Annotated in this window: 45 protein-coding genes and 1 tRNA gene; 16 read left to right on the top strand and 30 right to left on the bottom strand. The window is 39.1% G+C overall.

Going from position 1 to position 52,409, the window contains the following annotated elements:
• Positions 1 to 54 precede the first annotated feature (54 nt).
• A complete protein-coding gene (gene fdhE, locus HMPREF3263_RS03975; protein ID WP_005699553.1) occupies positions 55 to 963 on the top strand; it encodes a formate dehydrogenase accessory protein FdhE in 909 nt (302 codons plus the stop codon).
• A gap of 55 nt (positions 964 to 1,018) precedes the next feature.
• Here the strand turns inward: fdhE and rimI are convergent, their stop codons facing one another.
• From rimI to HMPREF3263_RS03960, 3 genes are read right to left on the bottom strand one after another with little or no spacing between them, the layout of a single operon-like run.
• Positions 1,019 to 1,459 (bottom strand): ribosomal protein S18-alanine N-acetyltransferase, encoded by a 441-nt coding sequence (gene rimI / locus HMPREF3263_RS03970; protein WP_005696399.1) that lies wholly within the window; start codon positions 1,457 to 1,459, stop codon positions 1,019 to 1,021.
• 5 nt (positions 1,460 to 1,464) lie between these two features.
• Positions 1,465 to 1,869: a DNA polymerase III subunit psi gene (locus HMPREF3263_RS03965; protein ID WP_005699541.1), complete on the bottom strand. Its 405-nt coding sequence runs from the start codon at positions 1,867 to 1,869 to the stop codon at positions 1,465 to 1,467.
• Between the two features lie 3 nt (positions 1,870 to 1,872).
• Entirely contained in the window at positions 1,873 to 2,463 is a 591-nt protein-coding gene (locus HMPREF3263_RS03960; RefSeq protein ID WP_005699535.1) for a hypothetical protein, read from the bottom strand.
• A gap of 87 nt (positions 2,464 to 2,550) precedes the next feature.
• Here HMPREF3263_RS03960 and rsmC point away from each other — a divergent pair, with 87 nt between their 5' ends.
• Both rsmC and HMPREF3263_RS03950 read left to right on the top strand, forming a co-directional pair.
• The gene (gene rsmC, locus HMPREF3263_RS03955; protein WP_005699538.1) at positions 2,551 to 3,543 is read left to right on the top strand and encodes a 16S rRNA (guanine(1207)-N(2))-methyltransferase RsmC; all 993 of its coding nucleotides are present in this window, start codon (positions 2,551 to 2,553) and stop codon (positions 3,541 to 3,543) included.
• Positions 3,544 to 3,553: 10 nt separating this feature from the next.
• Positions 3,554 to 4,051, top strand: coding sequence for a YbhB/YbcL family Raf kinase inhibitor-like protein (locus tag HMPREF3263_RS03950; RefSeq protein ID WP_005696405.1), 498 nt, complete (start codon positions 3,554 to 3,556; stop codon positions 4,049 to 4,051).
• Positions 4,052 to 4,127: 76 nt separating this feature from the next.
• Here HMPREF3263_RS03950 and HMPREF3263_RS03945 read toward each other — a convergent pair whose 3' ends face one another.
• Positions 4,128 to 4,481 carry a DUF496 family protein gene (locus HMPREF3263_RS03945; protein WP_005696407.1) on the bottom strand — a complete coding sequence of 118 codons (354 nt, stop codon included), beginning with the start codon at positions 4,479 to 4,481 and terminating at the stop codon, positions 4,128 to 4,130.
• A 178-nt stretch (positions 4,482 to 4,659) separates the two neighbouring features.
• Here HMPREF3263_RS03945 and serC point away from each other — a divergent pair, with 178 nt between their 5' ends.
• The 3 genes from serC (at position 4,660) to tpx (ending at position 7,422) form a co-directional block, all read left to right on the top strand.
• A complete protein-coding gene (serC, locus tag HMPREF3263_RS03940) occupies positions 4,660 to 5,742 on the top strand; it encodes a 3-phosphoserine/phosphohydroxythreonine transaminase (protein WP_049375447.1) in 1,083 nt (360 codons plus the stop codon).
• 64 nt (positions 5,743 to 5,806) lie between these two features.
• The gene (gene hisC / locus HMPREF3263_RS03935) at positions 5,807 to 6,916 is read left to right on the top strand and encodes a histidinol-phosphate transaminase (protein ID WP_049375448.1); all 1,110 of its coding nucleotides are present in this window, start codon (positions 5,807 to 5,809) and stop codon (positions 6,914 to 6,916) included.
• 8 nt (positions 6,917 to 6,924) lie between these two features.
• Positions 6,925 to 7,422: a thiol peroxidase gene (gene tpx, locus HMPREF3263_RS03930; protein WP_049375449.1), complete on the top strand. Its 498-nt coding sequence runs from the start codon at positions 6,925 to 6,927 to the stop codon at positions 7,420 to 7,422.
• Positions 7,423 to 7,460: 38 nt separating this feature from the next.
• On the opposite strand, the gene HMPREF3263_RS03925 is transcribed toward tpx, so the two are convergent.
• The 4 genes from HMPREF3263_RS03925 to gshAB form a co-directional block, all read right to left on the bottom strand.
• Entirely contained in the window at positions 7,461 to 8,246 is a 786-nt protein-coding gene (locus tag HMPREF3263_RS03925) for a Cof-type HAD-IIB family hydrolase (protein WP_049375450.1), read from the bottom strand.
• An 18-nt stretch (positions 8,247 to 8,264) separates the two neighbouring features.
• Complete coding sequence (gene ybeY / locus HMPREF3263_RS03920) at positions 8,265 to 8,729, bottom strand: rRNA maturation RNase YbeY (RefSeq protein ID WP_049375451.1); 465 nt, start codon at positions 8,727 to 8,729, stop codon at positions 8,265 to 8,267.
• Position 8,730: 1 nt separating this feature from the next.
• Positions 8,731 to 9,819, bottom strand: a complete 1,089-nt coding sequence (locus HMPREF3263_RS03915; protein ID WP_049375452.1) for a PhoH family protein — start codon at positions 9,817 to 9,819, stop codon at positions 8,731 to 8,733.
• A gap of 98 nt (positions 9,820 to 9,917) precedes the next feature.
• Positions 9,918 to 12,191: a bifunctional glutamate--cysteine ligase GshA/glutathione synthetase GshB gene (gshAB, locus tag HMPREF3263_RS03910; protein WP_070853001.1), complete on the bottom strand. Its 2,274-nt coding sequence runs from the start codon at positions 12,189 to 12,191 to the stop codon at positions 9,918 to 9,920.
• A gap of 213 nt (positions 12,192 to 12,404) precedes the next feature.
• Here gshAB and HMPREF3263_RS03905 point away from each other — a divergent pair, with 213 nt between their 5' ends.
• The 3 genes from HMPREF3263_RS03905 to HMPREF3263_RS03895 all read left to right on the top strand — a co-directional run bounded on the left by HMPREF3263_RS03905 (position 12,405) and on the right by HMPREF3263_RS03895 (position 16,078).
• A complete protein-coding gene (locus HMPREF3263_RS03905; protein WP_005697230.1) occupies positions 12,405 to 13,403 on the top strand; it encodes an iron ABC transporter substrate-binding protein in 999 nt (332 codons plus the stop codon).
• Positions 13,404 to 13,491: 88 nt separating this feature from the next.
• The gene (locus tag HMPREF3263_RS03900; protein WP_005697223.1) at positions 13,492 to 15,012 is read left to right on the top strand and encodes an ABC transporter permease; all 1,521 of its coding nucleotides are present in this window, start codon (positions 13,492 to 13,494) and stop codon (positions 15,010 to 15,012) included.
• Positions 15,013 to 15,025: 13 nt separating this feature from the next.
• Positions 15,026 to 16,078, top strand: a complete 1,053-nt coding sequence (locus tag HMPREF3263_RS03895; protein WP_070853000.1) for an ABC transporter ATP-binding protein — start codon at positions 15,026 to 15,028, stop codon at positions 16,076 to 16,078.
• A 37-nt stretch (positions 16,079 to 16,115) separates the two neighbouring features.
• On the opposite strand, the gene HMPREF3263_RS03890 is transcribed toward HMPREF3263_RS03895, so the two are convergent.
• The 7 genes from HMPREF3263_RS03890 to HMPREF3263_RS03860 form a co-directional block, all read right to left on the bottom strand.
• Positions 16,116 to 16,835, bottom strand: coding sequence for a TerC family protein (locus HMPREF3263_RS03890; RefSeq protein WP_070591234.1), 720 nt, complete (start codon positions 16,833 to 16,835; stop codon positions 16,116 to 16,118).
• 68 nt (positions 16,836 to 16,903) lie between these two features.
• Positions 16,904 to 18,730 carry an excinuclease ABC subunit UvrC gene (gene uvrC / locus HMPREF3263_RS03885; RefSeq protein WP_070852999.1) on the bottom strand — a complete coding sequence of 609 codons (1,827 nt, stop codon included), beginning with the start codon at positions 18,728 to 18,730 and terminating at the stop codon, positions 16,904 to 16,906.
• A gap of 9 nt (positions 18,731 to 18,739) precedes the next feature.
• The gene (gene kdsB / locus HMPREF3263_RS03880) at positions 18,740 to 19,498 is read right to left on the bottom strand and encodes a 3-deoxy-manno-octulosonate cytidylyltransferase (RefSeq protein WP_005697219.1); all 759 of its coding nucleotides are present in this window, start codon (positions 19,496 to 19,498) and stop codon (positions 18,740 to 18,742) included.
• A 9-nt stretch (positions 19,499 to 19,507) separates the two neighbouring features.
• Entirely contained in the window at positions 19,508 to 19,687 is a 180-nt protein-coding gene (locus tag HMPREF3263_RS03875) for a Trm112 family protein (RefSeq protein ID WP_005696424.1), read from the bottom strand.
• A gap of 16 nt (positions 19,688 to 19,703) precedes the next feature.
• Positions 19,704 to 20,684 (bottom strand): tetraacyldisaccharide 4'-kinase, encoded by a 981-nt coding sequence (gene lpxK, locus HMPREF3263_RS03870; RefSeq protein WP_005697228.1) that lies wholly within the window; start codon positions 20,682 to 20,684, stop codon positions 19,704 to 19,706.
• Between the two features lie 53 nt (positions 20,685 to 20,737).
• On the bottom strand, positions 20,738 to 22,486 hold the full coding sequence (gene msbA / locus HMPREF3263_RS03865) for a lipid A ABC transporter ATP-binding protein/permease MsbA (protein ID WP_005697209.1): 1,749 nt from the start codon (positions 22,484 to 22,486) through the stop codon (positions 20,738 to 20,740).
• A gap of 50 nt (positions 22,487 to 22,536) precedes the next feature.
• The gene (locus HMPREF3263_RS03860; RefSeq protein WP_070852998.1) at positions 22,537 to 24,939 is read right to left on the bottom strand and encodes a DNA internalization-related competence protein ComEC/Rec2; all 2,403 of its coding nucleotides are present in this window, start codon (positions 24,937 to 24,939) and stop codon (positions 22,537 to 22,539) included.
• A gap of 260 nt (positions 24,940 to 25,199) precedes the next feature.
• On the opposite strand from HMPREF3263_RS03860, the gene dksA reads away from it, so the two are divergent.
• The 3 genes from dksA (at position 25,200) to folK (ending at position 27,731) form a co-directional block, all read left to right on the top strand.
• On the top strand, positions 25,200 to 25,637 hold the full coding sequence (dksA, locus tag HMPREF3263_RS03855; protein WP_005696429.1) for an RNA polymerase-binding protein DksA: 438 nt from the start codon (positions 25,200 to 25,202) through the stop codon (positions 25,635 to 25,637).
• 235 nt (positions 25,638 to 25,872) lie between these two features.
• Entirely contained in the window at positions 25,873 to 27,228 is a 1,356-nt protein-coding gene (pcnB, locus tag HMPREF3263_RS03850; protein ID WP_080572022.1) for a polynucleotide adenylyltransferase PcnB, read from the top strand.
• Positions 27,228 to 27,731 carry a 2-amino-4-hydroxy-6-hydroxymethyldihydropteridine diphosphokinase gene (gene folK / locus HMPREF3263_RS03845; protein WP_070852997.1) on the top strand — a complete coding sequence of 168 codons (504 nt, stop codon included), beginning with the start codon at positions 27,228 to 27,230 and terminating at the stop codon, positions 27,729 to 27,731. Before pcnB ends, folK begins: the two co-directional genes overlap by 1 nt.
• A 54-nt stretch (positions 27,732 to 27,785) precedes the next feature.
• On the opposite strand, the gene dcuC is transcribed toward folK, so the two are convergent.
• From dcuC to HMPREF3263_RS03815, 6 genes are all read right to left on the bottom strand, one after another.
• Positions 27,786 to 29,144 (bottom strand): anaerobic C4-dicarboxylate transporter DcuC, encoded by a 1,359-nt coding sequence (gene dcuC, locus HMPREF3263_RS03840; protein ID WP_070852996.1) that lies wholly within the window; start codon positions 29,142 to 29,144, stop codon positions 27,786 to 27,788.
• Positions 29,145 to 29,489: 345 nt separating this feature from the next.
• On the bottom strand, positions 29,490 to 30,341 hold the full coding sequence (locus HMPREF3263_RS03835) for a DUF4435 domain-containing protein (RefSeq protein WP_070852995.1): 852 nt from the start codon (positions 30,339 to 30,341) through the stop codon (positions 29,490 to 29,492).
• Complete coding sequence (locus HMPREF3263_RS03830; RefSeq protein ID WP_070852994.1) at positions 30,322 to 31,458, bottom strand: AAA family ATPase; 1,137 nt, start codon at positions 31,456 to 31,458, stop codon at positions 30,322 to 30,324. Before HMPREF3263_RS03830 ends, HMPREF3263_RS03835 begins: the two co-directional genes overlap by 20 nt.
• 32 nt (positions 31,459 to 31,490) lie before the next feature.
• The gene (gene hrpA, locus HMPREF3263_RS03825) at positions 31,491 to 35,405 is read right to left on the bottom strand and encodes an ATP-dependent RNA helicase HrpA (RefSeq protein WP_070852993.1); all 3,915 of its coding nucleotides are present in this window, start codon (positions 35,403 to 35,405) and stop codon (positions 31,491 to 31,493) included.
• Between the two features lie 2 nt (positions 35,406 to 35,407).
• A complete protein-coding gene (locus tag HMPREF3263_RS03820; RefSeq protein WP_070852992.1) occupies positions 35,408 to 35,791 on the bottom strand; it encodes a DUF423 domain-containing protein in 384 nt (127 codons plus the stop codon).
• A complete protein-coding gene (locus HMPREF3263_RS03815) occupies positions 35,792 to 36,244 on the bottom strand; it encodes a DUF441 domain-containing protein (RefSeq protein WP_070852991.1) in 453 nt (150 codons plus the stop codon).
• Positions 36,245 to 36,407: 163 nt separating this feature from the next.
• Here HMPREF3263_RS03815 and HMPREF3263_RS03810 point away from each other — a divergent pair, with 163 nt between their 5' ends.
• Complete coding sequence (locus HMPREF3263_RS03810) at positions 36,408 to 38,315, top strand: monovalent cation:proton antiporter-2 (CPA2) family protein (RefSeq protein ID WP_005696438.1); 1,908 nt, start codon at positions 36,408 to 36,410, stop codon at positions 38,313 to 38,315.
• 31 nt (positions 38,316 to 38,346) lie between these two features.
• Here the strand turns inward: HMPREF3263_RS03810 and rlmKL are convergent, their stop codons facing one another.
• The 4 genes from rlmKL to mltA all read right to left on the bottom strand — a co-directional run bounded on the left by rlmKL (position 38,347) and on the right by mltA (position 43,817).
• Positions 38,347 to 40,482 (bottom strand): bifunctional 23S rRNA (guanine(2069)-N(7))-methyltransferase RlmK/23S rRNA (guanine(2445)-N(2))-methyltransferase RlmL, encoded by a 2,136-nt coding sequence (rlmKL, locus tag HMPREF3263_RS03805; RefSeq protein ID WP_005696439.1) that lies wholly within the window; start codon positions 40,480 to 40,482, stop codon positions 38,347 to 38,349.
• Positions 40,483 to 40,774: 292 nt separating this feature from the next.
• Positions 40,775 to 41,761, bottom strand: a complete 987-nt coding sequence (gene znuA, locus HMPREF3263_RS03800) for a zinc ABC transporter substrate-binding protein ZnuA (protein WP_005697211.1) — start codon at positions 41,759 to 41,761, stop codon at positions 40,775 to 40,777.
• Positions 41,762 to 41,928: 167 nt separating this feature from the next.
• Complete coding sequence (gene tcdA, locus HMPREF3263_RS03795) at positions 41,929 to 42,690, bottom strand: tRNA cyclic N6-threonylcarbamoyladenosine(37) synthase TcdA (RefSeq protein ID WP_005697204.1); 762 nt, start codon at positions 42,688 to 42,690, stop codon at positions 41,929 to 41,931.
• Positions 42,690 to 43,817, bottom strand: coding sequence for a murein transglycosylase A (gene mltA, locus HMPREF3263_RS03790; RefSeq protein WP_005697233.1), 1,128 nt, complete (start codon positions 43,815 to 43,817; stop codon positions 42,690 to 42,692). The genes tcdA and mltA overlap by 1 nt, the downstream gene beginning before the upstream one ends.
• A gap of 191 nt (positions 43,818 to 44,008) precedes the next feature.
• On the opposite strand from mltA, the gene HMPREF3263_RS03785 reads away from it, so the two are divergent.
• Positions 44,009 to 44,085 (top strand) — tRNA-Met (locus HMPREF3263_RS03785).
• Between the two features lie 58 nt (positions 44,086 to 44,143).
• Here the strand turns inward: HMPREF3263_RS03785 and HMPREF3263_RS10945 are convergent.
• The 5 genes from HMPREF3263_RS10945 to metC form a co-directional block, all read right to left on the bottom strand.
• Positions 44,144 to 45,022 (bottom strand): TonB-dependent receptor domain-containing protein, encoded by an 879-nt coding sequence (locus tag HMPREF3263_RS10945; RefSeq protein ID WP_371113372.1) that lies wholly within the window; start codon positions 45,020 to 45,022, stop codon positions 44,144 to 44,146.
• A gap of 64 nt (positions 45,023 to 45,086) precedes the next feature.
• Entirely contained in the window at positions 45,087 to 47,372 is a 2,286-nt protein-coding gene (locus HMPREF3263_RS03780; protein ID WP_370447716.1) for a TonB-dependent receptor plug domain-containing protein, read from the bottom strand.
• A gap of 240 nt (positions 47,373 to 47,612) precedes the next feature.
• Entirely contained in the window at positions 47,613 to 48,119 is a 507-nt protein-coding gene (locus HMPREF3263_RS03775) for a DUF2301 domain-containing membrane protein (RefSeq protein WP_005696444.1), read from the bottom strand.
• Positions 48,120 to 48,192: 73 nt separating this feature from the next.
• A complete protein-coding gene (gene mpl, locus HMPREF3263_RS03770; RefSeq protein ID WP_049370782.1) occupies positions 48,193 to 49,548 on the bottom strand; it encodes a UDP-N-acetylmuramate:L-alanyl-gamma-D-glutamyl-meso-diaminopimelate ligase in 1,356 nt (451 codons plus the stop codon).
• A gap of 91 nt (positions 49,549 to 49,639) precedes the next feature.
• Positions 49,640 to 50,830 (bottom strand): cystathionine beta-lyase, encoded by a 1,191-nt coding sequence (gene metC, locus HMPREF3263_RS03765; RefSeq protein WP_070852990.1) that lies wholly within the window; start codon positions 50,828 to 50,830, stop codon positions 49,640 to 49,642.
• A gap of 141 nt (positions 50,831 to 50,971) precedes the next feature.
• Here metC and HMPREF3263_RS03760 point away from each other — a divergent pair, with 141 nt between their 5' ends.
• On the top strand, positions 50,972 to 51,574 hold the full coding sequence (locus HMPREF3263_RS03760) for a peroxiredoxin C (RefSeq protein ID WP_070852989.1): 603 nt from the start codon (positions 50,972 to 50,974) through the stop codon (positions 51,572 to 51,574).
• 92 nt (positions 51,575 to 51,666) lie between these two features.
• Positions 51,667 to 52,224 (top strand): CDP-diacylglycerol--glycerol-3-phosphate 3-phosphatidyltransferase, encoded by a 558-nt coding sequence (gene pgsA, locus HMPREF3263_RS03755; RefSeq protein WP_014065087.1) that lies wholly within the window; start codon positions 51,667 to 51,669, stop codon positions 52,222 to 52,224.
• The last annotated feature ends 185 nt before the right edge of the window (positions 52,225 to 52,409 follow it).

The raw sequence follows: 52,409 nt of genomic DNA, 5'->3' as shown, positions 1-52,409 counted from the left end.
AAAGTGCGGTTAAAATTGACCGCACTTTTTCTTATAAATACTTAAGAGACAATTATGAGTATCAAAATCTTATCTGCAGACGAAATCAAACAAAAAACGAATTCATACGATATTCCGCCTGTTTTGTTTGCTAACCCTAAAAATCTTTATCAACGTCGTGCAAAACGTTTAAGAGAATTAGCGAAAGATCATCCATTGGCTGATTATTTACTCTTTGCTGCAGATGTTGTGGAAAGCCAATTAAGCGTATTTGAAAAAAATCCATTAGAAAAACAGCATTTCAATAATTTAGATGAACTTGAACCGTTAAATACTAAAACATTTAAACGCTCAAGCATTTGGATTGAATATCTCAAAGAAATTTTACATAGCATTAAACCAAAAGCGAATGAACAGGTTCTTGCTACGATTGAGAATCTTGAAAAGGCCTCTGATAAAGAGCTTGAAGAAATGGCTAGCCATCTTTTAAGCCAAGAATTTAATTTAGTGAGCACCGATAAAGCAGTATTTATTTGGGCTGCGCTTTCTCTTTATTGGTTACAACTGGCTCAACAAATTCCTCATAACAGTCGCCAAGAAGGAACTGACAATCTACATTACTGTCCAGTTTGTGGTTCTGCACCAGTGTCAAGTGTTGTCCATATCGGTACTTCACAAGGTTTACGCTATTTGCACTGCAATCTCTGTGAAAGTGAGTGGAATTTAGTGCGCGCACAATGTACAAACTGCAATGAACACAAAAATCTTGAAATGTGGTCATTAAATGAAGAGCTTGCTCTTGTTCGTGCAGAAACCTGTGGCGATTGCCAAAGCTACTTAAAAATCATGTTCCAAGAAAAAGATCCGAATGTTGAAGCGGTAGCCGATGATTTAGCATCAATTTTCTTAGATATTGAAATGGAAGAAAAAGGCTTCGCACGCAGTGGATTAAATCCATTTGTCTTCCCAGCAGAAGAAGTGTAATGTCTTACTTTTCAAATAAACAAAGTGCGGTCAAAATTGACCGCACTTTTTCATGCTAGAGATAACATGCCATCACGACAGCATTTTCTCGTCCACCATCTGGTTTCGGATAATAATTCTTACGAATATCAACCTCATTAAATCCCAGCTTTTCATAAAGGAAACGAGCAGGATTCGATTCACGCACTTCAAGCCAAAGCGTTTGAATACCTTTCTCTTTAAGCTTATCCATTAAACCTTGCAATAAAAACGAACCATAGCCCTTTCCTTGTTGAACCGGATCTATCGCAATATTAAATAATGTCGCTTCATCTAATACCGTTTGGCAAATAGCAAAACCAAGTACTTGCTCTTTTTCCACTAATTTTAGATTAAGATAACGTTCGCCGACATTATTTTTCAAGGTTCCCAATGACCAAGGCACAAGATGCGCAACTTGTTCAATTTCATATAAGCGATCCATATCGCATTCTTCAATAGGAAATAGAGAAGGCATAATGATTAAATTTGTTGGATTTGTTGCCAAAGCTCACGCTTAGCTTGGTTATCTTGCTGAAATTGTTGCCAATCAACGGAGCGATAAATACGCTCTGCATTTAAGCAATAAGGCAACGTGCGGTCGATTTCATCAGCATTTTCAGCTAATAACCAATACCGCACAGAATGTTGTAATGTGATATGTTGAATTTGATCAAAATTCAAACAAAGGCAATCTTCTTTATTTAACTCAAGTGAAAGTCGAACATCTGAAAAAAGTGGGGCGTTCGATATGTTATCTTTCGTCACCACAATAAATTTCACTTGTTCAGACACACTCACACCAACCGCCCCTTGTAATACTTCTGGACGATAGAGCTGCCAACGGGTTATTCCCATTTCATTTAAAAGAAGATTGCGTCTATCCATAGATTAACGAGCGATAGTATCTAGCGGATAATCTCTTAAACCTTTAACAATCGCTTGTTCTTGCGCTTCGGTTGGTTTTTCTTGATACGCTTTTAAGCTACGGAAAGAAAGAATATTTTTCGCTTGATAAATCACCGCGATAAAACGTTGAAAATCTTTACCATCACAAGCATAGTAAACATCTGAAGCGCTACCAATTGTTTTTAACTCACATACTTTTTTATTGGCATCAAGATATTTTGTTGTTAATGCTGGAACATGTGAAAGGTCTTTTAAGTAGTAGGTTTCACTAGTGATAAATTTACGATTGCTACGATCTACACTTGCCGCACCACTTAAAAAACGCGGATCTTCTGATTTATCAAAGGCTTTCGTTTGTTTATAGAATTTCTCACCATTAAATGTGACTTCTTCGTTACCCTTTTTGATTCGCTCAAATTGCGCATCTAAACTTTGTGCTTGTGCAGCAGGTAATTCAATTTTTGAGCTTGTTGGTAAGGTTGAAGGCTGTTGCTTAGTGCCTTGAAGTTGTTCGAGTAATTGACAGCCGGACAATAAACTTGCCATGGCGACGGCAGTAATGATTTTTTTCATAAATAATTCCTTAATAAATGCGTCTAAATCGTTATCTTTTGCTAGAATAATGCATAATTTTAACCAATAAACTACAGGATTTAAAGCGTGATTTCTCTCGAAAGCGAAGTTTTACAACGCCATCTTCCCTTTTTTAACGGTAAATCAATTCTTCTTGCCGGCGGCATTAATGATGATTTTCCTCAAATATTGCAAAAACATTGTCAATCTGTGCAAATTTGGAGCTGGTATTTTGATTATGCTAAAACCCAAAGTGCGGTCAATTTTGAGGTTGAATTTCAACCGCAAGCGGATTTGATTATTTATTATTGGACAAAGAATAAACAAGAAGTGAATTTTCAGCTGATGCAACTACTCGCCAAAAGTAAAATTGGTCAAGAAGTGTTGATTATTGGCGAAAATCGTTGTGGCGTCCGTTCAGCTGAAAAACTGCTTGAACCTTATGGTGAAATTGGCAAAATCGACTCAGCGCGTCGTTGCGGTTTATATCATTTTTCCTTACAAAAACAACCGCACTTTGATCTTCAATCTTATTGGAAGTGCTACCAAAATGATGCATTAGGCGATCTCCGTATTTACAGCTTGCCGGGTGTATTCAGTGCCAATGAACTTGATAGCGGAACATCACTTCTGCTTTCCACTTTAACCTCACCAATTCAAGGTAAAGTGTTAGACGTTGGTTGTGGGGCAGGTGTCATTGGTTCAATGATCAAAAAATATCATCCGAAAGCGGATGTAACAATGACTGATATTCATGCGATGGCAATTCAATCTGCTCGTCAAACACTGGCAGAAAATCAGCTTGAAGGCAATGTTATCGCAAGCGATGTGTTTTCCCATATTGAGGGAAAATTTGATCTGATTATTTCAAACCCACCTTTCCACGATGGAATCGATACCGCTTATCGTGCGGTAAAGGAGCTTATTCAACAAGCAAAATGGCATTTAACAGCAGGCGGAGAACTGCGTATTGTTGCTAATGCATTTCTGCCCTATCCCGATTTATTAGCACAACATTTCGGTAAGTTTGACGTACTTGCTCAAACCACTAAATTTAAAGTGTATTCCGTGAGAAATTAAGGAGAAAACAATGTTTGTAACCAGTTCAGCCATTCAAAATGGTGCATTTGAAGACAAATATGGCAAACGCGGCACACAATTTAGCCCAAATGGCATGCCAACCTACTCTATTCCATTTGAAATTCACGATGCCCCTCAAGGCACTAAATCCTTTGCGGTTGTCTTAGAAGATAAAGATGCGATTACGGCAAGTGGTTTTGTGTGGATTCATTGGCTCATTGCGGATCTTGAACGTACGGTTATCCAAGAAAATGAAAGCCAAACTGCAACAGATTATGTACAAGGTGCAAATACTTGGGCGAGTAAATTAGGTCAATTTGATATTGAAGAAGCCTCATTCTATGGTGGTATGGCACCACCAAACTGCTTACATCGTTACGAGCTTATTGTGTATGCGCTCGATACCAAACTTAACCTTAAACCAGGATTCCGTTTCAATGATCTACATTTTGCGATGCAAGGGCATATTCTAGATCAAGCTGTGGTGATGGGCACTTATGATGTTTAATCATTTATAGTTCATCCTAAAAACACCATAAAAAATGACCGCACTTCAACAAAGTGCGGTCATTTCTTTTAGGATTTTATAACGTGATTTTATTTGATGAATCTTTCACTAATTTCGCGTGGGCTTTTTTCTGTTCTTTCATCTTATTGCTCGTTTCACGGCGTTGAGTAGAAAGTTCCGCATTGCGAATGTTGTAATCATCTACACGACCTTCATAGTCATCACGCATATTTTCAATAATTGCACGAACATCTTCAATACTCATATCATCACGAATATATTGATTTAAGTTATCTAATAATAAGACACGTTTTTGGTTATCACGAATTTTACGGTTGTTGTCTTCAATGTCACGCTTAAGTTTATTTTTTAAACGATATAAACGCACATACTCTAATACTTCTTGGAAGGATTTATTTACATTTCCCATGATCGACTCTCTCAAAGTTAAAAATAAACTTCGGGTAATGTAGCCTTTTTTTTCGTCCCCGTCAAAAGCTTAAATTTAAATTGATGGATTAGATCAAAAAACTGTTTGATTTAGTTGATTATCCTATTCGGTAGTGGTAAAAATGAAGAATCTATTCAAAATAAAATAAGGAAACACAATGTCAAAAGTCTTTAATTTTAGTGCTGGTCCAGCCATGATTTTCCCTGAGGTACTACACAAAGCACAAGCTGAGCTAACTAACTGGCTTGGTCAAGGTGTGTCTGTGATGGAAGTCAGCCACCGTGGCAAATATTTTATGGAATTGATTACCCAAGCAGAAAAAGATCTGCGTGAAGTGTATAACATTCCAGATAATTATCGCGTGTTATTCCTACAAGGTGGCGCACGTGGTCAATTTGCAGCATTACCGATGAACTTAATTGGAGAGAAAGGCAAAGCACTTTACTTAAATAGCGGTCACTGGTCTGCAACCGCTGCGAAAGAAGCGCGTAACTTTGCTGAAATTGATGAAATTACCATTGTCGAAAATGGTGAGCATACACGCATTACCAACCTTGATTTCAGTGATATTGCGGAACAATACGATTACATTCACTATTGCCCAAATGAAACCATCAGCGGTGTGGAAATTTTTGATGTACCGAATGTGGGCAATGCGGTACTTGTAGCCGATATGTCATCTAATGTGCTCTCTCGCGAAATTGATATTAGCAAATTTGGTGTCATTTACGCTGGTGCACAAAAAAATCTTGGCCCAGCAGGGATTACACTTGTGATTATTCGCGATGATTTAATTGGTCATGCTCGCCAAGCGACACCATCAATTTGGAATTACGCCACACAGCGTGATGCTGATTCTATGATCAATACCCCACCAACCTTTGCGTGGTATCTCTGTTCATTGGTTTTCAAACACATTCAAGCAATTGGCGGCTTAAAAGAAATTGCAAAACGTAACGCAGTGAAAGCACAAACCCTTTATGACTACATTGATAGCAGCAAACTCTATCGTAACGTAGTGGCTAAAGAAAACCGTTCAACCATGAATGTCACATTTGTGACAGGCAATCCTGAACTTGATGCTAAGTTTGTTGCGGAATCTACAGCTGCAGGTCTTCAAGCCTTAAAAGGTCACAAAGTGTTAGGTGGTATGCGTGCATCTATCTACAATGCAATGCCATTAGAAGGTGTACAAGCGCTCATTGAATTCATGAAAAAATTTGAAGCTGAAAACAGCTAATTATCTGATTAACTAAACTCAACGTGCGGGCTGAAAGGCCCGCTCGTCTTTATAAGGAAAGCATATGCAATACATCAACGTTGCCAATCAAGGCGTAAAATCTCTTTCACCTTACCAAGCCGGAAAACCCATCGAAGAACTTGAACGCGAATTAGGCATTACGGATATCGTTAAACTGGCCTCGAATGAAAACCCTTTCGGCTTCCCTGAAAGTGCGAAAAAAGCCATTCAAGCCCAACTTGATCATTTAACTCGCTACCCTGATGCTAACGGTTTTGAACTTAAAGAGGCTATTGCGAAGAAATTTGGTGTGCTACCAAACCAAATCACCCTTGGCAATGGTTCTAACGATTTATTAGAGCTCTTTGCTCATACCTTCGCGAGTGAAGGCGATGAAGTGATTTATTCACAATATGCTTTTATTGTTTACCCTTTAGTGACCAAAGCCATTAACGCCGTCGCAAAAGAAATCCCCGCTAAAGATTGGGGACATGATTTAAACGGATTTTTGACCGCACTTTCAGATAAAACTAAACTGATTTTTATTGCCAATCCAAACAATCCAACAGGGAATTTCTTAACGGAAGCTGAACTGGATACCTTCTTAACCAAAGTCCCTGAAAATGTGATTGTGGTATTAGATGAAGCGTATACTGAATTTACTCATCCAAATGAGCGCGTTAATTCTTTTGCATTACTGGATAAATACCCGAACCTTATCGTTTCACGCTCTCTATCAAAAGCTTATGGGCTTGCGGGTTTACGCATTGGCTACGCGGTCTCTAATCCTGAAATTGCAGATTTATTAAATCGTGTTCGTCAGCCATTTAACTGTAATAGTCTTGCTTTAACTAGTGCAATTGCGGTGATGAATGATGATGCTTTTGTGGAAAAAGTGGCTGAGAATAATCGTCAAGAAATGAAACGTTATGAAGCCTTCTGTCAACAATATGGCTTAGACTTTATTCCGTCTAAAGGTAACTTTATTACCATTGATTTTAAACAGCCTGCCGCACCAATTTATGATGCATTATTACGTGAAGGCGTGATTGTACGCCCAATTGCAGGTTATGGCATGCCAAATCACTTACGTATCAGTATTGGCTTACCACAAGAAAATAACAAATTTTTTACTGCACTTAAAAAAGTGCTTAATTTAGGAAATAAAAAATAGGAGCTTTTATGACACAAGTAACAATGATGGGCAATCCCATTGAAGTAAGTGGCAACTTTCCAAAAAAAGGGGAAAAAGTGACCGCACTTACACTCACCAATAAAGAACTTGCTGACGTGACGCTTGATGCTTATGCAGGAAAACGCAAGGTCTTAAATATTTTCCCGAGTATTGATACAGGTGTATGTGCAACTTCTGTTCGTAAATTCAATCAACAGGCAGCTAATTTAAAGAATGCCGTGGTACTTTGCATTTCAGCGGACTTACCTTTTGCACAAGCACGGTTCTGCGGTGCGGAAGGTATTGAGAACGTAGAAACACTTTCTACTTTCCGTCATAAAGAAGCCCATGAAAACTTAGGGGTAAACATCAAAACTGGTCCAATCGCAGGTTTAACTGCTCGTTCAGTGATTGTTTTAGATGAAAACAACAATGTGTTACATAGTGAATTGGTATCTGAAATTAAAGATGAACCAAATTATGAAGCTGCGCTAGCCGCACTATAATGAATAAGGCGCTTTTCTCATAGAAAGCGCCTTTTTATTTATTCAGGAAAAATCTCATTCAATATTAATGCAATTCCATCATCATTATGCGAAGCAGTGACACGATTAGCGGCCTGTTTAATTTCATCAGGAGCATTGCCCATTGCCACGCCTAATCCCACGCTTTCTAGCATATCTAAATCGTTAAAGTTATCGCCGAAAGCAACACATTCTTCCATCTTCACATGGAAGTAATCTTCGAGAAAACGTACTGCATTACCTTTTGTCGCGGATTTATGCATCACTTCAAGGAAATTCGCATGAGAACGGCAAATGCTTAAATGTGGGAATTTCTCTTTTAGGATTTTCTCAATACTAATCACTTCGTCTGTTTCACCAATGATTTGGATTTTATGTGGAGAATAGACCGCACTTTCATCATAAGGATCGATTTGAATGCCTGTCACGCTACGTTCATAAATCACCCATTTATTATCTAAATCACGAGCGACACAATCATCATAGGTATAATAATTGACACCCAGCGCAGGATGATCTGCTAATACTTGATTAATGGCTTGAATATCAGCGGGATCAATTTGTACTGAATAAATAGGCTTGGCGTTTTTATCTAAAATCAAGGCTCCACTAAATGCAACAATGATGTTGTAATTTTCAATGAGTTTCGCATAAGGCCAAATACCCAACGGTGAACGAGCAGAAATAGGTGTAAATGGAATACCTTGTTTTGTAATGCGTTGAAGTGCATCTAAGGTTTTAGGCGAAATTCGATGATCGGAAGTTAATAAGGTACCATCAAAATCACTGAATACAGCTTTATACATAATTGCTCCAAATCGTCATTATTTTTCTGAAAGGTAAGGATCGGCAAAGCCTAAACTCTGCATAATTTCAGTTTCTAAACTTTCCATTTCTTCGGCTTCATCATTTTCAATGTGATCGTAACCCAGTAAATGTAAGCTACCATGCACAATCATATGCGCCCAATGCGCCATTAAAGGCTTTTCTTGCTCGATAGCTTCACGCTCCACCACTTGACGGCAAATCACCAAATCGCCCAACAGCGGTAACTCCACTTCATCAGGACATTCAAAAGGAAAAGACAATACATTGGTTGGACGATCTTTTCCTCGATAAGTCAAATTCAAGTCATGACTTTCCGCTTCATCCACAATGCGTACTGTCATTTCAACATTATCACTTTCTGGTTGCACTGCAGCAGTTGCCCATTGCAGAATTTGTTCTTCTGATGGTAAGCCTTCTGTATTTTCACAGGCCTGTTGCAAATCGATAATCATATTGCCCATGTTATTCTCCTAAATTCGTTTCATTTTCTAACCGCACTTTTTGCTCACGTTCAGCTCGACGCTGCGCTGTGATTTCTTGACGGCGGATTTCATCTTGGGCTTCCCATTCTTCGTAAGCTTGCACTACTTTTGCCACCACTGGATGTCGCACAATATCTTTACTCTCAAAATAGTTAAAGCTTAATTCCGACACTTTGCTTAACACTTCCATGGCGTGGCGTAAACCTGATTTTGTGCTGCGAGGTAAATCGATTTGAGTTACATCCCCTGTAATCACGGCTTTAGAATTAAAACCAATACGGGTTAAAAACATTTTCATTTGTTCGACCGTCGTATTTTGACTTTCATCTAAAATAATAAAGCTGTCATTCAGTGTACGCCCACGCATATAAGCTAATGGCGCGATTTCAATCACATTACGCTCCATCAATTTTTGTACGCGTTCAAAGCCAAGCATTTCAAATAACGCATCATAAAGTGGTCGCAAATAAGGTTCAATTTTCTGTCCTAAATCACCAGGCAGGAAACCTAATTTTTCGCCCGCTTCCACCGCAGGACGAGTAAGCAAAATGCGACGAATTTCTTGGCGTTCTAATGCCTCAACGGCAGCCGCTACTGCTAAAAAGGTTTTCCCTGTTCCAGCTGGGCCAATCCCAAAACTAATATCGTGCGTAAGAATATTATGTAAATACTGAATTTGATTTTCACCACGCGGTTTAATCAAACCTCGCTTGGTTTTAATTGTGGTGCTATAGACGTGATTTTCACTGCGTGACTCACTGCCTTCTTGCGATAACATTCTGTTCTCTTGCAAGGCAATATGCACATCTTCTAAATCAAGTTCTTTCACTTTCCCCTTAATTGGTGCAGTCTCCACATATAATGTTTGGATTAATTTAGCCGCACGAGCAATTAATTGTTCATGGTGAGATTTGGGATTTTCATCATTTGATTTCACCGTAAAAGTGAAATTATTGCGGGAAATATTGAGATTAAATTCTTTTTCAATCAGTTTGATATTTTCATCAAATGCACCGCAAAGTGATTGCAGACGATCATTTTCTTGAGGTTCTAAGGTAAACGTTGTCATTAAATTTCATTTAAGAATTGTGAATACTGTCTCCATTTTAGCCTAATTATGATGAATGTAAAACGGGCTTCACCAACTGATGAAGCCCGATAACCAAATTAAGGCAATTCTGGGAAAAGCATCTTAATCACATTCATTGTCAATCGTCGAGATTGCCCACTAAATGGGAAAATATGCATCATCATCATAGGGTTAAAGTTTGCTTCAATCACACCCCACGAACGTAAACTCGGTTCTGCCGGCTGTTTCAAATCAGGAATAATTAAATCTACACCACAAACTGCCGCCCCCATTGCCTTGCTAATCCCTACCGCAATTTCTTTGTAACTGGCATGCATTTCATCCGTCATATCAATAGAATCACCGCCTGTGCTAATATTGGAATTCGCACGTAATTGGACAAGTTGATCTTTCGCTGGAATAGAATCCACAGTTAAGCCTTGTTCCTTAAGCTGCAACTGCTCAATATCTCCTAATGCAATTTTTTTCAATGGTGTACGACTGCCATCACCCCGTAAAGGATGATCATTTTTTACGGCGACTAATTCAGCAACGGTATGTACTCCATCTCCAATTACATTTGCCGGAACGCGTAATAAGACTGCTAACGTTTGATCTCCCAACACAAAGAAACGATATTCGGTACCAAGTAGATAATCTTCAACCATGATCTCTTTATCTTCACGGAAAGCAATTTCTACTGCTTTTGCAAAATCATCTCGATCCGTTACACCTTGCTGGAAAATACTGATCCCTAAACCAAAATTCGTTGACTTTGGCTTAATCACGATAGCTTGATTCTCAAAAAGTGGGAAATTTTCGACCGCACTTTTCACATCGGTAAACTCGATGCTTTGCGGTACGTTAAAGCCTGCTTTTGCTAACACTTTCTTCGTCACCACTTTATTTTCCATGATGAGTGGGGAAATATAGCTATCGTGAGAAGTCATATTACCATTTTTCACATACTCCAAATGTTCGCCAAATTGAAGACTAATAAATTGATCGCGTTCATCTAAAATCTCTATGTTTAATCCTTTTTGAATTGCATCAAACAATAACGCCTGTGTGGATAGTTCCATATTATCAAACGCACTTAAGGCATAAAAACGTTCAAAGGCTTTGGCTTTATTGGATTGCGCGATATCCGCCCCTAATTGTTGGTAACTGCCGACCTGTTCAATTGCCGCAATCACTTTTGCACAAAGCGTTTGGCTTGGATTTGCAAATTGTCCTAATTTGTCTTTAACAATCGTTTTAATCTCATCACTTACATTGAGTTGCTCAAGCATTTTGAGCATTTCAAGGAGGACTAATTCCCCTTCTACCGCATAAACACTTTGCTGTCTTGGGTCTTCCCATGCTACCTCTGCAAGACGTGCTTTACCTAATTCTACGCCCTCTTGATCAGCCGTATCTTCAAGCCATGCCATTAACAAAATAAAATAATGAATGAATTTCGCATCATCAAGCTCTATTCCGTAAGGTGCAAACGGATTGAGATCAAACAAACGGAATTCTAAATATTGAATTCCTTTTTCAAGTAAATCTCGTGCTTTTTTAGCACCACGCAAGCGTACACTTGAGTAAAATTCTTTTTCCGCAATCAAATCACCCGATTTCACCCAGTGTTCTAAGGTCTCAACATACTCTTGCAAACTGTCATAAGAGACGTGGATCTTCGGATCATTCACATAACCATATTTCCCTGAACGTAAACTCCGCACATATTGATGCGGTTTAAGGGGTGAATTGCCTCTGAAATATTTTTCCTCTACCGTTGGTGTCGCAGAAAACAGATAAAGCAAAATCCATTGATAACGTAAGAAGTTCTTCGCTATTTTTAGGTAAAAATCATTTTGAAAATCAACCGCACTTTGTGTTTCATTTTGTGCATGAAATAAGGCTTCAATAAATTTAGGGTCAATTTGAAAATTGTAATGAATACCACTGACCATTTGCTTATATTTACCGTAAGACTGGACTAAATGCTCACGATAAGCCACATCTTCATGATTATCTAATTGTGCGACCTTAATGTGCTCCTCTGGCGGTAACCCCGCAGGCATACTGAAAGGAAAAATAAATTCATTCTCCGGTAAAGTTCGCAAAGTTACTTCATGAATAGCAGAAAGCCAACGCAATGTATCCTCTAATTTTTTCATCGGAGGAGTCACCAATTCCAACTGACTTTCTGCAAAATCTGTTTGAATGTAAGGGTGGAAACGACGATTACCAAAGGCTTTGGGGTGCGATGATGTCACTATTGAACCATCCGAATGCACCCGTTGACTTTCCTTTTCAATCCCAAAAGTGCCTTGCTGGAATAAGAGTTCTAGATGATGTTGTTTAATGATTTGCTGAATGTTCATATCCATTCCTACTCAAGATGTTTGCTCTACATTATGTAAAAAGATTAATAAGTAACAAAGTAAGAAAATAGCATGAAATATAAAATTTTGATATAAATAAAAATATTTGATAATTATTTGCATTATCTGTTTTAAGTATATTAGAATGGGACAATTCTTGTTTTCAGAGAATTAGCTATATTCCCCTTCCCCCGATAATATAAAGGAGTTTTTATGAAAATTAAACATTTTCAAATTGCCGCCCTTACTGGCTTAATGGCATTTGCAGGCTTCGCTTCTGCAGATATTACTGTTTACAATGGACAGCACAAAGAAGGTTCTCAAGCTGTTGCTGATGCATTTACAAAAGCAACGGGCATTAAAGTGACCTTAAACAGTGCTAAAAGTGATCAACTTGCAGGTCAATTAAAAGAAGAGGGCGATAAAACCCCTGCTGACGTATTCTTTTCTGAACAAACTGCACCTTTCGCTGCCCTGTCTGATGCGGGCTTATTAGAACCGCTTTCTGCAGATACTATTAAACAAACTGCACACAAGGGCGTTCCTGTTGCACCGAAAAAAGACTGGGTCGCATTAAGCGGTCGTTCTCGTGTTGTGGTTTACGATCACACTAAATTATCTGAAAAAGACATGGAAAAATCCGTGTTAGATTATGCAACACCAAAATGGAAAGATAAAATTGGTTACGTTCCAACTTCAGGCGCATTCTTAGAGCAAGTTGTTGCGATTACCAAATTAAAAGGTAAAGATGCCGCTCTTAAATGGTTAAAAGGCTTAAAAGAAAACGGCAAACTTTATGCGAAAAACAGTGTTGCCCTTCAAGCGGTTGAAAATGGTGAAGTACCAGCAGCGTTAATTAACAACTATTACTGGTATACTCTGGCAAAAGAAAAAGGTGCTGAAAACCTCAAAACACGTCTTTATTTTATTCGTCATCAAGATCCTGGTGCATTAGTGACTTATTCTGGTGCTGCTGTATTAAAAGGGTCTAAAAATAAAGAAGAAGCGAAAAAATTCGTTGATTTCTTAGCAAGTAAAGAAGGACAACAAGCGTTTGTTTCAGTACGTGCAGAATACCCACTTCGTACCGATGTGGTTTCTCCATTTAACATGGAACCTTATGCAAAATTAGAAGCGCCTGTTGTTTCAGCAACCACTTCTGAAGACAAAGACAACGCAAACAAACTTATTGAAGAAGCTGGTTTGAAATAAGTTTAATTTACTATGCAATATAGGGCGTGTAATACACGCCCTTCTGTTATTTACTCGACTTACTCTATACTTTTTAAAGGATTTTTCTGTGTCTAATCGCCCACCTCGCTGGCTTATAGCCTTAATCGTGCTGATTAGTTTGCCATTATTACTCCCTTTTTTATATGTTATTGAGCGTGCTGCAGATGTCGGATTGGCTCGCAGCATTGAATTACTTTGGCGCCCAAGAATGTGGGAATTGCTCAGTAACACCCTACTTTTAATGGTATTTGTTACACTTTTTGCCATTATTCTCGGCACACTATGTGCATTTTTATTAGAACGTTATCGCTTTTGGGGAAAAGGCTTTTTCCAAGTAGCCATGACGCTCCCTCTTTGTATTCCGGCTTTTGTCAGTTGTTTTACGTGGATCAGTCTCACCTTCAGAGTGGAAGGCTTCTGGGGAACCATCGGCATTATGACGCTGAGTTCTTTCCCGCTTGCTTATCTCCCTGTCGCGGCGACCTTAAAAAGACTCGACCGCTCTTTAGAAGAAGTGAGCCTTTCACTGGCGAAAAGCCATGCTTACACATTTTGGCATGCGATTTTTCCGCAACTCAAACCCGCCATTGGTAGTAGCGTATTATTAATTGCGCTTCATATGTTGGTAGACTTTGGTGCGGTTTCTATTTTAAATTATCAAACCTTCACTACAGCAATTTTCCAAGAATATGAAATGGCCTTTAATAACAACACTGCCGCCTTACTCTCTGGCGTGTTAATGGTCATTTGTATCCTTGTGGTGATGGGTGAAATTCGTTTTAGAGGCACACAAACGCTCTATCAAAGCGGCAAAGGTGTAATACGTCCGTATCCGTTGAAAACGCTCTCAGCAGGAAAACAAATTTTAGCCGTGAGCTTTTTCACGACCATTTTTATGCTCAGTATTGGTGTGCCGATTACTATGCTGATTTATTGGCTAACCGTGGGAAGTTCCATTGAAAATGCGGTCGATTTTGGGGAATTTTTTACCGCCTTCACAAATTCACTGACTATATCAACACTGGGGGCAACACTTACCGTTATTTGTGCACTACCATTGGTATGGGCCGCGGTACGCTATCGCAGTAAATTGACGATTTGGCTTGATCGAATCCCTTATCTACTTCACGCTGTGCCAGGGCTTGTTATCGCATTATCGTTGGTTTTCTTTACCATCAACTATGCGTATTCGCTTTATCAAACCTTTGCCATGGTTGTCGTCGCCTACTTTATGCTTTATCTTCCAATGGCGCAAACGACCTTGCGTAGCTCGCTTGAACAAATGTCTAGTAACATTGAAAAGGTAGGACAAAGCTTAGGTCGCAGTAACTTTTATATTTTCCGTACCTTAGTCATTCCGGCCATGTTACCAGGGATTGCCGCTGCGTTTGCTTTAGTGTTCTTAAACTTAATGAAAGAGCTCACTGCAACCCTATTGCTGACACCAAATGACATTAAAACACTTTCAACCGCGGTGTGGGAATATACCTCTGATGCACAATATGCGGCAGCAACGCCTTATGCCATTATGTTAGTGCTATTTTCAGGCATTCCTGTATTTTTACTGAAACGATACGGTTTTAAATAACGAGAAGATAAAAATGACAACATTACTCGACATTAAAAATTTGAATAAATCCTTTAATGGGCACCAGGTTCTACACAATATCTCTCTGCAATTAGAGAAAGGTGAAATTCTGTTTCTTCTCGGTGCATCCGGTTGTGGAAAAACCACCTTATTGCGTAGTATTGCTGGTTTTGAACAACCTACAAGCGGTGAGATTTGGTTAAAGAATCAACCTATTTTTAACGACAATATCAATGTGCCAACTCAGCAACGCAAATTAGGCTATGTGGTACAAGAAGGCGTGTTATTCCCTCATTTAAATGTTTACCACAACATTGCTTATGGCTTAGGCGATGGTAAAGGAAAAACCGAAGAGGAAAAACAACGCATACAGGAAGTGATGAAACTAACTGGTATTAGCAGCTTAGCTGATCGTTTTCCCCATCAACTTTCAGGCGGGCAACAACAGCGTGTTGCACTTGCTCGAGCTCTCGCACCAAACCCAGAACTCATCCTGTTTGATGAGCCATTCAGTGCATTAGATGAGCATCTAAGAAATCAAATTCGTTACGATATGTTACAGGTATTAAGAGAAAGTGATTCATCCGCCATATTTGTGACTCATGATCGTGATGAAGCACTCTGTTATTCAGACAAAATTGCTGTGATTCAAGAAGGAAGAATCCTCCAAATTGCGACACCTAAAACACTGTATTGGTCACCGCAGCATTTATCCATCGCAACATTTATCGGAGAAAGTATTATTTTCCCTGCAACATTAAAAAACGATGGCATCGCGACCTGTCAATTAGGTGAAATTGCCGTCGAAAATAAAGGAAATGGCCATACACAAGGGAAAGTGTTATTCCGCCCTGAGCAATTCTCTCTTGCGAAAAAAATCCAAGATCCGACCGCTTCTTTTAACGGTGAGATTAAACGGATTGAATCAAGAGGACGAGCTATCAATATTTGTATTGATGTTAACGGTTATGAATTGAATATCAATGAAGATCTCATTAACGAATATCATACTGGCGAACAAGTCACGCTGTATTTATATGGGAAAGGGGTATTCTATAATGACTAAAAAAGGCGGAACACATTGTTCCGCCTTTTTATATGATTTAATGACCAAGTGATTTTCGCATTTTGATGTTGAGCATTTCAACTACTGCTGAGAAGCCCATTGCAAAGTAAATGTAGCCTTTTGGAATATGAATATCCAAGCTTTCAGCCATTAAACTTACTCCAACTAAAATTAAGAATGCTAAGGCTAAAATCTTCAATGTCGGATGGGTATCAACAAAATCACCAATTGGTTTCGCCGCAAACATCATTACTCCAACTGCAATCATAATTGCTAAGATCATCACTGGAAGGTGGTTTGCCATCCCTACGGCTGTGATCACTGAGTCTAAAGAAAATACAATATCTAAAATCGCAATTTGGATTAATACACCCAAATAACTGACTTTCTTCTTGTTATTCTCTTCTTCATGATGTGCTTCAGGATGCATCGCTTCTTTAATTTCGCCTGTACTTTTCACAATCAGGAATAAGCCCCCAAGGAATAAAATCAAATCACGACCTGAAATTTCCTGACCGACTAAAGTGAATAGTGGTTCCGTTAATTTCATCATCCAAGAAAGAGAAACAAGAAGTAAAATACGGGTAATCATCGCTAATCCAAGACCGATAATACGACCAGATTGACGTTGATTCGCAGGTAAACGTCCCACTAAAATACTAATAAAAATAATGTTATCGATACCCAAGACAATTTCAAGTGCGGTCAAAGTGAGCAATGAAATCCATGCTTCAGGATCAACAAGCCATTCAAACATAATATGTTCCTATATAAAATCCGAAAGGTTGAATCATAGACAGTTCGCGTAGAAAATCAAGATTTTTCCTAACTTTTTAAGGTCTCGAAAATCTTTTCTGCTAAGGCTTTAGAAATACCGGGTACTGATGCGATCTCATCCAATGTGGCATTTTTGACACCTTGCAACCCACCTAAATATTTCAACAAGGCTTGACGTCGTTTAGCGCCTACCCCTTCAATGGTTTCCAATCCGCTTTGGGTAAAGGCTTTTTGGCGTTTTTGACGATGGCCGCTAATAGCATGATTATGGCTTTCATCTCGAATATGTTGGATTAAATGCAGTGCAAGGCTATCATCCGGCAAATGAATCTCACGATCTTGTTTGCTGATAATCAACACCTCTTGTCCTGCTCGACGATCCACACCTTTTGCCACACCAATTAAGTGCGGTCGATTTTTATCCCATTTTACGTTGAGATGATGAAAAACCTCTAAGGCACGGTTAAGCTGCCCTTTACCACCATCAATAAAGATAATATCGGGGATTTTATCTTCATCAAGATCGCGGTCATAACGTTTCTTTAAGGCTTGCTCCATCGCTGCATAGTCATCACCACCTGTAATGCCTTCAATATTAAAACGGCGATAATCTGATTTCAGTGGACCTTCTTGATTAAATACCACGCAAGATGCCACGGTTTGATTTCCCATCGTATGGCTAATATCAAAACATTCCATACGTTTAATTTCAGGCATATCGAGCAATTCACAAAGGGCTTGATAACGTTCGTGCATTCGGGAAGATTGTTTAAGTTGAGTCGCTAACGCCGCTTTAGCATTAATTTGCGCTAGTTGTAGATATTTACCTTTATCGCCTTTAGCGGATTCCTGTATCACCACTTTTCGGCCAGCTTGTTCAGTTAATAAGGCTTCAAGCTCCGCTTTTTCATCTAATTTATGATCCACAATAATACTATTAGGGATACTTCTGCCTTGATGGCCTTGCAAATAAAACTGCCCAACAAACGTTGCCGTTAACTCGGATAAATCTGTATTAGCAGGCACTTTCGGAAAATAACTGCGATTGCCTAATACTTTACCTTGACGAATAAACATCACCTGAACACAAGCTAAACCGTGCTGATACGCAATGGACATAATATCCATATCGTCCAAACGTTCATTAGATACGAATTGTTTTTCGATAACCGCACGAACCGCTTGAATTTGGTCACGATAACGTGCCGCACCTTCAAAATCTAAGTCTCGGCTCGCTTGTTCCATTTTACCAATGAGATAATCTAATACTTGCTGATCTTTCCCTTGCAAAAATAATCGTGCTAATTCAACTTGTTGGTTATATTCCTCATCAGTCACATAACCTGGCACACAAGGTGCTGAGCAACGCCCGATTTGATATTGCAAACAAGGGCGGGAACGATTGTTATAAACCGAATTTTCACATTGACGAACAGGGAATAATTTTTGCATTAACGACAAGGTTTCACGCACTGCCCCCGCATGAGGATAAGGCCCGAAATACTCACCTGCAATTTTTTTCGTTCCACGATAAGAAGTAATACGAGGATGACGTTCTTTCGTCAATAAAATAAAAGGATAGGATTTATCATCTCGCAATAACACATTATAACGAGGTTGATAAAGTTTAATAAAGTTATGCTCAAGCAATAATGCTTCTGTTTCAGAAGAGGTAATGGTTGTGTCGATATGATGAATTGACGACACCAAGGCTTCTGTTTTTTTGCTGCTTAAGTTTTTTCGAAAATAGCTGGAAAGGCGCTTTTTAAGATCTTTCGCTTTGCCCACATAAATAACCTGATCTTTATCGTCATACATACGATAAACACCAGGTTCATGAGAAACGTCTGAGAGAAACTTCTTGGAATCAAACATCAGTAAAAACTACGCCAAAATTGACCGCACTTTTTCTAAATCTTCAGCCGTATCCACACCAACAGCCGGGACTTCTTTAGCTAACTCCACGTGAATACGCTCACCGTACCATAATACACGGAGTTGCTCTAACTTCTCTAAGTTTTCTAATTGTGTTGGTACCCATTGCACATATTGTTTAATAAAGCCCGCACGGTAAGCATAAATACCGATATGACGAAGATACGCATTAGCCAGTTGTGCTTTTGAAGTGTCTTCTAATTGCATAAATTGATCACGATCGTAAGGAATCACTGAACGAGAGAAATATAAAACGTAGCCATCTTTATCTGTGACGACTTTCACGGCATTTGGATTAAATAACTCTTCCGCTTCATGAATTTTTACCGCAAGTGTCGCCATATTCACATTAAATTTCGCTAAATTTTCTGCTACTTGACTCACAATAACGGGGGGGATTAACGGTTCATCCCCTTGGATGTTTACAATAATTTCATCATCAGCAATTCCGAGTTTACTCACGACTTCTGCTAAACGTTCCGTACCAGAATTATGCGCTTCTGATGTCATGCAAACTTCTGCCCCAAAAGCTTTTGCTGCTTTTTCAACTTGTTCGTTATCTGTGGCAATAATTACTCGACTCGCCCCTGATTGCTGAGCCTTTTCAAAAACATGTTGAATCATGGGGTTACCGGCAATATCGGCTAGAGGTTTACCCGGTAAGCGGCTCGATGCAAAACGAGCAGGGATAATAACTGTAAATGACATAATCATTCCTTATTCTTTCAATGTTTCGGCTTTTTCTGCCAACAATACAGGCACGCCGTTTTCAATAGGATACGCTACTTGCTCAAAAGGGCAAATGAGCCGTTGATTTTCTTGATCGTATTTCAATCTTGCCAAACATCGCGGGCAAGCGATCACTTCTAATAATCGAGGATTGAGTTTCTCACGCATATTTCACTCGAATAAGTTAAACCAAATGACGAATTTTTTCCCACAATTGTGGAAGTTTTTGGCCTTGATTTTCAGTCTCTACAATCTCTGCATCAACGGGAACATACCACCAATTCTCTTTAGCAAAAGCGTGGCATTTTACGGCATCCTTTTCCGTCATAAAGAGCGGTTGATTTTCAGCGAGTTTTTCTAATAATTGTGGCTCAAAATGTTGATGATCTTGAAAAGCTTTCGTATTGGCTAAACGAATATTTAAATTTTCCAACATCATGAAAAAACGTTGGGGGTTGCCAATTCCCGCGATGGCTGAACCTTGAGTAAATTCACTTAACAAGCGTTTTTCAGCCGTCACTAAATTAATCGCATAGTGAGGAACGAGCGTCATAACCGCATCAGAATAAGCGTTTTTTCCACCATTGGTAATCACAAAGTCCACATTTTTTAAACGACTTGGTAATTCACGCAAAGGCCCTGCCGGCAAAACAAAGCCGTTCCCTAAAGCACGTTCTGCGTCCATCACCACAATTTCAATATCACGCTGCAACTTATAATGTTGTAATCCATCATCCGAAATAATCAGATCGCAATCCTGTGTTTTCAAAAGTAATTCGATAGCTTGCTGACGATTCGGTGAAATCACCACAGGCACACCTGTTCTTTTGGCAATTAAAACAGGTTCATCGCCCCCTTGAACGGGATCGGTTTCAGGCGTAACAAGTAAAGGATAGGTTTTAGATTGGCTACCATAGCCACGAGAAATCACACCTACACGCAATCCTTGTTTTTGCAACTCTTCAACTAACCACACCACAACAGGCGTTTTACCATTTCCGCCCACAGAAAGATTACCGACAATAATGACCGGTTTTGGAGATTTATAAGAGGATAAGATATTCAAGGAAAATAGTGCTAGGCGAATTTGGCTAATCAACCAAAATAGCAGTGAAAAAGGAAGAAGCAACCAAGCAAGCTTTGAATTAGAGTACCAAAAAGGCATTTCATTTATCCTATATTGATTTTGGGCGAACACATTGGTTCGCCCTTATTATTTTATCCGCTAAACTGCATACTGTGTAATTGTTTATACGCGCCATCAAGCGCTAACAAATCTTGATGCGTACCACGTTCTTTAATTTCACCGTGCTCAATGACTAAGATTTCATCGGCATTTTCAATGGTTGATAAACGATGTGCAATCACCAATACTGTACGATCTTTTTTCAGTTCTTCTAATGCTGACTGAATCGCTCGTTCAGATTCTGTATCTAATGCCGATGTAGCTTCATCTAAAATTAAGACCGGTGAATTACGTAGTAATGCACGAGCAATCGCTAAACGCTGACGTTGGCCACCTGAAAGAGTTGCACCATTCTCACCAATAACGGTATCAAAACCTTGTGGAAGTTTCTCGATAAACTCCAGGGCGTAAGCTGCTTTTGCAGCTTCAATAATTTGTTCACGCGTGTATTTATCTTCTGCCGCGTAAGCAATATTATTGGCAATCGTATCGTTAAATAAATGTACTTGTTGAGAAACGACAGAACAATTCTCACGTAAATTAGATAAACGATAATCTTGAATTCTTACGCCATCTAATAAAATTTCGCCTTCGTCAATATCGTAGAAACGCGTCACCAAATTAGCAATCGTTGATTTTCCCGAACCTGAACGCCCCACTAAAGCCACAGTTTTGCCTGCAGGCACATAAAAAGAGATATTATTTAAGGCTTTCTCTTCTTTACCCTCATAAGCAAAACTCACGTTTTTAAATTCTAAATCACCTTTTGCAGGTTCTGCTTTATACGTGCCATTATCTTTCTCTGTTTCCAAATCTAAGATGGCAAATAATGTCTGACACGCTGCCATGCCACGTTGGAACTGTGAGTTCACATTCGTCAAAGATTTTAACGGACGCATCATCGCTAACATGGAAGAAAAGACCACCGTGAAAGAACCCGCAGTTAAATTATCATCAGCAATTAATGGTGTCGTTGCTAAGTAAAGCACTGCTGCCAACGCCAAAGAAGCAATTACTTGCACAACTGGATCTGAAATCGCATCAGCAGTCACCATCTTCATACCTTTGCGACGCATATCGTTACTGACTTTATCGAAACGCTCTTCTTCAACTAATTGTCCACCAAAAGACAGCACCACTTTATGCCCTTTTAGCATTTGTTCCGTTGCAGAGGTCAATTCCCCCATGGAATCTTGCATGTTTTTACTAAGCTTACGGAAAATCTTAGATACCATGCGAATCAGTACTGCAATAATTGGGCCAATCACGAAAAGTACAAGTGTTAATTCCCAACTGGTATAGAACATCACAACAAGCAACGAAATTAAATAGGCTCCTTCGCGAACAATCGTCACTAATGAACTAGATGAAGAGTTCGCTATCATTTCTGAATCGTAGGTAATACGAGAAAGCAATTTACCTGTTGAATTACGATCAAAGAAGCTCACTGGCATAAACATTAAATGTTTAAACAAACGGCGGCGCATAATCATCACTACTTTACCGGATACCCACGCCAAGCAATAAGTAGAGACAAAGTTGGTCACCCCACGCAATATAATCATACCAACGACAACAAATGCCATCATTTTCAAGAAAGAATGATCGGCTTTTCCGAAACCATCATCAAGCAAAGGCTTAAGCATATAAATCAAACCTGAATCTGCCAAAGCATTAAAAATTAAAGCAAAAGCGGCGACTAATAAGCCTGATTTAAACGGTGAAATCATCGGCCATAAACGCTTAAAAGTTTGTGTGGTTGAGAAATCTTTATCTTGCATAGCTTATTCTTACATCAATTATCTTAAAAAAATTGGCTGCATTGTACCTGTTATTTCGGGGATAATCCAATTACACGGGCAAACCAAGGTGAAAAATCTCCTCTCGCTTTTTCAATTTCAATGCCCTTTTCAGTAAAATTTAACCTTATATGACCTGAAATAGCGGTATTTTCGACCGCACTTTGATAACGATTTAACCGTTCAATCACGGTTGGATGAGGAAAATTCCACGCATTCCATCGTCCACTTGAAATTAAGGCTATATCCGGTTTTGTCTGTCCCAGTAAAAACTCGCCTGTTGAAGTTTTACTACCATGATGCCCCACCTGTAACACGTTAATCTTGCCGAGGTTTTCAGCAAAAGATCTTTCTGTCGCCACATCAGCATCACCAGTTAAAAGGATCTGATACTGCCCATCCGTTAGTAAAATTACGCAAGATTGCGGATTTTCCGCCCTGTCTGTAATTTGCGTTGGTGAAAGAATTTTAAAATCAAGTCCTCGCCACTGCCATTGTTTCCCCTGAAGACAAAAAGTGCGGTGCATTTCGCCATAGCTTTTGCGAGAAGGTGTAATCAGCTCAATCTCTGAGTATGCGGTTAAAATCGTTTTAGCACCGCCTGAATGGTCATTATCATCATGGCTTAAAATCAAGGTTTCAAGTTCAATCCCTTCCCGTTGAAGATAAGGCAATATTTCTAATTCCGCCATAGAAGAGCCACCTATTCCACTCTGCCAAGCGGGCCCCGTATCATACAACACGCCTTTCCCTTCTTTTACAATTAAGGTTGCTAAACCTTGTCCCACATCTAACGTATCTAACTGCCATTTGGGTTTCGTGATATATCGATACCCAAGAGTACCAATACAAAAACTAGAAATAAGAATAACACCTAAAAGAGCTTGTTTATAAGCTTCTGACGATAAGATTTTTGTGCTGTTTAATGTGAAAAATCGACTTGATTTTAACGGTATATTTTTTGTTTGAGCTTGAGACAAAAAATACAATCCACCTAACATTCCGCCAAAAACAAGGCTTAAAAGTGCGGTCAGAATGAGGGATAAATTAATCGAAATCGGAACATACGCGCCTTGGAAAACACTGAGAAATTGCGTAATACCTTGAGCAATCGTATTTGAAAGATGCCAAGAAGAAAATGCGCCATTCGTTAACACTGCAAAGAGAATCAAGGGTACCAGTAAGAAACTATACAAGGGCACTGCGATTAAATTCGCCAAGAATCCATTTAACGCAAAGCCATTAAAAAAGAAAAGTTGAATAGGCGTGAATAAAATCAGCAGCCCAAGTTGCAAATGAAACAAGCCCAAAATCCACCGCACTTTGCGGGATAATTTTTGATGTTGCCACTCGATTATTGATAAGGGAACATATCGGTACCATACAATCAGGCAGGTAACAGCACCAACTGAAAGCCAAAAGCTAACCGAAAGTGGCATAAGTGGATCACAAAAAAGCAGAAATGCCACGACCAAACAAAGCATTTTCGAAGGCGTGTAATATCGTCGCGAAAATTGAAGGATTGCAATAAAAAGCAATGCCATCATTGCACGGAAGGTCGGTAAACTAAATCCGGCTAAATAGGCATAACCTAAAGCAATCAACACACCAAAGCAAAGTGGAAACCAGGGTGAAATAAAGCGTGTAGGCAGTGCGAGTTGCAAGAATCGAGCAAAGAAAAAGCCTATTCCCATTGCTAAACCAATATGGAGCCCTGAAATGGCAATCAAATGTGCCGTATTCGTTTGTTGGTAAATCAGCCATGTTTTATTATCTAACCAAGCCCGCTCACCAAATGCCAATGCAATAAGCAAGCCTTGCAAAGAAAGCCCCTCTGTCTGATTGAGGCTAGTCTGTAGAAAATGTGTGCGGTAAGAAAAATCTTCGCTCATTTTGACCGCACTTTTCACATTTCCAACGGCAATAATCCTTTTGGAAAAATACCATTGCTGTCGATCAAATCCCCCATGATTAAGTCTTGCAGAAATAGGTCGAAGTTTTACATCAGCCCGCCAAATTTCACCTACTTGTGGCTTTTCCGGCGCTTTCCAATTAATAAAAATCTGTTGTTCTTTCCCATCAAATAATGACGTTCTTGCAACCAACGTTTGATAATCTTGTTGATGAAGAATTTCTGAGATATAAAGATCTAAGGTGATTTTATTTGGTAAACTTGAAATTTTCTCTGCTTGTCCCAATAACGATAAAGCAGGTGAATGCGCATAAGCCAAAGTAAGCAAAAACAAGATACCGCTCATGCAAAAATTTCTAGCTTTAAAATAATTGAACCAATGGGAACAAAGTGTGGTCATAACCAGCAATAAAATGCCCAGCCCTGCTCGTTGCCAGGTAAACAGTAAAAAATCAGGTACTACAAGCAAGGATAAGGCAGAAACAATAAACATCATGCACAGTTGAAATAGCGTGATTTTCATTTTAAGTGTTATTTATAGCGAAAAATAAGGCAAGCTAACCTTAAGCTTGTAGATACGCAAATGAATATGTCGTTTTTTGCGATCACGATCGCAAATTTGAAATTTCTAGACTAAATTTATTTGCTAAATAGGTGAAGTTCTGCTATTTATATCGCCCTTAAAATAACAGGGTTCTAATGTCAGCTATTTTTAGTTGCTCTGAACAAACTAAAACAAGACAGGATGTCATAAAAAGTCTGTAACATAATTAGGAGTTATCTATGTCTAAGGCCTCTCTAAGTTTGCTTGATTTGGCTGGTGTTAAGCCTTATCAACCTAAAAAAGGTGAAGAATATATGAATGAAGATCAAATTCTTCATTTCAGAAAAATTTTAACTGCGTGGCACGAGCAAATTGTGGAAGAAGCATCAAGAACAGTTGCTCACATGCAAGATGAAGCATCAAACTTCCCTGATCCGGCTGACCGTGCGACGCAAGAAGAAGAATTCAGTCTTGAATTACGTAACCGCGATCGTGAACGTAAATTAATGAAAAAGATTGAATACACATTGAAAAAATTAGATACCGATGATTTCGGTTATTGTGATTCTTGTGGCGAAGAAATTGGCATTCGTCGTTTAGAAGCACGCCCTACTGCTGATCTTTGTATCGATTGCAAAACTCTTGCTGAAATTCGTGAAAAACAAGTCGCCGGTTAATTTATTTAAGTAACCCAACAAAAAAGTGCGGTCAAAAACAACCGCACTTTTCGTGTTTTTATCAAATGCGTATTGAACATAGAGAATGGAGTAAATTATTCTTACTTATATAAAAAATTTATTTGGTAAAAAAACTAAAAAAGAAACCGAAACCAATATAAATTCGCCCGTTCCAAAAACGGAGCCAAAAAGCAAAAAATCTAACGTTTCAAAAACAGAGCGTTCACAACCCAAGATCGCCCCGTCCTCTTCTCACCATAAAAAAACCAACACTCAAGTGTCTCGTTACGACAAACATAGCGTGAAAGCCTCTCATTTCGGCATTAATCCACGTATGTTTAGTCGTAATGCCATTACTGTGGTAGAAAAATTGCAACGCCAAGGTTATGAGGCTTATATCGTAGGGGGCTGTTTGCGTGATTTATTATTAGGTAAACATCCAAAAGATTTTGATGTGGCAACAAACGCTCGTCCAGACCAAATTCAGGCAGTATTCCAACGCCAATGTCGCTTAGTTGGTCGTCGTTTCCGTCTTGCGCATATTATGTTTGGTCGCGATGTGATCGAAGTCGCGACATTCCGTGCCAACCATTCGGATGCGCGCAGCGAAAATCAAGCGAAACAAAGCGATGAAGGAATGTTACTGCGTGATAACGTGTACGGCACCATTGAACAAGATGCCGAACGCCGTGACTTTACCGTAAATGCCCTTTACTACAATCCGCAAGATAATACATTACGTGATTACTTCAACGGAATTGATGATCTGAAAAACGGAAAATTACGTCTGATTGGCGATCCCGTTACCCGTTATCAAGAAGATCCAGTTCGTATGCTACGCTCTGTACGCTTTATGGCGAAATTGGATATGTTCTTGGAAAAACCAAGTGAACAGCCAATTCGTGAGCTTGCACCATTGCTGAAAAATATTCCACCGGCGCGTTTATTCGATGAAAGCTTAAAATTATTGCAGTCTGGCAATGGCGTAAAAACTTATAAATTACTTCGCCAATATGGCTTATTTGAACAGCTTTTCCCAAGCTTAACGCCTTATTTCACCGAAAAAGAAGACAGCCTTGCGGAACGCATGATTTTAACCTCGTTAAATTCAACCGATGAACGTATTGCCGACAAATTACGTATTAATCCAGCCTTTTTATTTGCGGCATTCTTCTGGTATCCATTACGCGAAAAAGTGGATGTGCTGAAAAATGAAGGAGGTTTAAACAATCATGATGCTTATGCCCTTGCCGGAAATGAAGTGCTTGAGCAATTATGCCGTACATTAGCCGCACCGCGTCGTCATACAGCTGTCATTCGTGATATTTGGATGTTACAACTACAACTGCTTAAACGTACCGGTTCTTACCCTGCTCGCACGATGGAACATCAAAAATTCCGTGCAGCCTTTGATTTATTGGCGATGCGTGCTGAAGTGGAAGGCGGTGAAACCGTTGAACTCGCAAAATGGTGGCATGAGTACCAACTCAGCAATCAAGAACAACGTCGCCAATTGGTTCAAGAGCAACAAAAATTGCATCCTGCACCGAAGAAAAAATATTATCGCAGACGTAAACCTAAGGCGGCTTAATGGTTCAAGTGTATATAGCCCTTGGCAGTAACTTAAATACGCCTACAGAACAATTAAATTCGGCATTAGAGGCAATTTCTTCGCTACCTAATACCGAATTAAAATCGGTCAGTGGATTTTATCAAAGCAAACCATTAGGCCCGCAGGATCAACCGGATTATGTAAATGCAGTGGCGATGATCGAAACCACTCGCCCACCTTTAGCTTTACTCGATGAATTGCAACGTATCGAAAATGAACAAGGTCGCGTGCGTTTACGTCGTTGGGGTGAGCGTACACTGGATTTGGACATTCTGCTTTATGGTGATCAAATCATTCAAAATGAACGCTTAACCGTGCCTCATTATGATATGAAAAACCGCGAATTTGTGATTGTGCCGCTTAATGATATCGCACAAGATTTGGTTTTACCGGAAGGCGAAAAAGTCGCTGATTTGGTGAAAGCCTTTGAAAATCATCAAATGCATAAAATCAAAAATAGCGAGAAAATTAACCGCACTTAACTCAAAACAAAAGGGCTGATATTTACTATCAGCCCTTCTTTTTTACCTATCAAGCTAGGCGGCAACGGAAACAAAGATTTCTGTGCCGATAATCACACAAATAAAACCGACTAACATTGGGACAGACATACGTTTTACGATTTCAAATGGTGAGATTTTTCCCATACCGGATACCGCCACAACCACGCCGGAAACCGGTGATAAACCACGACCTAAGTTAGACGCTTGTAACATTGGAATGGTTAAGAACGCTGGGTTGACGCCCATTTGTGTTGCTAATTTTGGAATTAATTCTGCAAAAGCATAGAACGCTGCGTTACCAGAACCTGTCGCCATCGTTGCTAAAATAGTAATCACCGCAAGCACTAACATCATAAAGAATGCTGAACCGCCGAAAGATTGTGCAGAGTCGATTAAATTAGTGATAAAGCCGATTGTACTTAAACTTTGTGCAAATACACCCGCTGCTACTAAAAGCATCACCACGCCCGCAAAGGCATCGGCCATACCACGATATGCCACCACGAGATTATCGAAGGTTTGTTTTGCGTTAAAGCTACGTAAGAAATCCACTACCGCAGTAATGATAAAGCAAAGCACCATCACGGTAACAATGTGTAAATTTGGTAAGCCCCATTTACCATCAAAAATCAATACGCCGATAATTGGTAATAATGGCAAAATCGCATAGTAGTTTGGTGCTGTGGTTTTAATTTCATCTGCATTCAAACGTTCTACTTGTACGCCTTCTTTTTTATCTAAATAACGCTGCCAGAAGAAGTGCGCGACAGCAATCCCTAAAATCGCAAAAATCGAAACCGGCAATGCGGTGCCAAAGGCAAACTCACCTAAAGGAATTTTTGAAATTTCAGCAGAAAGCACCACGTCGCCCGATGTTGGAGAAAGGATAATAGAAATTGGCGATGCGCAAATTGCTGCTGCAGCCCCACGTGAAATCCCCACGTTTACCATGACAGGGAATAATGTCGCCATTAATAACACGCCTAAACCTGTTGCAGATGACACGGCAAAAGACATTAAACATGCAAGGAAGTAAGCAAACACCATTAAAATATAAGGTGAACGGATATTTTTCAGTGGTTTTGACACCAATTTCACCACCACATCGTTCGCGCCAAGATGAGTCATGTACACGGAGAAACCACATAACACCATGATCATCAAACCTAAACCGCCGCCACGATTACCGAGTAGATATTTCACATATTCTAAAATATCAAAATAGGTGGAACCGGTGCTTTTCACGCCTTCTGGTAAAATTGAATGTCCCATCAGCACTGAAATGAATAACAAGACCAAGCCACCAAACATCAACACGCCGGTCGCTGAATAGCCTTTCACGATGTAATATGCCACCAAAACAATGGCAATCAAACCTATAATCAGATCCATAATTTACCTCTTTATTAAAATAATAATATCAGCAAGATAGCGATTGAATTGAGAGTTGTAAATCAGTTCAATACGAAAATTTGAGGTAGATCACAAAAAGAGTTTTGGGGAGAAAGTGCGGTTGGTTTTGGAGAAGTTTTATTAAAAATGTTTAAAACAAAATGCAACATGCTGTGAAGAGCAACTTACCAACAACCCGCAAAGTAAGAAAATAAGCTATATCAAGTTATGGATAAAACAACCACACTTTTATACTAACAATACTGACACGAGTTTCTCAAGTATTCCCCTAAAATTGCGAACACAAGCACGCTTCAAAAGACGCGTGCTTTCAATATAGAAACTCTATTGAAGGTGGCCTATAATATAGCCATAAAGATCCGTTTCTTTAAAACAATTAGATTCATACCCCATTCTCATATTTTCCTCTAAATGCTCAGGACTTATATTTGTATTATTCGATAAACTTTTAAACAATATAGCAAGAATATTTACAAAGTCATGACCATTACATAGATGCCTATAATCGAAGTCATTATAATTAAGCTGCGAATATTCACGCAGTATATAATCTCTTGAACAGTAGTCTGGCACCCTATTGCTACGCTCTAGTATAAAATCAACAAAAAATTCAATATCAAAACAAATATCAGAACCTGAAAAGCTTATAAATTTAGAAAAATTCATCCCCTTAAAATTAAGGTTTATTTCTTTATTTCTATAATTAATAAGTCGCACCATACCAATTTGAGAACAAATAAATCTTATTCTCAGCTCAAACTTATCATATATAGCTTTAACATCTACATCATGATTACGAGAAATAATGTATTCACAAAAAATCTTATATAAACAATTACTATCTATAAAAAACATTTCAACATCGTGAAAATCAGTTAAATAAATATTATCATAAAACTTATTATCTATATGATCAAAATCAGCATCGCAAACACCAAATACTTTATCCAATCCTTTACTTAATAAATAATTTGTAGATTCTATTACCTCAGATTTCCCTGAATATACACTAAAAAAAGATATTTTATCTGAAGAAAAATGCTTATTAAAAAATTTAACATCAGTAATCCCCTCTAATAAAACAAAAAACTTATCTCTATACCCAATAGACTTACTGATTAATAGAATTTCATTACATTTATCAAACTTATCTAAACTATTTAATATCCCCACCATTTTCTCCTAAAACACAAGCTTGATCTAACAAATCGTAAGTCCAATCCCAATGCGAACCAATAATCGTTGGTGAATGAGTTGATATAATTATATTTTCAAATAAATTTATTTTATTTATTTTTAAGATTGTATCAATAAATCTCTTCTGCCAAGCAACATGTAGCGATATTTCTGGCTCATCAATTAATACAACATCATTTCCCTTTGATTTAAAAATTAAATTAAAAAGTATAACTATCTGATTTTTTTCTCCTGATGATAAAAGTCTATAATCTATTTTATCCCCGTTAGAACTTATAAAACAAAAACCATCCTGTCTATTAAAGCTTATTTTTTTAAATGATAATACAGACTCATTTATAACATCCTCAAATATTTTTATCTTTGTATACAAATTTTCTATTGGATCTAACTTTAACAACATATCATCGATATATAATTTTAATAACACAAGGTCTTCATTCTTAATAATTCCTTCATTAAAAGAGTTATGAACTATAGTTTCAACAGGAACTAAATTATAGTTAGAATATTTCAATAATCGACTTTGAACGCCAATCAATCTCTGCTTTAAATTATCGATAGAAGTACTAACTCCTTCACTAATAGAGTTAGAGAACCTTAAAAGAAAATCACTATCTAACTCAAATGCCACCTTAGCATAATTTGCTTGAGCACTGTTCATAAATCCACATAGTTCTAAAGCACACTCTCTAATTAAATCTTTACCCTCAGAAATTCTTTGATCTTTTATAAAAATACAAGACATGTTTTTATAATACGATAATCTAGAGCTTTGAGTTGGCTCTATATATTTATTTAATAAATCACTAGAATAATTTAAAGGCTCTTGAATATCGTTTATTTTGACTACAAAAGAACGATTAAACTTATCAATCTTAATATCAAAATCACTAAACTTTAACTCAATAGAATAAAAATTAAGATCATAAAAATAAGATAAATTATTAGTTAATACTGAGTTTATAATATTTAATAATACTGTTTTACCATATCCATTTGGTCCTGTTATTATTAAAATCTCAGAGCTATCAAATTTGATGTGGTAATCTAAAATACCAAATAGCTTAGTTACCTTTAGTTCTATAAGTTTCATATTTTCCTCTAGTTCAATTAAACTTAAACGTTCTACACCATCATTGTAATAAAATTCAAAATCCGTTTATCCGACACCTGATATTTCGTGCCTAATTGCTGCGCAAATAAACTCACACGCAATTCCTCAATCATATAGCGAATTTCCGCAATTTCATCAGAAATCGGTTTGGATTTTGGTAGTTTAGCCAGTAATTGTTGGTAAGCTTGTTGCACTTGTTCCACGCGTAGCATCGCAGCACGATCTCGATTCACATCTTGAGCCAGTTTATCGATACGTTTATCAATGGCTTGCAAATAGCGCTGTAAATCTGGTAGGCGATCATAACCGCTCTTTTGCACAAAACCTGGATAAATCAATCCGCTTAACTGCGCCTTAATATCGGAAAAGGCAAAGGCCATCGTGAAATCCATTTTGCCTTTTAAACGTTGGTTCAAGGCATGATTAAGGGAGAGAATTTGCTCCACTTTCTGCGCAATATCCACGGTCACTTCGTTAAGGTTTTCTCGAACAAAATCACGCAACTTTTCAAAACCTGCTTCATCCCACACAAACCCGCCAAAATCGGCAATCAGCTTATCCACCGCACAAGCGATACAATCGTCGATCAAATCCAACACACGACCGAACGGGGTAAAATACAGCCCCAATTTAGCTTTATTCGGCAATTTTTCATGCAGATATTTAATCGGTGACGGTACATTGAGCAACAATAAGCGGCGCAGACCTTGTTGCATCGCCACCGCTTGCTCAAACTCTGTTTCAAACAGTTTGATACCTACGGCATCTTTTTCATCTACAATGGCCGGAAACGCTTTGACGCTAAAGCCACGTTGTTTTTGTTCATAACATTGTGGTAAATCTGCAAAACTCCAAATATGCAGCCCGCTTTGCTCAATGCCATCATCTGCCACAGCAGAAATACTTTCCTGCACACGATCTTTTAAGTTGAATTTCAGCTCATCCAAATTCATGGATTCGGCAATTTTCTTGCCGTTTTCATCCACCACACGGAAAGTCATTTTCAAATAGCTTGGAATTTGTTCCCAATTCCAATGTTCCGCTTCTACGGTAACGCCCGTCATACGACGTAATTCATAAATTAGCGTATCCAATAATGGCTTTTCCAACGGTACGGCACGACTTAAAAAAGCTTGAGCATAATTAGGTGCGGGCACGAAGTTACGACGATAAGATTTCGGCAGAGATTTAATCAGCGCAATCACCAATTCTTCACGCAAACCTGGAATTTGCCAATCAAAGCCGGTCATTTCCACTTGATTGAGCAATGGCAACGGAATATGAACCGTCACGCCGTCTGCATCGGTACCCGGTTCAAATTGATACGTCAGTTTGAGTTTCAAATTGCCTTGATGCCAGAAATTCGGGAAATCCAGCTTGCTCACCTGTTCCGCATCATCATTAATCAAGAATGAGCGTTCAAAATTAAGCAATTCAGGATCTTTTTGCTGCGCTTTTTTCCACCAGGTATCAAAATGTTTTTGGGAAACCACTTCCGTACCAATACGCTGATCGTAAAATTCAAAAAGCGTACGGTCATCCACCAAAATATCGCGGCGGCGGCTTTTGTGTTCCAACTTCTCTACTTCTCGAACGAGTCGTTGATTTTCTTTGAAGAATTTATGTTTGGTATTCCAATCCCCTTCCACTAAGGCTGATTGAATAAAGAGCTCGCGGCTTATCGTCGGATCAATAGAACCGTAATTCACTGGTCGCGCAGCCACAATCGGCACACCGTAAAGCGTGACTTTTTCATCAGCAATCACGGCACCACGGGATTTCGACCAACGTGGTTCGGAATAGGATTTTTTAATTAAATGCTCGGCAAGTGGCTCAATCCATTCTGGCTCGATTTCCGCCACCATACGCCCCCAAAGTTTGGAGGTTTCCACTAACTCTGCCGCCATCACCCATTTCGGTTGTTTTTTGAAAAGCACAGAATTGGGGAAAATCGCAAAATGGGCATTATGCGCGCCAAGATATTGTTGTTTTTCCGCTTCTTTTAAACCGATATGAGAAAGCAAGCCGCTTAAAAGTGCGGTATGAATTTGCTGATATTCGGCTTTTTCGGAATTAATCGGTAAGCCCATTTCACGCACGGTTAAACGAATTTGATGATAAATATCCTGCCATTCACGAATACGTAAATAATTTAAGAAATCCTTTTGGCATTGACGACGGAATTGGTTTTTACTCAATTCTTTTTGTTGTTCTTGTAGGTAACGCCAAAGATTGAGGAAAGCCAAGAAATCTGATTTTTTATCGGCAAAACGACGATGTTTTTCATCGGAAGCTTGCTGTTTTTCTTGTGGGCGCTCGCGCGGATCTTGAATAGATAAAGCAGCGACAATAATCATCACTTCATGCAACGCACCTTGTGAAACAGCGGTCAGCAACATCTTCGCTAAACGAGGATCCACAGGGAGTTGCGATAATTGACGACCTACTGCCGTTAATTGACGTTTCTCGCCTGATTTGGTGCGAACCATTTCAAACGCCCCCAATTCTTCCAACAGTTTTATCCCATCTTGAATATGGCGTTTATCTGGGGCATCCACAAATGGGAAAGCTTCAATATCATCCAAACCCAATGCCGTCATTTGCAAAATAACAGAGGCTAAATTGGTGCGTAGAATTTCAGGATCGGTAAACTCTGGACGAGAATTAAAATCTTCTTCCGAATATAAACGAATACAAATCCCTTCGCTCACACGACCACAACGACCTTTACGCTGATTAGCCGATGCCTGTGAAATGGGTTCAATCGGTAAACGTTGTACTTTGGTGCGATAGCTATAACGGGAAATACGCGCTGTACCTGGGTCAATCACATATTTAATGCCCGGCACGGTCAATGAGGTTTCTGCGACGTTGGTCGCTAATACAATACGATTTAAACCGCTTGGATGGAAAATTTTATTCTGTTCTTGCGCAGACAAGCGAGCAAAGAGCGGTAGAATTTCCGTGTGTTTTAGATTTTGTTTTTGTAAGGCTTCGGCGGTATCGCGAATTTCTCGCTCACCGTTCATAAAGATCAAAATATCGCCACGACCTTCCGCCTGCAGTTCATCTACTGCATTGAGAATGCCTTGTAGCTGATCTTGATCGTCTTCTTCCACTACGGGACGATAACGCACTTCAACAGGATAGGTTCTGCCCGACACTTCAATGATCGGTGCATTATTAAAATGTTTGGAAAAGCGTTCCACATCAATAGTTGCGGAAGTGATGATAAGTTTCAAATCACGGCGACGTGGCAACAGCTGTTTCAGATAACCGAGAATAAAATCGTTGTTTAGGCTTCGTTCGTGGGCTTCATCAATAATCAAACAAGAATATTGATTAAGGAAACGATCGTTTTGAATTTCTGCTAACAGGATCCCGTCAGTCATCAACTTGATTTGCGTATCATCACTGATTTGATCGTTAAAACGGACTTTATAACCGACTAATCCACCAAGCTCCGTTTTCAACTCTTCAGCAATACGCGCTGCAACTGAACGAGCAGCAATACGGCGTGGCTGAGTATGACCAATCATGCCCAAATTGCCAAAACCTAACTCCAAACACATTTTCGGCAATTGAGTGGTTTTACCTGAACCGGTTTCCCCCGCCACGACGATCACTTGATGCTCGGAAAGCAGTTTTTCAATTTCTGCTTTGTGTTGGCTAACGGGCAAACTCTCTGGAAAAATGATGGGATTTTGCACCGCACTTTTACGATTTTCTACACGTAATTGAGCCTGTTCAATCTGCAGCTGAATTTCAGCAGCAACGGCTTGTTGAGCCTCTTGGCTTTTAATTTTTCCAATCCCATGAATTCGGGCAGATAAACGACGTTGATCCACCAGCATGATATCCTTAAGTTTTGCAAAGAGAGATTGTTGTATCGGGTTTAATTCACGTTTGACTGATTTATTCTTCATATCTATTTACTTTTAACACCACCGTAAGCCAAGCAAAGCCAACCAATTAAAAATAACGTTCCGCCAATTGGTGTTACCCAAACAAGGAATTTGCCTACACCAAGAGCGAGCGCATAAAGACTGCCGCTAAAAAGAAGAATGCCGTACGCCCAACTCCCTGCAGCGAAATTAGCCATTTTATTTGTAACCAGTGATTCACGGCACAATTGCAAAATACCAATCGCTAAAATTGCAATGGTGTGGAACATTTGATATTTCACACCGGTTTCAATCCAGGCTAATTCTTTAGGTTCTAAAACTTTACTTAATCCGTGGGCGGCAAACGCGCCAATTGCCACACATAACAAACCGCTTAGCCCAGCGATAAATAACCATTTGTTTTTCATCTAAAATTTTCCTACTAATATCGCTAAAATACCGGCGGCGATAAGTGGACCTACCGGAATGCCGCCTAAGAAAGAAACCCCAATAATCGTACCAATTAATAATCCAGTGACTAAAACAGGTTGTTCTCCCATTAATGGCACCCCTTTCCCTGCAAGCCATGCCACTAATGCCCCAATTAAAATAGAGACACCCATTTTCCAGTTTAAAAATGAACTGAGATCAGGCAGTTGGATTTTTCCTGAGACTAACGGCGCAAGCACACCAATCGTTAAAATAATGATCCCAATTTTTATCCCGTATTGTTCGAGTATGGGAATATATTTGGATAATAAGGTTTGCTGCATGATTAATAGCACTGCAGCGGAGATGGTGATTGCGCTATTTTGACTCATTAAGCCTAAAACGATTAAGAAAACCAATAATAACGCTATCATATTGAATTGTAATGACATAATACCTCTAAAGTGCGGTCAAAACACAGACTATTTTACATGTAAAGTTTTTGTAAATTATACCAATTTCTCGCTTTTCTGTGTTTTTTATTTATCCAAAAAAGGCTAGAATATAAGTCAACTTTCTTCTCATACTCCCTGTTTTTACTAAGGTTTTTACCCTATGTCGAATGTTGTCAGCCCTGAATTGATTAAAACCGTTGTTCTACTTGCTACCAGTGTGACCATCGTGCCACTTTTTAAGCGCATTGGCTTAGGTAGCGTATTAGGTTATTTAGTAGCGGGCTGTTTAATTGGTCCTTCAGTGTTTGGTGTGGTAGAAGATGCTGAATCAGTTCTCCATATGGCGGAACTGGGCGTGGTGATGTTCTTATTCATTATCGGTTTGGAAATGCACCCCGAACGTTTATGGGCGATGAGAAAAGCAATTTTCGGGCGAGGTTTTCTACAAGTAGGGTTATGCGGCGCACTACTCACCTTTGCCGGTATCTATATTTTAAATCTTCCAAAAGAAGTGGCGTTTATTGCAGGCATGGGCTTTACCCTTTCTTCCACAGCCATTGTGATGCAGGTATTAGAAGAACGCTGTATTACAAACACACCCAAAGGTCAACGTGTTATTTCTACCTTAATTTTTGAAGATTTATCCATTGTGCCATTATTGGCATCCATCGCCTTTTTAACGCCCGAAACAACGCACATTGAACACCAAACTAACTGGACATCCATTGCCGTTGCGCTAGGTGCCGTTGTGGGGTTAGTCGTTGCGGGTAAATGGTTAATGAATCCAATTTTCCGTTTAATTTCCAAAGCCCATATTCGCGAAATGATGACAGCAGCCGCGTTGCTTGTAGTCTTAGGCGCGGCATTAGCCATGGAAGCAAGTGGCCTTTCAATGGCGATGGGCGCCTTTGTTGCTGGCGTAATGCTTTCAGAATCTGCATTCCGTCACCAATTAGAAGCCGATATTGAACCTTTCCGTGGTCTATTGCTTGGTCTCTTCTTCATGGGCGTGGGAATGTCACTTGATTTAACCTTGGTATTCCATAATGCACTTTGGTTATTAAGCATAGTATGTCTTTATATCATTGGCAAAGCCTTAGCCGTTTATACCGTCGCACGAATTACAAAACTTGACCGAAAAGAATCAGTTGGACGAATGACTATCATGGCGCACGGTGGTGAATTTGCATTCGTACTCTTCTCAGCTGCGACCACTGCAGGCGTGATGACAAAAGATCAAAATGCAACCTTTACCGCTGCAGTGATTATTTCGATGTTATTCTCCCCATTGATAGGTTTATTAATGCGTAAAATCAACCAACGCAAATCAGCAAATCAAGAGGAAAAAATCGATACTAGCGATCTCGATCCAATTGTGGATTTAGAAGATAGCGTGCTCGTAATTGGTTTTGGTCGTTTCAGCCAAATCGTCTGTCAATCACTTCTTGTTCGTGGCATTAACGTATCGGTGATTGACCGTAACATCGAAAATATTCGTGCGGCAGCTAAATTTGGTTTTAAAGTTTATTACGGTGATGGTATTCGTCTTGATGTATTACGCACTGCCGGTATCGAAAAAGCTAAATGTGTCGTCATTGGGATTAATGATACACAACGTATTGAAAACATCGTTCAGAATTTGAAAGATGCTTATCCGAAACTCCCTATTTTGGCGCGAACTTATGACCGCAGAACAACCGTGAATCTTATCAAGCAAGATGTGGACTTTATTGTACGTGAGACCTTTGAGTCTGCCCTCACGCTCAGTCATGCAACACTAATGCAATTAGGTATCAATAAAATTGAAGCTGACGAGGTCATTGCAGAAGTTCGTTACTTAGACCAGGAAAGGTTGAATGAAGAAGTTTTACATGGTTTTTCAACAGACATCATCCGAAAATATTGGATGCCCAAACCCTTCATAAAACCACATTCTGATGCCGAAGCATTAAATGAAGAAACAGCTGAAATTTTAGAAAAAGAAGATGATACTAATGATGATGAAACGGCGATTGAAACCCTTCTTCACGATGATTCAGAAACCGAAAAACAAAAAGAAGTTGAATAACAAAAAGCCCGATCACTATCGGGCTTTTTTATTAGGCTTTCATGGTCACAATCCAGCAATTATGGATTTGTTTGTTACGTTCAAAATCAAGCGGTAATGTTTTCGCTGAAATTTCGACCGCACTTAGTCCCAGCTCATCTAACGTCTCAAAATCCATTTTAAAACCACGTTTATTATTTGAGAACACGATGGTGCCGTTAGGACGTAAAATACGTTTGAGATTACGCATTAATTTGATGTGATCACGTTGAACATCCCAGCTGTCTTCCATACGTTTAGAATTCGAGAATGTTGGCGGATCCACGAAAATCAGATCAAACTGACGATCGCATTTTTCTAACCATTGTAAGCAATCAGCTTGGATGAGTTTGTGCTGTTTGCCTTCAATATCATTTAAAATCAGGTTTTGCTCTGCCCAGTTTAAATAGGTGTTAGACATATCCACGGTCGTTGTTGATTTTGCCCCACCTAATGCTGCATGCACTGTTGCAGAACCGGTATAAGCGAAAAGATTGAGGAAATCTTTACCTTTTGCCATTTCACCAAGCATTTTACGGGTTAAACGATGATCTAAGAATAATCCTGTATCCAAGTAATCTGTTAGATTCACCCAAAGCTGTGCGCCGTATTCATTTACATAGAAATATTCGCCTTTATTGGCCAATTTTTCATATTGATTGGTGCCTTTTTGTTTTTGACGGACTTTCAAAATCAGTTTATTGGTTTCAATTCCAGTGACTTGTAAGGTTGCAGTCACTGCATCCAATAAACGCTGACGCGCTTTGTTTTCATCAATATTTTTCGGTGCGGCATACTCTTGCACCACAATATGATCGCCATAACGATCCACCGCTACGTTATATTCCGGTAAATCAGCATCATATAAACGATACGCATCAAGGCCTTGCTGTTTCGCCCATTTTTCAATTTTCTTGATATTTTTCTGTAAGCGATTCGCAAAATCTACCGCTACCGTTGAAGTGCGGTCAAATTCAAGCGGATTTTCAACCGAACTTTCTTTACGCTCAGAAATTTGATAATTCTTCTGAACACAATCTAACGGACCGTTTTTCGCTTTAAATTGACGATGAGAACGCATACGCAAGCAATCAAGCAACGTAGATTCACTACTAAAAATCGACGCATTCCAACCACCAAATTCATTTTTAAGGCGTTGTCCAAAGACTGAATATAGTGCAATCAAAGCAGGAGTTGTACCTAAACGCTCACCATAAGGCGGGTTACAAATCACCGTTCCCACTTCATCTGGACTTGGATTTTTTAATGCGGCAACATCACCTTGTTTCCACTGAATTAAATGTGCCACACCTGCATTTTGTGCATTCTTTTGCGCTTTTTTCAGTACGCGATGATCGAGATCGAAGCCATAAAAATGCGGTTTTAGATTTTGATTAAAATAAGTTTCAGCTTGCTGTGCCGCTTCTGCTTTGACCTTATCCCAAGCATCTTGATTATGCCCTTTCCAGCAATCAAAGCCCCAATGTAAACGATGTAATTGCGGTGCAATTTGTGCTTCCATCTGCGCGGCTTCAATTAGCAAGGTGCCCGAACCGCACATTGGATCCACTAAAGGTGTCCCTTTTTTCCAACCTGAACGAAGCACAATCGCGGCAGCTAAGGTTTCACGTAAAGGCGCTTGGCCTGTATCTTCGCGATAACCTCGTAAATGTAATGCTTCACCACTTAAATCGAGTGAAACGACAAGCTCTTCTTTATTCAAATAAGCATGAATTCGAATATCTGGATAGTTTTTATCCACATTTGGACGCGCTTTCCCTTGACGTTCAAAATAATCCACAATGGCATCTTTCACACGCATCGCACCAAATTGGGTATGGCGAATTTCTTGGTTTGTCCCGTTGAAATCAACAAAAAATGTAACTTTCTCATCAAAATAACTTAACCAATCTTGCCCTGTCACAATTGAATACAAGTCTAAATCACTATATACCTTGCCATTTACAATCGGTAACAAAATACGTGAAGCTAAACGTGACCATAATAAACTGCGATAAAGTGCTTCATCATCAGCCTGAAAATGTACGCCGCCTTGTGCAATTTTACATTCCGTTGCACCAAGCTCAGTTAGTTCGACTTTTAAGAGTTCTTCAAAACCACGGGCAGTTGTGGCAAATAGTTGTTTCATGCGTTTTCTCGGTAGGGAAAAATTGGGCGGATTATAGCATAGTTTTAATTAGGATTTCGCCTAAGGCGACCTACTTTTCTTTGCTTGTGCAAAGCAAAGTAGGCAAAAGAAAACACACCCCAATTAAATCGCTAATCCTCATTCTTTTTCAATTTTCTTTACAGAAATTTTCGAACTCGCTTCGCTCAAACAAGCGAAAATTTCTTAAAAATTGAAAATTATTCGGGCGATTTAGATGGGGGTAATAAAAAAACAGCCTTAAAGGCTGTTTTTAAGATAAAAGCAAATTAGATTATTTACTTAAACATTGAGCATAGCTATCAGCGGTGGCTTGAAGGAAATTCGCATAAGAATTTGGACCAAGCTGTACGTTATCGCCAATAGGATCTAAACGACCCACATTAACTTTTGTACTTTGCGCTAGCGAATCAATTACTTTTGGTGTGAATTGAGGTTCAGCAAAAAGACAATTTACATGGTGTTCTTCAATCTCTTCTTTGATGTGAGCAATGGTTTTTGCACCTGGTGCTACTAATGGATTAATGGTGAAATAACCGGTTTGATTTAAACCATAAGCATCGTTGAAATAGCTATAAGCGTCATGGAACACAAAGAAACCTTTATCTTTGAGTGGGGCTAATTGTGCTTTGATTTTCTCGCTTTGCTCAGTCAAAGTGTGGTTAAAATCAGCTAAGTTTTTCGCAATGAGCTCTTTTTTATCCGGATGTTGTTCCGTTAATTTATCCGCCACTTTTTGTGCCACAATTTGGCTGATGGCTGGTGAATACCATAAGTGCCAGTTTACGCTTAACCCATTTTCATCCACATCGTGGTGATGATGCTCATGGTCATGACCATGTTCGTGCTTATGATCGTGTCCATGTTTATGATCATGGTCGTGCTCATGTTCATCGCCTTCATGATAATGTTCATGATGGACTTTACTTAAAAGTGGTTTAATTTCTGGAATATCAGAAATATTAATGACTTTTTTACTGTCAATTTGGCTAATTGGTTTTGCTAAGAAAGCATCGATATCTTCACCAACCCAAAGCACCAAATCTGCCGATTTCACTTTTTGCACATCTGAAAGTTTTAAGCTGTAATCATGTGGAGAAGCACCTGCCGGCACTAAAACCTGTGTATCTGTTACACCGTTTGCAATAGACGATGTAATAAAACCGAGCGGTTTCACGGATGCCAATACATCTGCATTTGCCATCATTGGAAGCGCTAAAAGTGCGGTAGAAATTGCACTCATTTTTAATACTTGTTTCATGTTTGTTTCCTTACTTTTATTGGGAATTATTCTCAAAGCCAACATAGACTACGCCTTTTTGATAAAATTGCAACATTCCAACTAAAAAAATGAAGTGATATTTCTTCATCTTGTTAAATACTTTCATTCATAAAGAAAAAGCAACGTTTTCACGTTGCTTCATTTCTTTATTTTAATAACTTATCGATTACCCGAGAAACCGCAAAAAAGCCAAAGGTTGCGGTTATCATGGTTGCAGCACCAAAGCCATTTGCACAATTCATGGTGGCGGATACTTCACATCCCTCGCCCATTTTAGGGAAAATCAGAGATTGGCTGGAAAACACCGCATCAACTGCAAACTTACGTTGTGGATTTTGAGTAAAATTGAAATCCTTGCGTAAAACTGACCGCACTTTCGCCAATAATGGATCTTGGATCGTTTTACTTAAATCAGCAATTTGGATTTTCGAAGGATCAGTCTGACCACCTGCTCCACCAATAGTAATAATTTTGATCTTATTACGTTTACAATAGGCAATCATCGCTGCTTTCGTTTTCACGCTATCAATAGCATCAATGACATAATCATAGCCACGATTTAAGTATTCGGCTTGATTATCCGGTGAGATGAAATCATCAATGATATTCACCACACATTCTGGATTAATCAGCTTAACGCGCTCGGCCATCACTTCCGTTTTAAGCTTGCCAATATTGCCGCTTAACGCAGGAAGCTGACGGTTAATATTGGTCACACAAATGTCATCCATATCAATCATAGTGATCTGCCCTACGCCGCTTCGTGCAAGCGCTTCCACCACCCACGAACCTACGCCGCCAATACCAATGACGCACACATGAGCCTGACGCAAGCGTGCCAAGCCTTCTGGTGTGTAAAGGCGACCAATGCCGCCAAAACGTTGTTCGTAGTTATCGACACGAGCCATTATTGTAGTACCCAAACGCGTCCATAGTGTTTTGATAACCCCGCAATATGACCTGCTTGATCGCCAATACCTCGGTATAAGTCAAAGTGGTGACCATTTACCGCACCACCCACATCAAGTGCCACCATTAAGTGTAATTTGTGTGTACCCATCCAGTTACCATCATTATCAATATCCGGTACTTCAACTAATAATACGGTTCCAGAAGGAATGACATTACGGTCAGAAGCGACGGCAGCCATTGGCACTAAAGGCACACCAGCAGAACCTTTCACTTTACCTGTCGGATCGTTTTTAAAGAAAACATAAGATGGATTACGTTCTAACAATTCTCGTACTCGAGATGGGTTTGCTTTCCCCCATTCACGAATCGCTTGGATAGACATTTTTTCTTTTGGAATTTCACCATCTTCTACTAACAAACGACCAACAGCTTGATATTTATAGCCATTTTGGCCAGCATAGGCTAAATAATTTAAATTGCCGTCACCGTAATCAACATAGCCACTACCCTGCACGCCTAATAAGAAGTTATCCATCATTGAATCACTGTAAGCGAGCTCTAAGCCTTGTCCAGCCAATGCACCATTATAAATTTCTGCACGGCTATAACGTTTATAGCTTGGCATCGCATAAATTGGATGTTGATATTGGCCTTGTGCAGTACGGCGAGCATGGATAACCGGTGAGTAATAACCTGTCATCAACACGTTTTGATAACCATCGAAACCTTTCATAATCTGTGGGTTAATGCCGTATTGTGCTAATTCATTCACATTAGCCCCTGCAAGTACCCAGTTAGTGATTTTGCCATAATTCGCCGCAAAGCGATTTGTTAATGAATTTGAATAATCACGAACATTCGTCAACTGCGTTAAAAAATCACCTTGGTTGACGACCGCACTTTTGTTCTCCACGGATGCCACTGGACTTAAAATAGCTTGTTGATAACTACGTCCATTATACTTTGCCCCAAATTTTTGAGGATCGTCTCCTGTCGCAGTACGCGGTAAGCTAGAATTATTTTTTGAAGAGACTTTACTTGGTGCTGAACCACATGATGCAAGCACTGAAACTGCCGCCATCACAGAGAGAATTTTTACGGCGAGATTTTGACGAAATTTCATTCTTATTTTCCTAAATTAAACTAACTAATACAAAGTTGCATACGCTATCAAAAATTCCCTTTTAGGACTAGCACTATTTCATAAAATGATTAATTAATATTCACATTGTTTATTTTCTTAACAAACGGAAAGTCAAATTCAGTTTAAATCTTGCAATAATTTTTGAAACGAGTATATTACGCGCCGTCAGACGCGGGGTGGAGCAGCTTGGTAGCTCGTCGGGCTCATAACCCGAAGGCCGTCGGTTCAAATCCGGCCCCCGCAACCAAATTATAAAGCACCGAAATTTCGGTGCTTCTTTGTATTCTAAGTGACTATTTTCTATTCTAGAACGTCGCCGTCAAGCCCAATTTAATCGTTCTCCCCGGTGCAGGCATAGATGAACGAGTCATTGGATCAAGATAATAACGATCGGTTAAATTTGTCGCAGACAATGACAGTGCAAGATTCTCATTCACTTTGTAATTCATATAAGCATCAACCAAGAACACCGGCTGCCAACGTGGGTTGTTATTGCTATTGGCAAACCAACCGGCATCACGCAAGGATTTATTGCGGGTTTCTTTTACATTGGTGTGATACACCATTCGCGTGCCAACTTCTAATCGTTCATCTAAGAAACGTACACCAAGATTTGAGGTAATGCTGTATTTCGGCAAAATGGCATTTTTTAAGTAGCCGTTTTCATTACCACCATTAACACATTCGGGATAGGCTTTAAATGTGTGTATATCACCCGTACTACCAACATCTCGAATTGCTGAACTTTTATCGCAGAATTTATTTTTGATGTTGTAGCTAATACCGATATCACCGAAGATGCGACCTTGATCATAACGAGCGGATAATTCTATACCTTCTAAAATCCGTTTATCAAACTGCTTCATCTCATAATTAATATCACGGTCAAAAATATTTTTCGTGGTATTTTTGTACCAATTTAGGCGAATATCCGCACGGCGTAAACTTGGGAAGAAACCACGTAAATCATGTACATAGCCCACTTCAATATTTTTGCTGTGTTCCGGTTTACGTTTATAAAGCGGCGTGAGAATATCAATGGAATAGCCAATAGTATCTTCAAAAATACTCGGCATACGTTTGGTTTCATCATAGCGCACATAAATTCTGGCGTTATCACTTAAAAATGCGGTAGCACTAAAGGAAGGTGCCCAAGCGTGATCTTTACGCTCTGCCTTTTTCATTTTTTCCCACTGTTCTTTAGTTATTGGTGTTTTTTCTGGCGAGCCAGAAAAATCAGCACCAATGTCATATAAATAATCTTCTTTCCCAGTTTGTGGATGTATTACTTTTTTTTTCTAACATTTCTTTTGTAATGCGTCCATCCTTAAGCGGAAAATGCTCAACAGAAAAATTACCGTATTCGTCCCGTTCCCAATAAATAGTTTGCGTTGCTGATTCATCCCATTGTGCATCGTTTTGGCCAAGTATGGCATGAGCCTCATTTTCTTCTTCTGTTGATTCTGTATAGCCATGTGCATAAATATAGTTAGATTGATTATTAACCCACTGTTCAAATTCGGATGAGTCATAGTCTGGTTTTGGATAAAGTTCTTCAAATTCATTATACAATTTTGTATATAATTTAGACTTTCTTTCATAGTTTAAATAGTTTTGCGTGAGTTCAGGACTAACTTGTTTTAACTTTTTCACGATAAATGGAATTCGTGATTCGGTTAATACCTCTTCCTGTTTTAAGTTTGCAATTTTTTCCTGCAAACCGCGATCTTTAGATTTGTAATGGGTATATTTCACCCCAGCAGTCAGTAATAACCAATCGGTTGGTGAATATTCAAATTTGAAGCCTGCATTAAATTCATTTCGGTTGCCTTTTCGATTTCCTGAACGAGCTGAGTTTGATACTCGGCAAATACCATGTAAATCGCCCTCCACACAAGTAAGATTTCCCCCTTCCGTTTTATCATCAGTGTCGTATTGATTAAATGCAGTAAGTTGATATTTATCCCAAAGCTCATAAACATTGGTACTGTCTAAAGTTTCACGACGGTAATTTGTCATAATGCTTAAACGAAGTTTTGGACTTAGTTCCGTGACATTGCTAAAGGTTATTCCCATATGATTATCACGGGCAAATTGCACTTGAGCGGGTTGAGTATTAAAAATCCCATCAATATTTTTAAATTTAGGATTTTTCATATATTCTTTTACTTTATTATGAAAAATTTCATAAACGCGATCTTGTGCGCGTTTACGTTCAGCAGGATCTTCTATCTGATCCAAATCATAAGCTTTATCACCGATCTCATCAGCCAGTTGGTGGTACGCTTCATTTCCAAGTGATTGCGTTTCATAATCGCTAAAAAGCACATCGCCAGGTGAGCCGCCCGATGTATTAGTTGCCGTATCATTTTTTACTGCCCAGACACCTATCTTTAAATCAAGCCATTTGTTATCCGGCGGGTTATAGGAAAACTCAACATTACCTGTTTTTTGTTTTACATCTGCTAGTGGCCATTGGGTGACGGTATTACGTGCAGAATAGTTATAGCCAAGTCGGGAAGGCATTATGTCACCATAATTTATTCGCGTGTCTCGGAAGTTCGCAGAAAGTGAAGCATGTTTATTAAAGTGGAATTTACCCTTTAATAACCAAGATCGGCTTTCATAAGATGTATTTGGTACTTCTTCACCCGGTTTATAAATTCGAGCAATGAGTGGAATATAAGGGTCATCGGAGTTTTTATCTAAATTAAGCGGGCCGGTTGTTCCTTCACCGTATTTTTTCCCTCCCCGTTTACCGGCAAAATAATTCCCTTTTTTACGATAAGCATACGCCCCTAAGACTTCATAACCATCATCTTTTGCTGCTAACGCCAAACGTACAGCATTATCGTGTAAAGGTTTATTTCTGCCTTTTTTTCGTGGGCTAATCCGATCATCATCTTTAAAATACAACGCCCATTCACCTAATTCGGCACGCCCATCTGGTGCAACAAGTCGATAATCCTGACCGATGGGAATACCTTCATAAGGACGAGCCTTAATGGAATTGTCGGCGGTCTCCGTTTTAAGTTCAATACCCCATTTTTGGCCCGGTTTGATAATATCGTCAGGATTTAAAGTGGTCATACGAATCGTGCCTGACGCCCCGGAGCGTAAAGTGCGGTCTAAATTAGGGCCTTTTTCCACATTCACTTCACTCACTAAGAATGGATCAAGATAGTTACGATTACTTACACCGGAATAACCGCGCCAAATGGTAATCGCCTGTTCAGTATCATCAACTAATACAGGAATCCGCCCTTGTCCCCAAGAACTACGAATAATAGGATCAATCGCACCTCCATTACGCGCATCGCCACTATAGACGCCTGTAATACCACTTAATAAATCAGATACAGATTGAGAATGATAAGTTTCAATTTCTTTTTTGCTTTTATATTCAGTGACATTATTTTTACTATAAACCTCATCTTTACCTGCTAATGTCTTACTTTCTGCCGTTGCACTAACATTAATGGTTTCCAATTGATTTATTTCTTCCGCCTGGGCTCCTAAAGGGACTATCCCCATAAAGGAAAAAAGCAATAAAGTTACGGTAGTATAATTTTTGTTTGAGTCATCCATCTCTATCCCTCTTAATATAATAAAAATAATTATCATTATTATACGCGTGATGATTTTAAAAACCTATTAAATAACTCAGGTTTATATTAAAAATGAGAAGAAGATCACAATTTTAATTTTTGTAGAATACTCAAAAAAATAAAGGCACAATGTCATGAAACATTATGCCTTTATCCATCAATCTTATTAGATTTGATACTTTGTCTTATCGCCGATATCAAAGTGTAATGGCATTCGCCATTTTTGAACCGCAAGAATCAATAATAACCCGCCGACAATCAACGATAAAATTCGGGCAATCCAACTACCTTCAAATACCCAAGCAAGCCAAAGTGCAGCGACAAATGCGGGTTGTAAATTTAACAACGGTACTCTAAAACAGAAATATTCTTTAAAACATAAACTGCCAAGTGTTACCAGTGCCCCCCCCAGTGCCAATTCATGCCAACCTAAAAGCGCACATAATAGTGCAAGCCATGTAGCAAATTGGAATGTTAAGCGGTAATGTTTTAAATAGATATGAAGAGACGAAGCACAACAAGTTGCCGCAATCAACACGGCAATTTGAGCCTGTTGAGGATACCAAGTTAAAGCGAAAATACTAAATGCCGCAATAACAAAGCCTGTGCGATAAATAATGACAGTGAGTTTATCCCAAATATCCATTGGAGATTTAATATGTGGATCAGCCATGTGATTTCCTTATTTTTGATGATAAAAGTGCAGTAAAAAACACGCTCATTTTTGACCGCACTTTAAACCAAGATTATTTTAATCGATCTAAAATCTTTTGATGAATGCCACCAAAGCTACCGTTTGACATCACAAGAATGTGATCCGTTGGTTTCGCTTCAGCCACAATCATATCGACTAATTTATCAACGCTTCCAGTGTAATGTGCCGGTTGAACACATTGTCCCGCAATTTCAGCCACATCCCATGGAATATTATCTGGTTGTAGCATAAATACGGCATCGGCACGTCCCAGTGCAGGGGCAATTTCATCTTTATGTACGCCCATTTTCATCGTGTTTGAACGAGGCTCTAATACAGCAAGAATACGTACGCCACCGCCTACTTTATCGCGTAACGCAGTGAGTGTCGCCAGAATGGCTTCTGGATGGTGAGCAAAGTCATCATAAACCGTAATACCGTTTACTTCACCCTTCACTTCTAAACGACGTTTTGCATTGATAAAACTGCCTAATGCCTGACATGCATCTTCAATTTTGACGCCTGCATGGTAAGCGGCTGCAATCGCCATTAAAGCATTGTGCATATTATGCTGTCCGACAATATTCCATTTCACTTCAGCGACTTTTTCACCGTGATGGAATACGGCAAATTCAGAACAATCATTGGTAATACGTTCCGCAAACCATTCTTTACCTTTACCGATTAATTGCTGTTCTGACCAACATCCCATATTGAGGGTTTCTTTTACGCTCTGTTCATCTGCAAAAGAAAGAACGCGTCCTGTAGAAGGAATGGTTCGGATCATATGATGGAATTGACGCTGAATCGCGTGAAGATCATCGAAGATGTCCGCATGATCGAAGCTGATATTGTTTATAATCAAGGTTTTCGGATTGTAATGTACAAATTTAGAACGTTTATCAAAGAACGCCGTATCATACTCATCCGCTTCAATCACGAAGAACTCATTCTCCCCTAAACGAGCAGAGGTACCAAAATTCCCTGCAATACCACCGATTAGAAAACCTGGTTTTAGCCCATTTTGTTCTAAAATCCAAGTCAACATGCCCGTTGTTGTGGTTTTACCATGTGTACCTGAAACCGCTAATACCCAACGATTACGTAACAAATGGTCGTGTAACCATTGCGGACCTGATGTGTAAGGCAAGGCATTATCTAAAACATATTCCACGCAAGAATTACCACGCTTCATGGCATTTCCAACAATCACCATATCTGGCGCAGGTTGAAGTTGAGCTACATCATAATTAGGAATAATTTCAATGCCCTGTTCTTGTAAAAAAGTACTCATCGGTGGGTAAACATTGGTATCGGAACCCGTTACTTTATAGCCCATTTGTTTGGCAATCATCGCAACACCACCCATAAAGGTCCCGCAGATGCCTAAAATATGAATATGTTTCATTGTTCTTCTCTAGTTGCTAAAAATGCTGACTATGATAAATCAACTCAAAGATTGAGTAAATAAGGGCTGTTTACATAAACAGCCCTCTTTCTTATTTGATTCGGTCAAAGCCCGCTTGAAGATCGGCAATTAATTCATCTGTGTCTTCAAATCCAATATGCACTCGAATTAATGAACCTGTTAATTTACGCTCAATAGCTGGGCGAATTTTCGCAATTTCTTCTGGTTGATTACATAAAATGAGTGATTCAAACCCGCCCCAAGAATAAGCCATTGTGAAAAGATCAAAATGATCCATAAAGTCGGAAAGCTCTTCATCGTTTAAACGTTTATGTAATTCGAAAGAGAATAAACCGCTTGCGCCGGTAAAATCACGTTTAAAGTTTTCATGGCCTGGGCAACTTGGTAACGCAGGATGATACACTGCTTTAACTTGTGGTTGTTCACTTAACCATTTGGCCACTTTTAAACTACTTTCATGATGTTGTTTTAATCTCACACCTAAGGTGCGAATGCCACGAGCCGTCGTATAGGCAGAATCAGCATCAACCATTTGCCCCATTAAATAGGAATGTTCGCGCAATTTATCCCAAGTACGCGCATTAGCCACAGCAGTACCAATCATAATATCAGAATGCCCCACTAAATATTTGGTCCCAGCTTGAATAGAAATATCAATACCGTGTTCTAGCGCTTTGAATAGTACACCTCCTGCCCATGTATTATCGATCATAATGACGATTTCAGAGCTCACTGCTCGAACCGCTTTAACAATCGTGGGGATATCAGGCACTTCCATCGTTAAAGAACTTGGAGATTCTAAAAATAAGACTTTCGTATTTGGCTGCACGAGTTTGGCAACATCTGCGCCTATCATGGGATCATAATAGGTCGTATCAATATGCATTTTTTTCAAAATTACATTACAAAAATCTTGTGTCGGCTCATAGGCTGCCCCTGTCATTAAGACATGATCGCCTGTTTCCACAAAGGATAAAATAGCATTTGTTACCGCTGCGGCCCCGCAAGGATAAAGATAACAGCCTGCGCCCCCTTCCATTTCACACATTAAATCTTGAAGTGCAAAATGCGTTAACGTGCCACGGCGTCCGTAGAAAAGCTCTCCTTTGTAACGATTTTTTGTACAATGTTTTTTATCTGCAATAGTCTCAAATACTAAAGAAGATGCACGTTGAACCACGGGGTTAACTGAGCCTTGACTAAAACGTTTTTTACGCCCAGCATGAACCAGTGTGGTCGATAAGGTATGATGTTCTGACATATATTTCACCTGTAACTTAGACAATATTAATTAATTCAATAGATAAAAACAGCTGTTAAAGTGCGGTTAATTTTCTTAAAATAATCGGCGACTTTTTGCATCCGCAAAATTTTTATTAACTTTCATATAGGAATTATGACTATGGTATTAGTAACTCGTCAAGCTCCAGATTTTACTTGCGCTGCAGTTTTAGGCAACGGAGAAATCGTTAATAACTTCAATTTCAAGAAACACATCAATGGTAAAGCGGCAGTATTATTCTTCTATCCATTAGACTTTACTTTCGTTTGCCCATCTGAGTTAATCGCATTCGACCACCGTTACGAAGAGTTCAAAAAACGTGGTGTTGAAGTTGTTGGTGTATCTATCGACTCAGAATTCACTCACAATGCATGGCGTAATACCCCAACTGAAAACGGCGGTATCGGTGCAGTTAAATATGCGTTAGCTGCAGACGTTAAACACGAGATCGCTAAAGCATACGGTATCGAACACCCTGAAGAAGGTGTTGCACTACGTGGTTCTTTCTTAATTGACAAAAACGGCGTTGTTCGTCACCAAGTGGTTAATGACTTACCATTAGGTCGTAACATTGATGAAATGTTACGTATGGTAGATGCGTTACAATTCCACGAAGAACACGGTGAAGTTTGCCCTGCTCAATGGGAAAAAGGCAAAGAAGGTATGAAAGACAACCCAGAAGGCGTTGCTAAATACTTGAAACAAAACGCTGACAAACTTTAATTTTTAAGAAAAAGCCACATTAAGTGGCTTTTTTTATTTTTGTAGATCCTTTAGAATGAGCGTATCTTTAACCAAAGTGCGGTTATTTTTTTATGAAATATAATATTCCTATTTTTCTGACGATTCTCCGAGTGATTTTAATCCCATTCTTCGTCGTGGCATTTTATTTACCAATCCCTTCTGCACCTTTTATTACAACGCTCATTTTCTTTATTGCCGGTGTCACCGACTGGTTTGATGGCTATCTCGCACGAAAATTAAAACAAACAACCCGTTTCGGTGCTTTCCTTGATCCTGTAGCTGATAAAGTGATGGTTATTACCGCACTTGTATTAATTGTAGAATATCAACATTCTTTTTGGATTACCATTCCAGCGATTATTATGATTTCTCGTGAAATCATTATTTCTGCTTTACGCGAATGGATGGCTGAATTAGGTGAACGTAATAAAGTGGCCGTTTCATGGCTTGGAAAAGTGAAAACCACCTCTCAAATGCTAGCTTTAGGTGGATTACTCTGGCGATATAATGTGTATATGGAAACGCTGGCAATTATATTGCTCTATTTAGCTGCGATTTTAACGGTTTGGTCAATGCTCCAATACTTAAAAGCAGCAAAAGGCAGTTTGTTAGATAACATTGAATTATAGAATTGACTAAATTTTAAATAAAAGGTGCGGTTATTTTAATCGCACTTTTTATTTTTGAATTATTTTTAACCAATCAAAAACTTTTTTTACGAATTTTATTTGACACAATGAGATAAATCCGTAAAATACGCCCCGTTGTTTGGTAACAAGCAAACGCGGGAATAGCTCAGTTGGTAGAGCACGAC

It is taken from the genome of Haemophilus sp. HMSC61B11, from assembly GCF_001838615.1.
Lineage (GTDB): Bacteria > Pseudomonadota > Gammaproteobacteria > Enterobacterales > Pasteurellaceae > Haemophilus_D > Haemophilus_D parainfluenzae_AD.
This window is presented reverse-complemented; position numbering and strand designations above follow the sequence as displayed.

Coding starts and splice junctions, on each gene's coding strand:
- fdhE (WP_005699553.1), top strand. CDS start 55: ATGAGTATCAAAATCTTATCTGCAGACGAAATCAAACAAAAAACGAAT.
- rimI (WP_005696399.1), bottom strand. CDS start 1,459: ATGCCTTCTCTATTTCCTATTGAAGAATGCGATATGGATCGCTTATAT.
- HMPREF3263_RS03965 (WP_005699541.1), bottom strand. CDS start 1,869: ATGGATAGACGCAATCTTCTTTTAAATGAAATGGGAATAACCCGTTGG.
- HMPREF3263_RS03960 (WP_005699535.1), bottom strand. CDS start 2,463: ATGAAAAAAATCATTACTGCCGTCGCCATGGCAAGTTTATTGTCCGGC.
- HMPREF3263_RS03950 (WP_005696405.1), top strand. CDS start 3,554: ATGTTTGTAACCAGTTCAGCCATTCAAAATGGTGCATTTGAAGACAAA.
- HMPREF3263_RS03945 (WP_005696407.1), bottom strand. CDS start 4,481: ATGGGAAATGTAAATAAATCCTTCCAAGAAGTATTAGAGTATGTGCGT.
- serC (WP_049375447.1), top strand. CDS start 4,660: ATGTCAAAAGTCTTTAATTTTAGTGCTGGTCCAGCCATGATTTTCCCT.
- hisC (WP_049375448.1), top strand. CDS start 5,807: ATGCAATACATCAACGTTGCCAATCAAGGCGTAAAATCTCTTTCACCT.
- tpx (WP_049375449.1), top strand. CDS start 6,925: ATGACACAAGTAACAATGATGGGCAATCCCATTGAAGTAAGTGGCAAC.
- HMPREF3263_RS03925 (WP_049375450.1), bottom strand. CDS start 8,246: ATGTATAAAGCTGTATTCAGTGATTTTGATGGTACCTTATTAACTTCC.
- ybeY (WP_049375451.1), bottom strand. CDS start 8,729: ATGGGCAATATGATTATCGATTTGCAACAGGCCTGTGAAAATACAGAA.
- HMPREF3263_RS03915 (WP_049375452.1), bottom strand. CDS start 9,819: ATGACAACGTTTACCTTAGAACCTCAAGAAAATGATCGTCTGCAATCA.
- gshAB (WP_070853001.1), bottom strand. CDS start 12,191: ATGAACATTCAGCAAATCATTAAACAACATCATCTAGAACTCTTATTC.
- HMPREF3263_RS03905 (WP_005697230.1), top strand. CDS start 12,405: ATGAAAATTAAACATTTTCAAATTGCCGCCCTTACTGGCTTAATGGCA.
- HMPREF3263_RS03895 (WP_070853000.1), top strand. CDS start 15,026: ATGACAACATTACTCGACATTAAAAATTTGAATAAATCCTTTAATGGG.
- HMPREF3263_RS03890 (WP_070591234.1), bottom strand. CDS start 16,835: ATGTTTGAATGGCTTGTTGATCCTGAAGCATGGATTTCATTGCTCACT.
- uvrC (WP_070852999.1), bottom strand. CDS start 18,730: ATGTTTGATTCCAAGAAGTTTCTCTCAGACGTTTCTCATGAACCTGGT.
- kdsB (WP_005697219.1), bottom strand. CDS start 19,498: ATGTCATTTACAGTTATTATCCCTGCTCGTTTTGCATCGAGCCGCTTA.
- HMPREF3263_RS03875 (WP_005696424.1), bottom strand. CDS start 19,687: ATGCGTGAGAAACTCAATCCTCGATTATTAGAAGTGATCGCTTGCCCG.
- lpxK (WP_005697228.1), bottom strand. CDS start 20,684: ATGCCTTTTTGGTACTCTAATTCAAAGCTTGCTTGGTTGCTTCTTCCT.
- msbA (WP_005697209.1), bottom strand. CDS start 22,486: ATGCAAGATAAAGATTTCTCAACCACACAAACTTTTAAGCGTTTATGG.
- HMPREF3263_RS03860 (WP_070852998.1), bottom strand. CDS start 24,939: ATGAAAATCACGCTATTTCAACTGTGCATGATGTTTATTGTTTCTGCC.
- dksA (WP_005696429.1), top strand. CDS start 25,200: ATGTCTAAGGCCTCTCTAAGTTTGCTTGATTTGGCTGGTGTTAAGCCT.
- folK (WP_070852997.1), top strand. CDS start 27,228: ATGGTTCAAGTGTATATAGCCCTTGGCAGTAACTTAAATACGCCTACA.
- dcuC (WP_070852996.1), bottom strand. CDS start 29,144: ATGGATCTGATTATAGGTTTGATTGCCATTGTTTTGGTGGCATATTAC.
- HMPREF3263_RS03835 (WP_070852995.1), bottom strand. CDS start 30,341: ATGGTGGGGATATTAAATAGTTTAGATAAGTTTGATAAATGTAATGAA.
- HMPREF3263_RS03830 (WP_070852994.1), bottom strand. CDS start 31,458: ATGAAACTTATAGAACTAAAGGTAACTAAGCTATTTGGTATTTTAGAT.
- hrpA (WP_070852993.1), bottom strand. CDS start 35,405: ATGAAGAATAAATCAGTCAAACGTGAATTAAACCCGATACAACAATCT.
- HMPREF3263_RS03820 (WP_070852992.1), bottom strand. CDS start 35,791: ATGAAAAACAAATGGTTATTTATCGCTGGGCTAAGCGGTTTGTTATGT.
- HMPREF3263_RS03815 (WP_070852991.1), bottom strand. CDS start 36,244: ATGTCATTACAATTCAATATGATAGCGTTATTATTGGTTTTCTTAATC.
- HMPREF3263_RS03810 (WP_005696438.1), top strand. CDS start 36,408: ATGTCGAATGTTGTCAGCCCTGAATTGATTAAAACCGTTGTTCTACTT.
- rlmKL (WP_005696439.1), bottom strand. CDS start 40,482: ATGAAACAACTATTTGCCACAACTGCCCGTGGTTTTGAAGAACTCTTA.
- znuA (WP_005697211.1), bottom strand. CDS start 41,761: ATGAAACAAGTATTAAAAATGAGTGCAATTTCTACCGCACTTTTAGCG.
- tcdA (WP_005697204.1), bottom strand. CDS start 42,690: ATGGCTCGTGTCGATAACTACGAACAACGTTTTGGCGGCATTGGTCGC.
- mltA (WP_005697233.1), bottom strand. CDS start 43,817: ATGAAATTTCGTCAAAATCTCGCCGTAAAAATTCTCTCTGTGATGGCG.
- HMPREF3263_RS10945 (WP_371113372.1), bottom strand. CDS start 45,022: ATGAAAAAGGCAGAGCGTAAAGATCACGCTTGGGCACCTTCCTTTAGT.
- HMPREF3263_RS03780 (WP_370447716.1), bottom strand. CDS start 47,372: ATGGGGATAGTCCCTTTAGGAGCCCAGGCGGAAGAAATAAATCAATTG.
- HMPREF3263_RS03775 (WP_005696444.1), bottom strand. CDS start 48,119: ATGGCTGATCCACATATTAAATCTCCAATGGATATTTGGGATAAACTC.
- mpl (WP_049370782.1), bottom strand. CDS start 49,548: ATGAAACATATTCATATTTTAGGCATCTGCGGGACCTTTATGGGTGGT.
- metC (WP_070852990.1), bottom strand. CDS start 50,830: ATGTCAGAACATCATACCTTATCGACCACACTGGTTCATGCTGGGCGT.
- HMPREF3263_RS03760 (WP_070852989.1), top strand. CDS start 50,972: ATGGTATTAGTAACTCGTCAAGCTCCAGATTTTACTTGCGCTGCAGTT.
- pgsA (WP_014065087.1), top strand. CDS start 51,667: ATGAAATATAATATTCCTATTTTTCTGACGATTCTCCGAGTGATTTTA.